Here is a 53,879-nt window from a genome sequence, read left to right on the forward strand (position 1 = left end):
CACGGCAGTTGGGGGAGTCCGGACGCTCTCCGCCCCGTGCCTGCCACTCTTTTGGCGTATACAAATGTAACGCCAGGGCATGTACTGGCCCCGACAGCTCGTCTGCCAGTAGGGCATAGATTTTCTGGTGGCGTTTGACTGGCATCAGACCGTCAAAGCCATCGCTGACCAGCGTCACTTTGAAGTGAGTTTCAGAGTTGGCGGGCACATTATGCATATGGCTTTCGTTTTCCACATGCAGTACGTCAGGCGTTAGCGCCGTCAACTTCTGCTCAATCTGTGCTTGTACTGTCATGTAGGCTCTCCTCGACATTCAACGTTTTTATTGTACGCGCTTACTTGCCACACGACGATGTCTGACGCTCAACGAGCGCGCGCCGGGCATACGACATTCTTGAAAGACTCGCCAACAGTGCAAGAAAGGACGTAGCCGCCCCCAACCAAAGGGTTACCTGAACCGCCAGGCCAAGTGCCAGGGCAGCGCCCACCAAGGCGACACCAATCGACTGACCAACGGTGCGTACGGTACTCATCACCCCCGAGACGTTGGCGCTTCGCTCAGGCGGCAGGCTCGACATCATTTCACGATTATTGGGGGGCTGAAACAGGCCAAAACCAATTCCGCATAGCGCCGTGCGCCATAAACTTTCCACCACCCCCATCGACTCATTCACCAGCGCCAGAGCCACCAGCCCAACAATCAATAACACGAGCCCGGCGCTGGAAAGTACGCTGGGGTTGATGCGGTCGGCAAGCCTGCCTGCCAGCGGCCCTACCAACATGATGGCCAGTGGCCAAGGCGTAAATAGCCAGGCGGTTTCCAGAGGCGTAAAGCCCATCTGTTCCTGGTAGAAAAACGACAGCGCCACAAACGTCAGCCCCTGCCCTATAAACGCAAGGCCTGAGGCGGAAACGGCAAGGGTAAAGCGTTTTTCGGCAAACACGCTCAGTGGCAGTAAAGGGTACGGCGCGCGACGCTGGCGTGTAATAAAACCCGTACCGCTTGCGATGGAAAGAATCACCCAGGCACTTACTTGCCAGAAAGGTGCTGCGTGCCCTACGGCATCCATGGCCAAAAAGAAGCTTGCCAGCATCAGCATGGAAAGCAGTGCGCCCAGAAAATCAAAGCTGCCCTGGCGGGGCTTGTCTCGCGGCAGCGCACGGCTAGCCAGCCATAGCGAACACAGCCCCAACGGCAGATTGAGCGCAAACAGCCATGGCCAATCCACGAAAGAAAGAATCACCCCACTGAGCGTCGGCCCAGCGGCATAACCACCGGCCACGACCAGTGCACTTAACCCCAGCGCGCTGCCCAGTAGGCGCGAAGGAAAGATAGCCCGATAAAGCGAGGGGCCGATCGACAGAGTCGCTGCCGCCCCCAGGCCCTGCAGCGCACGAAATAACAACAATATTTCCAGGTTGCGTGAAAGTGCGGCACCCAACGCCCCCACCATAAAGGTGGTCAGGCCAAACAGGTAAATACGCCTGCGCGTCACAAGCTCGCTGATCCCGGCAAACACCAGCAGGAAAGCGGCACACACCACCTGAAACATGTTGGTGATCCATACCGCGCGAGACGCCGATGCGTCCAAATCCGCGGCAATGGTAGGCAAGGCAAGATTGATCATGGTGGTATCCACCACCGCCATCAGCGTGCCGGTAATCAGGGCCAGCACCGCTAAGGCGCGCTCCGGCCCAGGCAGGCCGTCATCACCAGGCCGTGTTTCAAACAGTCGCATGGGTGGGATGTTCCTAAACGAAACGACTAACACGTTAAAACCGGCCTAAGCCGGTTTTAACGTCAACAAGCGCTCATGCCGTGAAGCCCCTAGGGGCTTGTCAGGCAGGGCGCACTGGAAGCGCTGCGCGTTAATCCTGCTCGCTGTCGAGCAATAAAGCATCATCAACGTCAGAAATTTCCAGCGCCGTCTCATCATCCAGATCAATGGCGAGATAGCTGTGCTCGACGCGTAGAAATTGCTGAAAAAGCGACCAGTCAAGGGACTCTGGCCATTGGCGTTCATCCTCTTCCCAAGCGCGCAGCTCGGTTTCAAGGATTTCGACATGACGGTCGCGCACAAAAGTTTCCAGCGCTTCCGGGGTATCCATTTCAGGAATCAGATAAATGGTACTTTCACGTTCGACGTCGTCCAGTGTCAGGTCGTCGTCTCCCATGGTGGGTTCCAGCGCATTGATCCAGTCCACAAAGGGCTGGGTCGGCCTGACGCTCAGAGCGGAGCGGTTAAGCAGTTTCATGGGATTCTCCTCGCCGTCGAAACGTTGACCATTATGGGCGCTAAAACGCGCCCTTACCAATTTTTAGTCCACTTCTGGGCGCATTGCCGGAAACAGCAACACATCACGGATGGAAGCGCTGTCGGTAAACAGCATTACCAACCGGTCGATACCGATGCCCTCACCAGCGGTGGGCGGCATACCATACTCAAGCGCCCGCACGTAATCCGCATCATAGTACATGGCTTCCAGATCACCTGCGTCCTTCTCGGCGGCCTGCGCACGAAAACGCTCGGCCTGGTCTTCTGCGTCGTTGAGCTCCGAGAAGCCATTGGCGATTTCACGCCCGCCAACAAAGAACTCGAAACGGTCAGTGACAAACGGGTTGGCATCGTTGCGCCGTGCCAGCGGGCTGACCTCGGCCGGGTATTCGGTAATAAACGTCGGCTGGTCGAGCTTGTGCTCGGCCACTTCTTCGAAAATTTCCGTCTGGACTTTCCCCAGGCCCCAGCTGTCTTTGACCTTGATACCTAGCTTTTCAGCCGTTGCACGTGCCGCATCAAGCGACTCCAGATCAGCGTCCGTGATGCCATCGCCGTGATCAATAATCGACTGTTTGAGCGTCAGACGCTTGAACGGCTGGCCAAAGTCGTAGCTGGCACCCTGGTACTCAAGCAGGGTGGTACCCAGTACTTCCTCGGCGGCGGTACGCAGCATCGCCTCGGTCATGTCCATCAGGTCGTTATAGTCAGCATACGCCCAGTAGAACTCGACCATGGTGAATTCAGGATTGTGCCGTGTGGAAAGACCTTCATTACGGAAGTTGCGGTTGATTTCGAAGACCTTCTCGAAACCACCCACCACCAGGCGCTTCAGATAAAGCTCCGGCGCGATACGCAGGTACATATCCATGCCCAGCGCATTGTGATGGGTCACAAACGGACGCGCCGTGGCGCCGCCAGGGATCGGCTGGAGCATCGGCGTTTCTACTTCCATGAAGCCACGCGTTTCAAAGAAACGACGCATGGAGCTGATCACCGCCGCCCGTGTCTCAAACGCCTTGCGCGACTGCGGATTCATGATCAGATCCACATAGCGCTGGCGATAGCGTGCCTCCTGATCAGTCAGACCGTGGAATTTATCCGGCAGCGGACGCAAACTTTTAGTCAGAAGCTGCGCTTCGACCATCATCACGTACAGATCGCCCTTGCCGGATTTATGCACCGGGCCGCGCGCCGCCACGATGTCACCAATATCCCAGCCCTTGATGTCTTCAAGCACCTCAGCTGGCAGGCCTTTTTTATCCACGTAAAGCTGGATCTGCCCCGCCACGTCCTGAATAACGATAAATGGGCCTCGCTGGCGCATGATACGGCCTGCTACTGAGGCCTGGTGATCAAGCGCCTCAAGCTCAGCTTTGTCTTTATCGCCCAGCAGCTCCTGCAGCTCGACGGTCAGGCTGTCGCGGCGAAAGTCGTTTGGGAAAGCGCTCTTACCTTGCTCTGCTGCCAGCTCACGACGCGCGGTGAGCTTGGCGCGACGCTCAGCAATAAGATGGTTTTCGTTTTCAGGAGAAGACGCGTCTTGGTTAGCCATGGGGCACCCTATTCATGTTCGAACGCTAAAAAAATTACAAGCCTTGCTTGAGACTGGCGACGATAAACTGGTCCAGATCACCATCGAGGACCTTGTCGCAGTTGCTGGACTGTACACCGGTACGCAAATCTTTAATGCGCTGGTCATCAAGCACGTAAGAGCGAATCTGGCTGCCCCAGCCGATATCGGCTTTGGAGTCTTCCGCCTCCTGCTTGGCGGCATTGCGCTTTTGCATTTCATGCTCCCAGAGCTTCGCCTTTAGCTGCTTCATGGCAAAGTCACGGTTGGCATGCTGGCTGCGCTGGTTCTGGCACGCTACCACAATACCGGTAGGCTCGTGGGTGATCCGCACCGCCGAATCGGTGGTGTTAACGTGCTGGCCGCCCGCACCACTGGAGCGATAGGTATCTACACGTAGATCCGAGGGGTTAATCTCAACCTCAAAGCTATCGTCCACTTCAGGCGACATAAACACAGAGGCAAACGACGTGTGGCGACGGCCACCGGAGTCGAACGGGCTTTTACGCACCAGCCGGTGAACACCGGTTTCGGTACGTAGCCAGCCGAAGGCGTAATCGCCCTGAATATGCAGCGAGGCCGACTTGATACCTGCGACTTCGCCTGCGGAAATTTCGGTTATCTCAGCTTTAAAGCCGTGGCTTTCTGCCCAGCGCAGGTACATGCGCAGCAGAATATTGGCCCAGTCCTGCGCCTCGGTGCCGCCAGAGCCCGACTGGATATCCAAATAGGCATTATTTGCATCCATTTCGCCGGAGAACATGCGTCGGAACTCAAGTTTCTCAAGCGCCGCCTGCAGGCCATCAAGCTCTTTGCGCACTTCTTCAACCGTACCTTCGTCCTCTTCCATCTCGGCCAATTCCAGAAGGTCGCGGCTGTCGCCCAATCCCTGGTCCAGCTCGTCAATGGTCGCCACAATGGCTTCAAGGGAAGAGCGCTCTTTACCCAACTTTTGCGCGTAGTCCGGGTCGTTCCAGACATTCGGGTCTTCAAGCTCACGGGAAACTTCTTCTAGCCGATCTTTCTTCTCGGCATAGTCAAAGATACCCCCTAAGAACGTCTGTCCGCTCAGACAGGTCCTTGATCTGGTTGTGAATCGGGTTGGTTTCCAACATGGGTCGCCCTAGCCTTGGTCAGTGCCGCACGGTTCAAAAGAAAGACGCGCCGCTGAAGCGACACAGCTTGGCGATTCCAAGCCGGCACTGCAGCGGCGAAATTCTGAGAACGTATTGTAACGAAACCTAGCGCTTCTCGCATCCACTCGACTTATCCGCGCTCATGATTAAACCCGGCATTCGCCGGGTTTAAGGGAAGCCTCCTATTAACTCTTAAGAAACCTGACGGGGCACTGTTCTTGGGAGTACAGGTTTAAAAACGATAGGTTAGCTGGGCCCCAAAGCCGTGGGCTTCGTTTTTATAATCAGCTGAGTAGTTAGATGTAATAGGGGGCGTTTGTTGTCCCGCCACAGTAAAGCTATCTGTTTTGGTTTGATCTACCTGGGTTGAGCGCTCAGTGAGGTATGAGTAAGCGAAATCAAGTGTTAGATCTGGCGTCGGACTCCAGCCTGCACCAATTGAGAAAATGCGCCTATCATCCGACGGAATCCGCACGCTGCGCGTTGCATCCTGCGTTGGGGTGAAATCAAGCGCCACCCCGGCACGCAGGGCAAGCTGGGGCGTCAGCTGATATTCACCGCCGGTTGAGAATGCCCAGGCGTTGGAGTATTTCTGCTGCTCATTGGTGATCTCGCCACGCTCGGCGCCTGTGACCAGAATCTGATCGAATTCGCTCCAGCGCACCCAAGAAGCGCCAAACATAAGCTTGAGGTTATCGCTCATTTGCTGGGTCAGCGAGAGGTTGACCGTTTCAGGCGTGGTCAAATCCAATGCAGCGGTATCAGTCACGGTACCAATACCTAGTTGATCAAGCACTGGAGAGCTGGCAGAGAAGTTACCTTCAAGATTAAAATCAACTTTTGAACGATATGTTAAGCCAAATGTGGTTTCCGGTGCCGGCTGATAGATCACCCCCAGGTTATAGCCCCACGCCTCATCATCACCTTCAACGCGTGAGTCTACCTCAGTAATAATAGGCGCCCCGTTAGGCGCTTGCCCAACAGCAACAGGCACTTGGCGGCGCAACTCCCCCTCTACGCGGTTATACGTAACGCCTACACCCACACCCCACTGCTCGTTAAAGCGATAGGAAACGGTTGGCTGAGCGGTCATCACCTTGACTTCGGTATAGTTGCCCTGGTTACGTCCCTGGAAATCGCCTTCATACTCGGTTTTTGAGCCAAAAGGCGCATATACACCAAAACCGAAGGCTAGCTGCTCGTTGACCGGCTGCGCGTAAAAGGCAAAAGGCACCAGCGTGCCTGGCACCATATCGCCATCGTTGCTTCCGGCTACCGAGCCCAGCGGCAATGAGCCTGCTGGCGTTTGCAAAGAACGACTAGCTGAAGTGTTATCTATATCAGAATTGACGTTTAGATAAGTACCACCCACGGTTATCTGCGCGCGATCAAGAAACGACATACCTGCCGGGTTACCGTAAACAATGGTGGCATCGTGTACGTTAGAGCTACGCCCGGCATGGCTGTAGCCTTGGCCGCTAACACTCTGTTCGTTAATTTGGTAACCGCCAGCGTGCACTTGGCTTGCGAAGACAGCAGCCGACACCGCAGCTGCTAGCGTGAGCTTATTGAATTTATTATTCATGGTTAGCCTCTTGTCCCATTGATCCTGCGGATTGGCGCATCCGCTTGCGCTAGTTCTTTTGTATCTAGTTTTTGTATCTAGGCTTTTTATACGGCGTTCTTGCTTCTCAGTTTTGGCCTAAAGTGACCTTGGGTTCAAGGGCCAAACGAGCGTTTTATTTTGTTTTCCGCTTATACATTAGTCGCACGATCGTTTTAAATCGTTGTTTTAGTCGTTTTAAGTCTTTTTTAGCGCTTCTTTAAACCTTCTCCTTGACCTGTGTGTAACCCACAGGTTTTACACTTACACTCATCTCCGGCGACAGGAAGAGCGTGATGAAAGTCAGCGAGCTTGCCAAGCGCGGCGGTGTAACGGCAGAGACAGTCCGTCACTACACCCGTGAAGGTTTACTTTCCCCCCGGCGCCACCCGGATAACGGCTATCAGCTTTTTTCAAGCACCGACCTTGAGCGCCTGCACTTTATTCAGCGGGCGCGCAAGCTGGGGTTTAGCGTGGCCGAGATACACGACATTCTTCTGCACGCCGACCAGGGTGATTCGCCCTGTCCGCTGGTGCGCGACTTACTGGCCACCCGCCTGCCGCAAATTCGCGCGCGTATTGCCGAGCTTGAGGCCCTGGCCCAGCGCATGGAGCAGGCGCTGGAGAGTTGGCAGCACATGCCGGACGGTACGCCGGACGGACATAGCCTGTGCCGTCTTATCGAAAGTTTTCCCGATGAGTCATCTCCTCAGGAGGCCTTATGAATATCACCCGCGATTCGCGACGCGCTGTTTCACGCACCGTTCCCGGCATGAGCTGCCAGGGGTGCGTCAAGCGTATGCGTGAGGCTATCCAAACCGAAGACCCCGCCGCCGAGGTGGTGGGCACGCCGGCTGAGAAGCATTTAGCAGTTACTACTTGGCTTGAGGATGACGTACTGGATACCGCGCTTGCCAAAGCGGGTTATCCGTCAAGTAATGAGCCCTCTGTCGCCTCGGCGCCTGAACCCGAGGCGCCAGCTAGCACTTCGGTCTTCAACGGCACAGATGCAAGCACCAACCATTCACCTTCCTCTACACCTCGCCAACCTTCCGTGCGTCTGTCCATTAGCGGTATGACCTGCGCCAGCTGTGTCAAAAGCGTGCAAAACGCCTTGGCACATACCCAAGGCGTAGAAGCAGCCAGCGTCAACTTCGCCACTCATACCGCCCAGGTAATGGGCAGTGCCAAACAGCAAGCGCTTATCGAGGCTGTGGCCAGCGCTGGTTATACCGCCGAGCCGATTGTGGATATGCGCGAAGCCGAGCGTGTTCGTGCCGAGCAGGATGCCCTGACCTACCGGCAGCGGCTAAGGGGCAGTGCCGTTTCTCTAGCACTCGCCGTTCCGTTAATGCTCAGCATGTTTGTCTATCACCCTCATCCCATGGGTGCCGGCCGCGTTTACTGGCTGGCGATTGGTCTGCTGACACTTGGTATATTGGCATTCCCGGGCCGCCACTTCTTCGTCAATGCCTGGAAGAACCTCAAGCGTCACCAGGCCAATATGGATACGCTGGTCGCGATGGGCACGGGCACTGCCTGGCTCTACTCCATGGCGGTCGTGCTGTTTGCTCCCTGGCTGCCAGAGGCGGCCCAGGGTATCTATTTTGAAGCCTCGGCCATGGTGATTGGGCTTATCCTGCTGGGTAATGCCATGGAGCTTCGCGCCCGGGGACGTACCAGTAGTGCGTTAAAACGCCTGCTTGACCTGCAAGGCCGCACGGCGCGGGTGATTCGTGATGGCCAGGAGCAGGAAATCGACGTGGACGCGGTGCGTGAAGGCGACCATATCCGCGTGCGCCCCGGCGAGCGCCTGCCGGTTGACGGTAAAGTGACCGAAGGTCAGAGCCATATTGATGAATCCATGCTGACCGGCGAGCCGCTGGCAGTGCGCAAGCAAATAGGTGACGACGTCAGCGCTGGCACCGTGAATGGCAAAGGCGGGCTTGTTTACCGCGCCACGCGGGTAGGCCGCGACACCCGGCTTGGGCAAATCACCGAACAGGTCGCCAGCGCCCAGAATTCACGCCCGCCCATCGGCGAGCTAGCGGATAAGGTGTCCAGCATATTTGTGCCCTCGGTGATGATCATTGCCGTTCTGGCGGCGCTTGTATGGTTCAACGTAGGCCCTGAGCCACGGGTTATTCATATGCTGGTCGCCGCGACGACCGTACTGATCATCGCCTGCCCCTGTGCGCTGGGCCTTGCCACGCCGATTTCCACCATGATTGGCGTGGGCAAGGCGGCGCAGCACGGCGTACTGGTCAGAAACGGCGAGGCGCTGCAAACCGCAAGCAAGCTAACGACACTGGTAGTCGATAAAACCGGCACGCTCACCGAAGGTAAACCCAGCGTCACCAATGCGCAGATATTCGGTGAGAATCAAGCCACTGTGTTGGGTTTGATTCACGCACTGGAACGCGGCTCTGAGCACCCGTTGGCGACAGCCCTGATGGCTTACGCAGAAGAGCAAGGTGCCGTGCCTGTCGAGATTAAGAAGTTCGAAAGCGTGACGGGCGGCGGCGTGAAAGCCGAAACCCGCGACGGTAGAGCGCTATTGTTGGGCAATGCGCGCCTGCTTGAAGACGCAGGTGTGGATCTCAAGGCAGGTAAAGAACAGACACAGGCGCTGGAGGAGCAGGCCCGGACCCTGGTGTACCTGGCCGTGGATGGCCGCTTGACGGCTCTTTTCGGTATTAGCGACCCGTTGCGCGCTGACGCCGCCGCGGCGGTCAAGCGCCTCAAGCAGGATGGCCTGAAGGTGATCATGCTAACCGGTGATAACCCGCGCACCGCCGCGGCGATTGCCCATGAGGTAGGCATCACGACGTTCCAGGCGGGCCTGACACCAAGTGATAAACACGCTGAAATCAAGCGCTTGCAGCAGGCCGGCGAAATGGTTGGCATGGTGGGCGATGGCATCAACGATGCCCCCGCTCTGGCCCAGGCCAATGTCGGCTTTGCCATTGGTCAAGGAACCGATATTGCCATCGAGAGCGCGGGCATGACGCTGATGCGCGGCTCGCTTCACGGTGTGGCCTCAGCGATTGAAATCAGCCGAGCGACGCTTGCCAATATCAAGCAGAACCTGGTCGGCGCTTTTGGCTATAACGTGCTGGGTATCCCTATCGCCGCTGGGCTTCTATATCCAATGACCGGCATGCTACTTTCACCGATTATCGCCGGGGTCGCCATGTCACTTTCCTCCATCACCGTGGTCAGCAATGCCAACCGCCTGCGGTTCTGGAAGCCCGCCCAACAGGAGGCCTCATGAGCTTACTGGTTAATTTGCTAGGCTTGGGACTGATTGCTGTGATCGTCTGGTGGTTCTGGTTGGGCTGACGATATTAACTGACCCCGATATACCGCCCTGGCTTATGATTCAGGGCAATAATCAGATTGAGCGTGAGCGCGCCCAGCACCGAGTAGCCAACACGGTCCAGCGGTAGCTGGGTGAGCGCAAGCAGCAGGATCAGCCCATCAATGCCCAACTGCACGTAGCCAGCCCTGACGCCATGGCGCTCCTGCAGGTAAAGCGCCAGAATATTGATGCCGCCAAGGCTTGTGCGATGGCGAAACAGCATCAGCATGCCAATCCCCATCAGCGCCCCACCCATAAGCGCCGCATACAAAGACGGCACGCTTTCAAACTGCACCCAGCCCTGGGTCAATTCAGAAAACAGTGACACCATGCCAATGGCGATAAAGGTGCGCAGTGTAAAGCTCCACCCCATGCGCTTGATCGCCAAGTAGTAAAACGGCAGATTGATGGCAAAAAACCAGAACCCGAACCCCCACTGTGTGACGTAATTAAGCAAGAGCGCCAGCCCGGCGGTGCTGCCCGTCATCAGCACTGCCTGGGTGTAAAAGGTGACGCCCAGGGCCACAAAGAACGTGCCCAGCAGCATCGCCATCACATCTTCATAAGGGCGGTGCGGGTCCTTAGGGAGATCTTCCACGTGCATCCAAACGTCCTTATTCGAGTTATTAGATGAGAGAGAACCGAAGTTAAACGACGCGGGCGTGCTCCACCATCAGTTGCAGAGACTCGCGACCTCGCCAGCGGTTGCGGTTGAGCTTGTAAGCGCAGTGCAGCGTATCGCCGATGGTGAACGCAGGCAGCTCGCCCGGTGTCAGGGCACGAAACCAGATCGCCTTGCAGGTGATGGCGCCCATGGAGAGTTCCAGCATCAAGTGCGCGCCATCGGCCCCTACCGGGCGCAGCGCTTCGACGATAAAGCGCCCTTCAAATAGCGGAGCGTCAAACTCGCGGCCATAGGGGCCAAGCGCGTCGATCTCTTCAAGCGTGGCCAATGAAAGCTGCGCGGTGGAGAGCTCGCCGTCTGTCCAGAGGCGGGGATAGAGCGCCCGCCCTTCCAACTGCTCGGTCACAGCCGTAAGAAAGGCCTGCTTGAAGGCATCCAGTTGCGCGCGGGGAACACCCACCCCCGCTGCTCCGCTGTGCCCGCCAAAGCGCGGCAGCGCCTCAGGTGCCAGCTCAAAAGTACGCTGCAGCGCATCGCGCATATGCAGCCCGTCGATTGAGCGCCCAGAGCCGGTCAACATGTTGGGGGCGGCAGCCCGGGTCAGCACCAGCGCTGGCCTGCCGTAAGCCTGAACCAACCGGGACGCCACGATACCCTGAACGCCAGGATGACCATCTTCCAGTAACACCACCACGGCCGGCTCATCGGCCATTAGCGCACTGGCCGCCAGTGTGCGCGCCTCTTCAGCCATATCGGCCTCGATCGCCTTGCGCGACTGGTTATCCTGATCGAGCACTTCCAACTGCCGGTTGGCGACGGCGTCACTCTCGGCCAGCATGAAATGCAATGCGGCGTAAGGGTCATCCAGCCGCGAGCGGGCGTTAATCCGTGGCCCCATCTGAAAAGCCAGGGTTTCAGCATTGAACGGCACGCTATCGGCGCCCAGACGTGCAGCCATGGCGCGCCAACAGGCGGCATCCATACGATTGATCAGGGCCAGCCCGTAGCTCACCACGGCGCGGTTAGCCGGGCTGCCACCCAGTGACACGCAATCCGCCACAGTGCCCAGCGCCACATAGGAGAGCCAAGGGGAAAGCTTAGGCGTCGCCCCCGGCAACACGCCCCATTCCACCAATACGCCACGCGCCAGCGACATCAAAAGCCAGGCGACCATACACCCGGCAATGGTTTTATCCGGATAGGCGCAGTCATCACGCGTGGGGTTCACACAGGCGTATGCCGAAGCGGGTGGGCCTTCCTGGGGCAGCGCGTGGTGATCACTGACCACCACATCAATACCCGCGGCTTTCAAGCGTGCGATACGCGGCTCATCAGAACTGCCGCAGTCGGCGGTAATCACCAGCGTAGGCAGCGGCTTGAGCGACAGCGTGCGCTCAACCAAAGGCAGACTGATGCCGTAGCCATCGTGAATACGGTGGCCAATCAGACTATGTAGTTTATGTTCAGGAACGCCAAACAGCTCCACCAGGGTTCGCCGGATCACTACGTGGGAGGTAATGCCGTCCACATCGTAATCGGTCAGGATTCCGATGGATTCCCCTTCGGCGACCGCCTGAGCGATACGCTCGGCAGCACGTCGCCCATCGGCAAGCCTTTCCGGGTGCGCCAGATAGCGCAGGCTGGGCGTTACCAGCGGAGCAAGCTCGCCCTGATACCCAGGCAGCCGTGAGGCCAGAAGGCGCGCCTGAAGCTCGCTTAAACCTTCTGCCTGGGCACGGGTATAAACAGCCTCGTCCACTGGACGAGGCTCTAGCTTCAGCTGCGTTGTATGCTGAGGCTTAACGTGCTGAGAAACATCTGGCAAAGCGGTTATCCTGCGTTAACGACGGTTATCCGCAACAAACTGCTGAACGGCGCTCAACTCAGCGGGCAGCACCGTGTAGCGTTCCTCACGCTCCAGCAGGTCATCCATATGGGTAGGCAATGGTACGCCTTGGAAGCCCGCCTTCACCACGGCCTCGGCAAACTTGGCGGGGTGCGCAGTGGCAAGCGTAATCATCGGCGTGGTCTGATCCATGCGGGCGCGCTCGGCTGCCCGATAACCGGTTGCGGTATGCGGGTCGAGCATTTCGCCAGTACGATGGTGCGCTTCGCGGATGACTTCCAAGATGGTCGCATCGTCCACACTAAAGCTTGAGAACTTCTCGCGCAGCTTGGCAAGCGGAGCATCGGCAAGGGCCGTGGGTTCTTGCTGAAAACGCTCCAGCAACGCCGCCACGGCGGCTCCGTCACGCTCATAAGCATCAAACAGCAGGCGCTCGAAGTTCGACGACACCACGATATCCATGGAGGGCGCGAGCGTTGCCTCAAGCTCCTTCTTGGAGAAGTCGTTGGCGGCCAGCGTCCGGTGGAGAATATCGTTGGCGTTGGTGGCAATAATGAATTGCTTCACCGGCAGGCCCATCTTGTAGGCCATATAGCCTGCAAAGACGTTGCCAAAGTTGGCCGACGGAACGCAGAAGCTGACCTCGCGATGGGGGGCGCCCAGCGCCACGCCTGATGCCACGTAATAGACAATCTGGGCCATGATGCGTGCCCAATTGATCGAATTGACGGCGACCAGGCGCGTGCCGCTCAGGAAGCTCTGATTGGCAAAGCTTGCCTTGACCATCGCCTGGGCGTCGTCGAAGTTCCCCTCGATGGCAATATTGAAGACGTTATCTGCTAATACCGAGGTCATCTGGCGACGCTGCACTTCGGATACCCGCTTATGCGGATGCAGAATGAAGATATCCAGGTTATCGCAGTGGCGGCAGCCTTCAATCGCCGCCGAGCCAGTGTCGCCGGAGGTCGCGCCCATGATCACCGCGCGCTCGTTGCGTTTTTTCAGGAAATGATCAAGCAGGCGGCCTAAAAGTTGTAACGCCACGTCTTTAAACGCAAGCGTCGGGCCATGAAACTGCTCAAGCAGGAAATGATTGGCATCCAGCTGCTTGAGCGGCACCACCGCATCGTGGGTGAAGGTGGCGTACGCGTCGGTCACGATGGCGCGGAAAGTGTCGTCGTCGATCTCGCCGTTCACAAACGGCTTCATCACCCGAAAGGCAATTTCGGCATAGGAGAGCCCGGCCATATCGGCCAGGGCTTCCTTGGAAAGCGTAGGTATCTGCTCGGGCACGTAAAGGCCGCCGTCGCTGGCCATGCCCGTCAACACTACTTCTTCAAAAGAGAGCGCGGGCGCTTGCCCACGCGTGCTGATATAGCGCATATCGACTTACTCCCCTTCGCTCAGGCTTTCCACGCGAATGCGCGTGACGGGACCTGCGATATCAGCCATGGCTTCGATTTCGCGAATGGCTTCGTTCATCTGCTTCTCTTTGGTGCGGTGAGTCAGCAGGATGATCGGTACCAGCTCGCCTTCGGTTGCCTCTTTTTGGATCAGCGCTTCAATGGAAATGCTCTGCTCGGCAAGGATGGTCGCCACACGCGCCAGTACGCCGGGGCGATCCACGGCTAGAAGACGCAGGTAGTAGGCCGTAGTGATATCTTCCATGGGCATGATCGGCAGCTGGCTGACATCTTCATCAATGCCGCTGAACGCCAGGTAAGGCACGCGGTAATGGTGGTCGGTGGTGATGTCACGAGCCACGTCCAGCACGTCAGCAACCACGGCTGAAGCCGTCGGCTCAGCACCGGCTCCTGCGCCGTAGTAAAGCGTGGGGCCTACTGCATCACCCATGACGGCAATGGCGTTTTTCACGCCGTGCACGTTGGCAAGCAAGCGCTCCTTGGGAATCAGCGTGGGATGAACACGCAGCTCAAGCCCTTGGTCGGTACGCTTGGAAATACCTAGATGCTTGATGACGTAGCCCAGGTTATCGGCCTGTTCAACGTCTTCAGCGGTAATTCGTGAAATGCCTTCGGTGAAGGCTTTTTCAAATTGCAGCGGCACGCCGTAGGCAATCGAGGCCAGAATGGTCAGCTTGTGCGCGGCATCGATGCCTTCCACGTCAAACGTGGGGTCGGCTTCGGCATAACCCAACGCTTGCGCTTCGGCAAGCACATCTTCAAAAGCCCGGCCTTCGTCGCGCATATGGGTCAAGATATAGTTGCCGGTGCCGTTGATGATGCCGGCTACCCACTCGATACGGTTGGCGCCCAAGCCTTCACGCAGTGACTTGATGACCGGGATACCACCAGCAACAGCGGCTTCAAAGGCAACGATAACGCCCTTCTCATGGGCCGCCTTGAAGATTTCATTGCCGTGTACCGCAATCAGCGCCTTGTTGGCGGTAACCACATGCTTGCCATTGGCAATCGCGGTGAGTACCAGCTCACGGGCCATATCGTAGCCGCCAATCAACTCGATCAGCACATCAATGTTAGGGTTGGTGGCCACCTCGAACATGTCGGTGGTGGCATTAATACCGGTAATATCGCAGTCGGGGTGAATGCTACGGTGAGCGACTTGCTCAATCACAATAGGACGGCCCGCACGGCGTGCAATATCGTCAGCGTTGCGTGTTAATACATTAAATGTGCCACCGCCAACCGTGCCTAGCCCACAAATGCCTACTCTTACCGGTTTCAAAATACATCCCCTTTCGTGGTGGGCGCTTGCCGCGCCCGGTCTTAAATTCAGTGTCTCAGCGTCACCGTTACTTAACGGCGCTTCTATGGGTGGTACCTGATTGCATCGTACCTGATTAGCTCATGACTAATCAGTCGTACTTATGCGTCACCCAAGCCTAACATGGCGGCGAGCCTTTCTGGCGGTACATAGCCCGGCACCAGCTGGCCATCGGGTAGAATAATCGCGGGCGTCCCCTGAACCCCCAGCTCCATGCCCAGATTATACTGCTCGGCGACCGGATTATCGCAATCCGAAGGGCCGGATAGCGCCTGGCGCTGCTGAGCACGGGTCATGGCTTCGCTGCGATTATCGGAACACCACGCCTGCTGCATTGATTTCGCCGCATCGCTATTCATACCCGCCCGCGGGAAGGCTAGGTAATGCACCGCAATCCCACGCTCGTTAAGCTCGGGCACGGCCTCATGAAGCCGCTCACAGTATGGGCAGGTGGGATCGGTAAATACCACCACGGTAGCTTTTGGCTCATCCACACCTCGGTAGACAATGCGCTCGGACTCTGGAATGGCGGCAAGCGCGGCGACACGCTCCTGGTTTTTGGCCTGCTCGGTTAAATTGATCAAGCCGGTCGCAGTATTCTCGAAAAGATCGCCGACCAGGAAATGGCTGCCATCGGCATTGGAATAGAACGATTCGCCGCTTTCCAGGCGCACGTGATAAATACCGTCCATCGGTGTAGCGTCCACTTGCTCGACAGGCATTGGCTGGCCGTTAACCTGGAGCGATTCGCGCAGCTGGTCGGCCGTGGCATCGGCGTGCGCGGCGACAGGTAGAACACTTGCCATGGCGAGCGTGAATAAAGCAGAGCGTAAAGAGGGGGTAACCATACGTTGGCGCATTCTTTCTTCAACCTCGCGGATGATGTTCGGCATGCAGGTTTTCCAAGCGCGCTTGGGCAACATGCGTATAAATTTGAGTCGTCGATAAATCGCTATGACCTAACAGCAGCTGTACGACCCGTAAATTGGCCCCATGATTCAATAAATGTGTCGCAAATGCATGCCGTAATGTGTGTGGCGACAGCGGACGTGAAATTCCTGCGGTGATGGCATGGGCTTTTATACGATGCCAGAAGGTTTGCCGGGTCATGGCTTTATCACTGCGGCCCGGAAACAGCGCGGGCTTTGTTGGGTCGCTCATGAGTGCAGGCCTGGCCGTTTTCATATAGTGCGCAAGCCAATCCGCTGCTTCCTCCCCCATGGGCACCAGGCGGTCTTTATCGCCTTTGCCGCGTACACGTACCACGTTTTGGCGCAGATTCACCGCATCGCCGGTGAGTGAAACAAGTTCCGACACGCGCAACCCGCAGGCGTAAAGCAGCTCCAGCATGGTGCGATCGCGCGCACCCAACGGCGTGGCAGTATCCGGCGCCATCAGCAGGCGCTCGACTTCCGCTTCGTCCAGCGTATTGGGCAAACCCGGCACCACTCGCGGCAGTTTAACCTCGGCGAGCGGGTCGCTTATCACGTGGCCCTGCAGGCGTGCCCAACGATAAAAGCTGCGCAGCGTCGATAACAGCCGGGCGTTACTGCGTAGTTGATAGCCTTGCTCGCGTCGCGCCTCAAACCACAAGGCAAGCCGCTCAGGCGCAGGAGAGAGCAGGTCTTCCTCCTGCAGCGCCAAGTGCTGCTGCCAGGCCGTCAAATCATGCCGATAGGCCGCTAACGTATGGTCGCTTGCACCCTGCTCCAACCATAGGGCATCCAAGAAGGCATCAATGACGCTCATACGCTAACAGTCTCTGAGGTAATAGGCGTATATAAACAAAACCCCGCCCCGCAAAGCGGTGACGGGGTCTGGTATCCAGGGCGCGGTCAATAACGCACGCCCGAGAAAAACGGCGTTTAAGCCAGCTTTTCCTTGATACGCGCTGACTTACCGCTACGCTCACGCAGGTAGTACAGCTTGGCTTGACGCACGTCACCACGACGCTTGACTTCAATAGAGTCAACCAGCGGGCTGTAGGTCTGGAAAGTACGCTCAACGCCAACACCGTGAGAAATTTTACGTACGGTGAATGCGGAGTTCAGGCCACGGTTACGCTTACCGATAACCACACCTTCGAATGCCTGCAGACGCTCGCGGGTGCCTTCCTTAACTTTAACCTGAACGACGATGGTGTCGCCGGGAGCGAAAGAAGGGATCTCTTTACCCATCTGCTCGTTTTCGATCGCCTGGATCACCTTGTTCTTGCTGCTCATCTTCATACTCCTAAATAACGTAATGGCTTGCCACGCAGTTGTGGAAGGGGCAAACCGTGATCCCGGCGCTCGAAACGAGCTTCGCGGGAGTCGTTATGGGTGACGCAGGTACGTAGGGGAAAGGCCCTTTGCGTCCTGCACCGCCGCTCTGAACTACCTGGCGGACAGAGCGTGTTCCTCGATAAACTCGTTCAGCAGCTGCTGCTGCTCGGCATTAAGCTCGCGCCCTTCCAGCAGGTCGGGGCGGCGCTGCCATGTACGGCCTAACGACTGCTTTAACCGCCAGCGCTTGATAGCTGCATGATTACCGCTTAGCAGCACATCCGGCACGCTTTTACCGTCAATCACTTCAGGACGGGTATAGTGCGGGCAGTCCAGCAGACCGTCGTTAAACGAGTCTTCGACAGCGGAGTCCTGATGCCCCAATACGCCGGGGACCAACCTTGCCGCCGCATCAATCAGCACCATGGCAGGCAGCTCACCGCCGCTCAGCACATAGTCACCAATTGACCATTCTTCATCGATGTCACTTTCCACCACACGCTCATCAATACCTTCATAGCGCCCTGCCACCACCACAAGGGGGCCAGCAGCCGCTAACGCCTGAGCACCTTTTTGATCAAGCTTGCGCCCCTGAGGCGAAAGATAGATCACTGTAGGCACTTGGCCGGTTGCTTGATGCGCCCGTTCTCGGGCATCGTGGATAGCGCTACGTAGCGTATCGACTTTCATCAACATGCCAGGGCCACCACCGTAAGGGCGGTCATCCACGCTGCGATGACGGTCAGTGGCATAATCCCGCGGATTCCAGAACTCCAGTGAAATGCGCTGTTTCTCTATCGCCCGACCCACTACGCCTTGTTGCGTCAAGGCATCGAACATCTCGGGAAACAACGAAACCACACCAATCCACATTGCGGGCGTTTCCATGTTATTGCCAGTTCCCGCTGCTTGCGCGTCGGGAGTTGTGTCATTATTCAAAACTCAGGATCCCAGTCAACGACCATACGGCCATCTTCAAGGCTGATTTCAACAATCACATCATCAGGCAAAAACGGGAGCAACCGCTCGCGTTTGTCGATTGCGTCCTCATCACCGCGAACCACCATGACATCGTTGGCGCCGGTTTCAAACAGGTAGCTTACCCGTCCCAACCGCTCGCCGGCTTGAGTGAAAACAGCCAGGCCTTCAAGCTCATGCCAGTAATACTCATCGGCTGCAAGCGCGGGCAGTGCACTCTTGGGCAGTACGATATCCGTTTGGGCCAGTGTTTCAGCCGCATCCCGGTCATCCACGCCTTTCAATTGCACTACAAGGCCCTTGCCCTGCCGACGTCCCTGAACAATGGTCATGGGCGTCAGAGTTTCCCCCTTGCGCACCCACCATTCGGGGTAGTCCAGAATGCTGTCCATGGGGTTGGTGTAGGAATACACCTTGAGCCAACCTTTCACCCCGTGAGGGCTAGTCAGCTTGCCTAACACCACATGCGTGTCGTCAGTATGGCTTGTTTCTAAACGCGTCATCGACGACCTCGACTACAACATCAGGCTCAAGCGAACAGGCTTAGGCCTGTTTACGCGCTTCTTTAACCAGCTCAGCAACACGACCAGACAGCTGGGCGCCTTGGCTCTGCCAGTGAGTAACACGCTCTAGATCAACGCGCAGACGCTCTTCCTGACCACGGGCAACCGGGTTGAAGAAGCCAATACGCTCGATGAAACGGCCGTCACGGGCGTTACGCGAGTCGGTAACAGTCAGGTGGTAAAAGGGACGCTTCTTGGCGCCACCACGTGCCAAACGAATGGTAACCATACGATAACTATCCTTCGGTTGAGGTTACGAGAGTGGAAAATAGCGCAAACCGCCACCAGAACACTCATCATACTGTTTTCTTGATACGCCGCTCACTCAAAGATAAGTGGTTGCTTTGTATCATTTTAAGGCCTTCACGACCGGATGTGACGGCAATGCTTGCGCATATTTTGCCAACACCCACGCATGAAGAGGCCGCATTCTACGCAAATGTGCCCGAATTGGAAAGCCTGACAGCCAGAAAACTCACATTACGTCAACCGCCGCATTCGCCTAACGACGTCAACCAGAGGAGTATAAACAAGCCACTTTATATAGGCGGTTGCAGTCGCGGCTATTATTGACTGCAGTTAGGCACTGGCGCGCTCAACCAGTGTCACGCCCACTCTAATAACCTGTGTTGCGCGGGCGGGAGTCTGTAGCCGGGCATCAAGCAGGCGCAGCGCCGCCAGCGCCGTCTCACGCACCGGATTGCGTACTGTGGTTAGCGGGCAGCGCCCCCAGGCGGCTCCCGGCACATCATCAAACCCGGTAATTGCCACCTCATCCGGCACCTTGATGCCCCGCTGCGCGGCCGCTTCGACCACACCCAGCGCCATGGCGTCATTGGCACATATAATGCCATCAAGCATCAGGCCAGCATCCAATAGCCTTCCACCCTCCTCCACGCCGCTGTGCAACGAAAAATCCCCTCGGCGCTGTGCCGTCAGCGCTAACCCATGATGCGTCAGCGCCTGTTCGACACCCAGCCGACGCTCCTGGTCAGAGAACGTATCCAGCGTGCCGCCCAGCCAGGCGATACGCTGTCTGCCCTGCTGAACAAGCCGGTCGACCAGTAGGCGCATACCTTTGCTGTTGTCACAACACACCGCGTCGGCTTCACTTTTTTCAAGCACCCGGCCAATCAACACAAGCGGCGCCCCCGAGGCGCGACACCGGTCCGCCACTTCTCGGCTGACCGAACCTGCAGCGACAATTGCGCCATCCACTTGGTACGCCAGCGCGTGGTCGAGCATTTCCATCAGGCTGGCATCCTTGAACATGGGTAACAGCAGCGGCTGATAGCCGTGAGCGCTTAATGCCTGGGCAAGGTGTTCCAGCAGCCAGGCTTCATAAGGTCTGGATATTTCGCCCACAACCACCGCAATCAGTCCGGTACGCTGGCCAGTCAACCCACGGGCGATCAGGTTGGGCCGATAGCCAAGCGCTTGCGCCACCGCCAGCACGTGCTCGCGTTTTTTCGCCGACACCGAGGCTCCAGGCGTGAAGGCACGCGACACCATGGCGCGCGATACCCCGGCGGCTCTGGCGACATCATCGGCGGTTACGCGCATCGGCATACCCGACCGGCTCTGGCTATTTCAAACATGCTTCAGCGCTCTCTTAACCTGATAACGCCGCCATCCTAGCATTTCTTTATGGCCTTTAAAGGGTTTTAAAACGGACATCAAAGCGTCATAGAGGCGCTCTAGGATTATCCCATCAACATTTTTGCACGCGCTTTCAAAATCGCGAAAAATCATGGAGCCAGTCAATGAGCACTGAAGCGCTGACCCTCAATAACGTGACGGTCGACCTCCGGCAACAACGCATTCTTGACGGTATTCACCTTGATGTATCGCCAGGAAGCTTTACCTGTCTCCTGGGGCCCTCCGGCTGCGGCAAGACCACGCTTTTGCGAACCATTGCTGGCTTCACACCATTGAGCCAGGGAGATATACGCCTGGGTGCGCGTTCGATTGCCCATTTACCACCCGAGAAGCGCCATACGGCGATGGTATTCCAGTCTTACGCGCTGTGGCCCCATATGAGCGTGGGCGACAACCTGGGCTACCCCCTGAAGCTGCGCGGCGTACCCCGCGCTGAGCGCAAGCAGCGAGTGGCCGCGATGCTTGAACGCCTGGAACTGGGCGGTTTCGAGAGTCGTGCGGTCACCCAGCTCTCCGGCGGACAGCGCCAGCGAATCGCGTTAGGCCGCGCCCTTATTATCGACCCACCGCTACTGCTGCTGGACGAGCCGCTTTCCAATCTGGATGCCGCTATTCGGCGCAGCCTGCGCAGCGAACTCCGCCGCCTGCAAAAATCTCTGGGCATTACCACCATTATGGTGACTCACGATCAGGAGGAGGCCCTGCAGATGGCCGACCAGATCGTGCTGATGCGTGCGGGCAAGGCAGTTCAGATCGCCGCCCCACAAACGCTTTATCAGCAACCGGCCGATCTTGGCGTGGCGCGTTTTCTTGGTGTCGACAACACCGTCACCCGTAATAAACAGGATCCCGCGGTGGCCAGCGGCGCTGCCACCTTCGGCTTTCGCACTCGCGATGCACGCATTAACGAACCCTTGTGCTCGGCAACGCTTACCCGCAAGGGGCGTGTCACGGAGTGTGTGTACACCGGTGACGGCTATCAAATCTCGCTGGACACAAACGAGGCCGAGCTCTTCGCCACAGCCACCTCGCCTATCACATTGGGTACCTTTGCCGTTCTTCAGGTGCCCGAGTCGGCTCTGATTCCTTTCGGGCCGGATGACCGGCATCTGCCGCCACTTGATCGACACGAGGATATCGCATGAAACCCCTAGCCCTTACGCTTGGCCTGATGACCAGTGCCATCGCCGCACCCACCATGGCCACTACAACGCTTAACGTGTTTACGGCGGGCGATGACAATATGGTCGAGTATATCAACGAGTTTCTCGCCCCACGTTTTGAGGCCGAACATCCAGATGTTCGCGTTCGCGCGCTCGGCACCGGCCCAGGAGACGCCGGCAGCCAGGCCATTTATGAGACATTGAGCGCCCAGCGCGAAAGCGAAACCTGGGGCGTGGACGTAGCGGTCATTCACCAGCGCATGGCCGGGCAAATGACCCAGGAAGGCCTTTTGAGCCGCTATACCGCGGGCCTTGGAACCGGCTCACTGGCGAGCGCTGACAGCGCGCGCAATGCACTGGGGGTGGATGTAGAGGGCTATGTGATGCCCATGTTCCAGAGCCAGATTGCCATCGCCTATAACCCGGCACTGCTTGAACAGCCGCCGCAAAGCTATCAAGCACTTGCCGAATGGGTCAAAGAGCACCCAGGCCAGTTTGGCTATAACGGCATCACCGGGGGCATGGCGGGTGTTGGTTTTGTGTTTGGCTGGATGTACGCCTTTACTGATATGGCTGATACGCTCCAGAACGGCCCTTGGGAAGAGGACGCTCCTGAGCGCTGGACAGCGGCGCTTGATCAGCTGCGCACCTTCAATCAGCACGTCACCATGACACCCGGCAATGCAGGCACCATGGACGCCATGAACCGTGGCGAAATCGCCATGGGACCGGTATGGATGGATATGTACTACACCTGGATGGCCGATGGTCGGCTTAACCCTGACTTTCGCTTGATGCTGCTGGAACCCGGCATGCCGGGCCAGCCGATGTACTACGTGATTCCCGAACGCGCAGAGCATGCTGAGCTTGCCGCCGAGTTTATCGCTTTGGCCACCAGCCCCGAAGTTCAGGCGGAAGGTATTGTTGGCCGTTTCAACTGGTTCCCCGGCATTGATGCCGAGCATGTGCGCGATGAGCTAAGCGACGCGCAGTGGGCGCAACTTTATTCGGATGTATCGCCAGAAACGCTTGCCGAGCGTGGTTTTTCCATGCCACAAGCCGACTACTTCCGCGCCATTCTGGAAGCCTACGAAAGCCATGTCAGCCACTAAATGACTAGGCAAAACTCGCGATGACCCCTTTTGGAGGGCTTCATGCCCTCCTTTATTACGGAAAGTCTTCATGTCGACGTCGTCCTCTCAAGCCCACTCACTGGCAGTACCGAGCAGGCGGCTGCCCCGGATAAGCCTGGGTATGCTGCTGGTTCTGCCCGCGCTAACAGCCATTATATTGTTGTATGCGCTGCCCCTGGCCCGTTCGCTGGTCACCGCCTTTCGTGATAGCAGCGGCGTCTGGACCACCGATCATGTGGTGCGCGCGTTTTCACTTTATGGCCGCGACATGCTGTTCTCAGTAGGCGTGGCATCAGCGTCGCTTGCGCTCATCGCAACCATCTCCATCGCGATTTCGGGCTATCTGGTGCTGGGCACCACTCCTTGGGCGGTCCGCCTGTTGCGCTGGCTTTACCGCTGGCCGCTGTTTATTCCTTTTGTGGTCACAGGGCAGATCGCCCGCTCGTTTCTGGCCACCAATGGCATGATGAATAACGTGCTGGTGGAAACGGGTCTGATGGCGTCAAACAGCGCCCAGAGCTTTCTTGACTGGCGAGGCCTGGTACTCACGTTCGCCTGGAAGCAGATCCCGTTTGTCACGCTATTGCTGGCGGGCGCCATGGCGGCCATTGACCGCAGCCATATTGAAGCCGCGCGCAATGTCGGCGCCAACCGTTTGCGCTGTCTGTTCGAGATTATATTACCCCTGGCAGCCCCTTCGCTTTGGGTGGGGTTGATTCTATCGCTAGTCGCCATGCTCTCGGCGCTGTCAGTGCCGATGATGCTGATTGCAGGCAATCCCACCATGATGACGTCGATGATGGCTCACCGCATCACCTACTACGGCGACTACGGCATCGCCAACGCGCTGGGGCTTTTCTCCTACGCGCTGACCGCCGTGACAGCGTGGATTTACTTGCGCCTGACCCTTCGCCGGGAGGCTACCGCATGACGATTTCCAAGCTGCTTTCCCCACTCGCCTTGGGTGTTGTACTGGGCCTGGTCGCTTTTATTGTGTTTGGGCCGCTGTTGAACCTTGCCATGTGGACGTTTGCCGAGCAGTGGTTCTACCCCAACCGGCTGCCTACCGGCTGGGGCTTTTCCTTCTGGGAGCGCGTATTCCGCCCCCGTGCGGGTGCGTGGACCTCGCTTTTCAATACCGTACTGGTGGCCTGCGCGGCCGTCCTTCTTTCCATGGCGCTGGCCATTCCCGCCGGTTATGCCCTGGCCCGCCAGGCGCTGCCCGCGCGCAGCGTGATCATGCTGCTGTTTCTTCTGCCCCAGGCGTTTCCCAACCTGCCGATCTTCGTCAACATCGCAGCGATTTTTTACCAGTGGGGGCTTAACGGCACGCTGGTGGGCGTGGTGCTGGTACACTCGTTGCCCGGCCTTGTGTATGCCGTGTGGATTGCCACCGCGGCGTTCTCTGCGGTGGATCGCTCTCTTGAAGAAGCGGCGCGCAACTTGGGCGCCTCGCCCCTGCGCAGCTTTACCGACATCACCCTACCCCAGGCCCTGCCCGGCCTGCTGGCCGCGTCAATTTTCGTGTTCCTCGACAGTATCGACGAATTTACCGGCACCTTCTTTGTGGGCGCGCCGGAGATCACCACGCTGCCGCTTTTAATGTTCAACGCCTCCATGGGCGGCAACTATCAGGTCGCCGCGATTACCGCCCTGATTCTGCTGATTCCTTCAGTAGGTTTCATGCTGGTAATCGAGCGTTTCCTGAAAGCCGACGTGCTGGCGCGCGTTGGTCGCTAGAAGCTGGCTTCACCCTTTTGAGTATGACGTTAATGCTGATTGCCCACTTATCCGACCTACATCTTTATACCGAGCGCTCCGAAACCGGCCAGGCTCCTCCTGATATCCGCTATATCGTGGAGCAGATCGTAAGCGATCTGCTTAGCCTTGAGCCCCGGCCGGACTTGGTGGTGATCAGTGGTGATCTGGCCGACGGCGGTACGGACGATGACTACCAACTGATCCGCCAGTTGCTGACCCCATTGCCGATGCCGATCATGGCGGTGCCCGGCAACCACGATCGGCGAGAGGCGATGCGCCGCGTGCTGGGCGGCTGGCTTGTGGGGTTACAGGAGGGGAAATTTCTGCACTCGAGAGTGAATATCAACGGTGTGACGTTATTAGGCCTGGATTCGGTTATCGTCGGCAAACCTCAGGGAGCGCTGTGCAGAGAACGACTGAATTGGCTAGAGGGCGAGCTTCGAAAGGCACAGCCGCTTACCTTTCTGGTCATGCATCATCCGCCTTTCATGACGGGCAACCCCCACTGGGACGCTTACAGTCTGATTGAGGGCCGGGAGCGCTTTAGGCAGATTATTGACGCTTCGCCCAAACGCATCCTATGCGGGCATATCCACCAACCCCTGCATACCCAATGGGGTCCGCACTATGGGGCCATCGCTGGCAGCCCGGCTTTTCAGTACAACCTGGTGCCCGGCAGCGCGGCCACCCCCATCGAACACAACGTCAGCTACTGCTACCCGCTACACTGCTGCCAGCCAGACGGCAGCGTGCTGGTTCACCTGCGCCATATTACGTAGAAGCCAGCACCGAATGGTGCTGGCTTCCAGAGAGGCAGAGCATTCAACGTCTGCCTTTAAAGCGTAAACCTAGCGCCAGGGCAAGCCACCGGGGCCACCCATGCCGCCCATTCCACCCGGGCCGCCCATGCCGCCGGGACCACCAGGGCCACCGCCGCCGCCCATCATGCCAGACATGCCGCGCATCATTTTTTGCATACCGCCTTTCTTGCCGGCTTTCTTCATCATTTTCTGCATCTGCTTGTGCTGCTTGAGCAGACGGTTCAGGTCAGGCACCTGCAGGCCAGCACCGGCCGCGATCCGGCGCTTGCGCGAGCCATTAATGATGTCCGGCGCGCGGCGCTCCTTGGGCGTCATGGAGTTGATCAGCGCTTCAAGCTTGCCCAGCTCCTTTTCAGGGCCGGGGCCCTGAGCCATCTCCGCCATCTGTCCCATGCCGGGCAGCTTGCCTAGCAGACCGCCCATGCCGCCCATCTTCTTGAGTTGCTGAAGCTGGTCGCGGAAGTCTTCAAGGTCAAAGCCGTCACCTTTTTTAACCTTGCTGGCAAGCTTGGCGGCCTTATCCTTGTCTACTGTGCGCTCGGCTTCCTCAATCAGCGACAGCATGTCGCCCATACCGAGGATACGCGACGCGACGCGGTCCGGGTGGAAAGGCTCAAGGGCATCGACCTTCTCGCCCACCCCCATGAACTTGATCGGCTTGCCGGTAATGTGACGCACCGACAGCGCTGCACCGCCGCGGGCATCACCGTCGGCCTTGGTCAGAATAACCCCGGTCAGCGGTAGCGCATCGTGGAACGCTTTCGCCGTATTGACAGCGTCTTGACCAGTCATCGCATCGACGACAAACAGCGTTTCCTGAGGCGCAATGGCTTTATGCAGCGCCTGGATTTCCGCCATCATCGCTTCGTCAATTGCCAGACGACCAGCGGTATCCACCAGTACCACATCGTGGAACTGGATCTTGGCGTGCTTGATCGCCGCTTCGGCGATATCTACCGGTTTCTGGTCAGAGCGCGAGGGGAAGAAGTCGACCTCGACCTCGCGGGCCAACATCTCCAGCTGATCGATTGCCGCCGGGCGGTAAACGTCTGCCGAGACGACCAGAACCTTTTTCTTCTCGCGTTCACGCAGATAACGGGCAAGCTTGGCAACCGAGGTGGTTTTACCCGCCCCCTGCAAACCAGCCATCAGCACGATCGCAGGCGAACCTTTAAGGGCCAGCCCTTCGTTGGCCTCGCCCATGATCGTCTCAAGCTCCTGCTGAACGATCTTGACGAACTGCTGGCCGGGCGACAGGCTCTTGGAGACTTCTTGACCAACCGCCCGCTCGCGCACGCGCTCGATAAAGGCTTTGACTACCGGCAGCGCTACGTCGGCTTCAAGCAGCGCTTTGCGCACTTCGCGCAGGGTATCTTTAATATTGTCGTCGGTCAGGCGTGCCTGACCCTTGATCGACTTCAACGTCTGGGAAAGACGCTCACTGAGATTCTGGAACATGGGGCCTCTCTGCCTCCGTCGCTGTCGCCGGGCGCCTACGCCCCTGGACTGATGTGCAAGGATTATACGCGCTCACGCCTTGAGTCTCCATGGCTGTCCGCGCGGGCTAACGATGGCTGTGCGATACGGCTTCGATTGGTTATAGTAGTCATACACTTTAGCTTGACTATTTTTCACTGCAACGCGCGAAACGCGCGCACGGATCGCATCATGCAGGCGCTGCCTTTCGCCACGATCGCTTTTGTACTTTATGTCGCTGCTGCCATTTGGCAGGGCATGACCCTTTTTCGCCGCGTGCCGCCTCGTCAGAGCATGGTGCGCGTGCTCGGCGCGTTGGGACTACTGCTGCACATTCCGGTAGTGGTCAAACTGATGGGCCAGGCTCCCGGCCTGTTGCCCGGGTTTACCACCAGCGCGACGCTATTCATGGCGGTAGCGGTTAATGTGCTACTGATTGCGAGTCTTTTCAAGCCGGTACTCAACGCCAGCATTGTGCTGTTTCCGCTGGCCGGAGTGGCGTTGATTACCGCAACCTGGCTGCCCAGCCATACAAGCCACACCGGGCTTACGCCAGGCATTCTGTTACATGCTATCAGCTCGGCGCTGGCCTTTGCCATGCTGGCCATTGCCGCCGTTCAGGCGATCCTCGTTGGCCTGCAAAATCAGGCACTACGCCATCATCATATCCGCGGCATTGTGCAGTCGCTACCACCCTTGACCACCATGGAGCGCGTGCTGTTCGAGCTGGTATGGGCGGGCATTTTGCTGCTGACCCTCTCGATTGTGAGCGGTTTTATCTTTCTGGATAATATTTTCGCCCAGCACTTGCTACATAAAACCGTTCTATCGCTGGGCGCCTGGATTATCTTCACTACGCTGTTGATAGGCCGCTACCGTTTCGGCTGGCGCGGCATGCGCGCAGTGCGCTGGACACTGGGCGGCTGTGCGCTTCTGATACTGGCCTATTTTGGCAGCAAGTTCGTGCTTGAGATTTTGCTCAATCGGTAAGGTTTGCACGAAAAGTCGGTGAGCGAAGATCAGACAAGGCAAAAATCAGCGAAAAACGCACCGGGCTCACGCGCAAGTTTACAGAGTGTAAATGAGTGCTTTGATCGGACTCGCGCCCGAGCCGATTTTTAACGCAGTATGAGCGAGCGCAAGCAGTTTTTGGACAAAGCTTAATCTGTATACGCGGCCATGGTGGTCTTGACACGCCACCCCCCTAACTTCTACAAATCGAGCTTGATACGGCATAAAGGAATTTTCGACTTGAGCGATGACTTCCCTCTGGGATTACTGTTTGGCCTGCTGGGCTTACTGGTACTACTGTCTGCCTTCTTCTCCAGCTCTGAAACCGGCATGATGTCGATCAACCGCTACCGCCTGAGCCATCAGGCCAACAGCGGTGACCGGCGCGCCAAACGGGTCATGCGCCTATTGACGCGGCCGGACCGCCTGATCGGCGTTATCCTGATTGGCAATAACTTCGTCAATAATCTGGCCGCCTCGATTGCCACCATTATTGCCATTCACTTTTTCGGTGAAGTATCAGGGCCGGCTATCTCGACCGCTCTTTTGACCATCACCATTTTGATTTTTGCCGAAGTCACGCCCAAGACCTACGCGGCGATTAAACCCGAGCGCATCGCTTACCCTACCTCCATGGCGCTGGAGCCGCTTTTAAAGCTACTCTATCCGCTGGTATGGTTGGTCAACATGATCTCGAACGGCCTGCTCAGAATACTCGGCGTGAAAAGCGTGGAGAATGGTGGCGATAACCTGACCCGCGACGAGCTGCGCACTGTGGTACATGAGGCAGGCACGCTGATTCCCTACCGCCACCGGGCGATGCTGCTGTCGATTCTTGATCTTGAGAATGTCACGGTTAATGACATTATGGTACCTCGCCACGAGGTGCTGGGGATTGATCTGGACGATTCCCTTGAAGATATCCTGACCCAGATTCGCACCAGCCAGCATACGCGTTTGCCCGTTTATAAAGGCGATATCAACAACATCATCGGCATGCTGCACCTGCGCAACGCCGCACGCTTTCTATCCCGCGCTGAAGTCACCAAGGCGGCCATCGTCCAGGAGGCTCGCGAACCCTACTTTATTCCCGAATCCACACCGCTACATACCCAGCTACTCAACTTTCAAAAGCAGAAGCGGCGTATCGGTATCGTTGTCGATGAGTATGGCGATGTCGAAGGGCTCGTAACACTTGAGGATATTCTGGAAGAGATTGTGGGCGAGTTCACCACGGATGTATCCGAAGATGATGAGATTCATCAGCAGGATGACGGCAGCCATGTCATCGAAGGTACGGCCAATATCCGTGAGATCAACAAGATGCTCAGCTGGCACCTACCTACCGATGGGCCAAAAACGCTGAACGGGCTGATTCTTGAACATCTCGAAGCCTTTCCTGACGGCCCTGCCTGTCTGCAGATCGGCAATACGCGCATGGAAATTCTCGAGATCCGCGAAAACCTGATTACTTCCGCCCGCTGTTGGCAAAAGATTCGCCTGCCTCGACGCGTTTAATCAGGCTGATGGGTGGCCGATATCGTTATCGGCTGCCGCCTTCAACATCCGTACCTGGCTTTCCAGATAGCTGCGTAACGCCACCCCGTCCAAGTCCTGCATATCGATAGCGGGACCGAAGTGCAGACTGACCGGTGCCCGAAAGCGGCTTGGCCATTTCTTTAGCGCCTTGCCACCGTAGTGGGAGGTCCAAGACCCCCAGAGCCCCGCCAGCCCGGCCGGGATAACCGGTACATCATCCCGCGCTAAAATAGTTTCCAGGCCGCGTCGGAACGTATGAATTTCACCATTTGGGGTCAGTCGCCCTTCGGGGAACACCATGACCACCTCACCGTGCTGAAGCGCTCGACTGATGTCATCCAGCGTGCGGCGTAGGGCGCCAGGGCTGCGGCGTTCGGATTCGATAGGAATTGCGCCGACCAGCTGAAACCACCACTTGAGACCCGGCGAATCAAAAATAGGTTGATCCATTACAAACCGCAAAGGACGTGGGCTGGCGCCGCCCAGCACCAATGCATCCATAAAGCTGACATGGTTACATACTACTAATGCCGCACCCTGCCTAGGAATATGGTGGCGACCGTGGATGCGCAAGCGATAGCACAGCCGCATGGCCAGGTAAATCAGGCCCCGCAGCACATGGCGAATCCCTTTCAACCACCATCTCACGTTGCAAGCCCCCGGTGCCGAAGGCCCGCCAGCACCGTGCTTACCAATTGATCCAAAAGCTCATCCACTTTTAGTTGCTGTCCTTGCCAGTAGCCCAGGCGTTCGTTCAAGCCTAGCTGCACAAGCCCATGAACACTACCCCACAGCGTACGCCCGAGCCTGCGCGCCTCCAGATCATCCAGGCTTGGCTGATACTCTTTAAGCGATGTTTCCACTTGGGTAAACAGCGCCTCGATCAAGTCACTTTGACGCTGATCGAGCTCACCTTCCTGGGCCAAGGGGTAATCAAATAGAAGCTGCCAGCGGTAACAGTCCTGCTCAGCAAAATGCCAATACGCATGTGCCAGCGAACGCAGCCAAGGCTCTGGAGCGTCCTCGGCAAGCGATGTGATGGTATGCTGCAAACCGGCCAACGTTTCGACATTGACGTGCTGCAACAAGTTATTAAAGCTGCCATAAAGTTTCAGCAGCGTGCTGGGCGCACAGCCGACCTCTCTAGCCAGGGCGCGCAGTGATAAACCATGGACTGGCTGCTTGGCCAGCCAGTCATCACAAGCGCGCATGACCTGGGCATGGAGGGCATCGGGCGCATGCTGTCTAGGACGAGCCATGGCGATCTCTTCAGGTCAACGGCAAACAGGAAAGATTGCCCCACCGCGCTTTAGCGGGAGCAAGGGGTAATATAGGATACCTTACATCGAACACTGTTTTCGATACTAAAGCACCACATTTCGTGCATTATTGTGCGCCTTTCTTTCTCTCGTGACATGATTGTGCCGATTTTGCTGAAGGAGACAGGCATGACGGGACGCCTACATGTGCAAAACCTATCGCTTAAGCGTCTTATGCCCTCGCTCAAGGTTCAATCGCCGCCGGTCGAATCGCCCAATCTGGCACCTCGCCAGCCGGTATCGGCTATCCGTCTGGCGCAGGGCAGTTATCAGCTTGAATCGCTTTTTTGGGGGCTGACGCCACCGTGGCTTAATGTGCTGGATCATGCGCCCCACTGTGCAAGAGCCGAAACGCTCGGCTCTAAGGCCATGTTCCATGAAGCCTTTCAGGCCAGGCGCTGCGTGATACCGGTTAGCGGCTTTTATATCTGGAAGGTAATGCCGCGCAGCAAGCAGCCTTACCTGGTGACTCACGTGAGCCGCGCGCCTTTATTGCTCGGGGCGTTATGGTGCCGCTACCACACCACACTCACTGCGTTTACCGACTCGACCGCGCTGATTAGTGTGTCGGCCAACGCCTGCCTTGCCCCGCTTACCGACCGACTGCCGGTCGTGATTCCTCAGCACGCCCTGGCGACATGGCTTGATCCGGACAGCCCGATTGAGGATGTCAATGCTCTGTTAATGCCTGCCCCGCTGGAACTGTTAGGCGCTTTCCCGGTATCTAAGCATGTCAATAACCCTGCCTACCAGTCAGCCGCTTGCGCCCACCCTGTCGGGCCAATGTTGCAATGGACCACTTCACAGGAGCCATGATGTTACAACCCAAGAGTGTCATTTCTGAACACGCTTTTTATCCGCCCCTGGCCATAGCCGCGACCCTTAGTGCCTTCTGGCTCTCCCCCAGTGCCCTGGCGGCAAGTAACGACCCGGTAGAGGAAGTAGTGACACCGATCGCTAGTCCGTTTGATAGCCGCGACTACCGGGTACTGACACTTGAAAACGGCCTACAGGCACTGCTGGTCAGTGACCCTGAAGCCGACAAGGCGGCCGCCTCGATGAACGTGCGCGTAGGCAGCGCCCAAGACCCTGACGACCTGCAAGGGCTGGCTCATTTTCTTGAACATATGCTGTTTCTGGGCACCGAACCCTACCCGGCCTCGGATGCCTATCAGCGTTATATTTCCGACCATGCGGGTTCGCACAACGCCTTCACGGCCCAGCAGGATACCAACTACTTTTTTGATATAGAGCCTTCCGCTCTGCCCGGCGCGCTTGAACGGTTTAGCGAATTTTTCCTTTCGCCGCTGTTTAATGCCGACCAACTGGAGAGCGAGCGCAATATCGTTCACTCCGAGTACATGGCGCGCATTCGCGATGAGTCCCGACGTGAAAACGACGTTCTTAATCAACTACTTAATCCTGACAATACCACTACCGGCTTTGCCGTAGGCAGCCGCGAGACGCTCGCCAATCCGCCGGAAGGCGAGGCAACACTACGCGAGCGAGTTATCGATTTTTATCATGACCACTACGATGCCAACGTGATGAACCTGGCTATTGTCGCCCCCCAACCCCTAGATACGCTGGAAGGGTGGGTGGTTGAAAACTTTGCCGATATTCCTGACAACGGTCTGGATGTCCCCACGATTGATGCACCGCTGGTCGATACTGCTACGCTCCCCCGCTATATCGAACGTCAGTCGCTCCAGGACCGCCGCCAGCTGCGCTTCTACTTTCCTATCCCCGACCCGACCGACGAGTACCGCACCAAACCTACCCAACTGATTTCACATCTTCTGGGCGATGAAGGGAATGGTAGCCTGCTGGCCGTACTGCGTGATGCTGGCCTGGCCGATGGCCTTTCAGCAGGTGTGGGACGCAGCGACGGTAACGATGCTCTATTTACCGTATCTATTAGCCTGACACCGGCTGGCGCCGAGCGGCTGGACGATATTCAGGCCACACTGTTTGCCGCCATTGAGCAGATTCGCACCCAGGGCCTGGAGGACTGGCGCTATGACGAGCAGCGCGATCTTAACGAGCAGGCCTTTCGCTTTCAGCAGCACGGCGCGCCCCAACAGGAAGCTACCCGTCTTTCCATGAATCTGTCGCGCTACCCGGTGGAAGACGTGCAGTATGCCGCGTATCGAATGAATGCCCCGGATACCGAGCGCCAGCAGGTTTATCTGGATGCCCTGACTCCTGACAACATGCTGCGCTTCTACTCCGCGCCGGATATTGAAAGCGAGGCGATTTCCCCTTGGTTCAACACCCAATGGCGCGAGCAGCCCCCAGCACAGGCTGGAAAGGCACTTGGCGGCCTTACCCTACCCGAGCCCAACCCGTTTATCGCCAGCGACCTGACGCTGTTGGAAGGCCAGGATGAGCGCCCGAGCCAGCTGATCGACACACCCTCGTTTAACGTCTGGCATATGCAGGATTCGCGCTTTAACACCCCAAGCGTTGAGTGGCGCCTGAGCTTGCAGTACCCCGATGCCAGCTACTCCGCCGAAGAAGTGGTGCTTACCCGATTGTTGGCGGGCTGGCTCAACGACAGCCTGAACGCATCGCTTTACCCCGCGTGGCTGGCTGGGCAATCGTTTAGTGCCTATCCGCACGCACGTGGCGTGACACTGTCGTTTTCAGGTTGGCGCGATGGACAGACGCCGCTGATTGAGCAGGCGCTAGATCAGCTCAAAACAGCGGATATCAGTGAGCGCGCCTTTGAGCGCGTGCGCTACCAGTTGCAGCGGGAGTGGCGCAATGCGCCGCAATCATCGCTTTCAGGTCAGGCAAGCCGCACGCTGGGTGAAGCACTGCTGACACCGCAATGGTCAACCACCGAACTTCTGGCAGCGAGCCAGCGCATGGAGCGTCATCATCTGGAAGACTTCCGTAAACGTTTCTTGAGCGGGCTTTACGCCGATGCCATGGCCGTGGGCAACCTGGATGCCGACCTGGCCCGCGAGCAGGCTGATATCATGCGCAACAAGCTGCGCCCACGTCTGACGCGTGCAGACATTCCCGAACTGACGCCGCTTGCCATCGGTGACATGCCAAATGTTCTTAACCCGCAAAGCACTCGTGAGGAGTCGCTGGTGCTGCGCTATCTGCAGGGGCGCGACCAAACCGCCAAGGAACAGGCGGTGATCAATGTCATCGCCCAGTGGCTGGAAACGCCCTTCTACCAGAAGCTGCGCACCGAAGAGCAGCTGGGCTATATCGTCAATGCGGGCTACTCACCCATACTGGAGGCACCCGGCATCGCCCTGCTGGTTCAGTCGCCGGATGTAGAGAGTGACGAGATAGCCGAGCATATGGATGCGTTTCTGGAAAGCGCTGGCCAAGAACTTGGCCAGCTGGACGATGAAGCGCTGGCCCCTTACCGCCAGGCCGTTCACGACCGCCTGCGCCAGCGCGACACCAGCCTGGCGGGCATGGCAAACCGCTACTGGCAGGCCACCGCGCTTTCTGACATCCGCTTCGACCGTCGGGAAATGCTTGCCAATCTGGCGCTAGAGGTCAGCGTGGCAGATATTCAGGCGGCATGGCCTGCACTGCAGAGCCACCAGCTTGACGTACGCTATAACCCAGGAGACACGCCAAGCAACGTGGCTCCCTACCGCGAAGCGCTTACCCCGCTAGCTAAAACAGCCAATCCGTAAGCGGCTACCGTCCGCTCAGGCATCAAATGCCTGGGCGGGCATCATGGCTTCAACAAACATCACTAGCTCTTCCAGAATCTGCCGCTCGCGGTCGCTTAGCATTTGCTGGTTATAGCGCTCAATCTCTCGGGCAAACGCCTTGAGCGTAAAGCCGGAAAGCGCCGGGTCATTGATCCTCATCCAGCGAAACGCCTCCCACTGCTCACGCTCTTCCCCTTCCAGGGTATCGGGGTAGCTGCGTGCCCGATAGCGGAACAGCATCTCTTCCAAACGCACATCCTGAAAGGCAAACCGCTGCCCCACCAAGTCCCAGGGGTCCATTTCGCGCACGCGATCCATCTGTTGTCGGTCCGCGGCCGAAAAGAAGCTGCCGCTATAGAGCATCAGATCAGGATCCTGTGGGCTCTCTTCAAAGCCGACCTTAAAGACCTCAGCCACTTTGGCCGCCACACCGCTTGCGTCGCGCAGAGTTTTCCAGTGCTGGCGGCAGGTAACGATATCCAACCCCAGGCGCTCGACTATCGCGCCGTACTCCCCTTTTTGCGGGCCATCGATATCCTTGAGCACGCTGGCGGGAAAAATAACCGGGCAACGGTTGATGTGAATCACCTTCAGCGGAACGCGCACTTCCCCCTCAGCCAGATCCTGCTGACTGACAAACACACGTTCGCGTATCTCCTCGGCCGTTAGCGTCAACAGGTCGTCGGGGGCAACGCTTAGATCGTAAACGATCACGCCGTTAGGGTTGGTAGGATGCTCAGCCAAGGGCATTACCAGGGCACTACAGCCGCGGCTGGCCGGGTAGCGACGTGAGATATGCAAAAGCGGCTTGGCATTCGGCAAATCCAGCTGCTGGGCCACGGCGCGCTTGCCGCGCAGGCCTAACAGGTAATCAAACAGTTTGGGGTTGCGTGCCTTTAAAAGCCGAGCCAGGGCAATAGTTGCCCGTACATCAGCGACCGCATCATGAGCACCCTCGTGCTCGATGCCATTGGCTTTGGTCAAATGCTCAAGCTTGAAACTCGGGGCGCCGTCTTCTCTGAGCGGCCACTCGATACCGTCGGGACGCAGGGCATAAAACGCCCGCACCACATCGATCAAGTCCCAGCGGGAGTTGCCGTTTTGCCATTCGCGGGCGTAGGGGTCCAGCAGGTTACGGTAAAACAGGTGGCGAGAGACTTCGTCATCAAAACGCAGGCTGTTATAACCTGCCACACAAGTGCCGGGCTCACTCATATAACGCTGCACTTCGCTTGCGAACTGCGCTTCCGGCAGGCCATGACGCTGGGCTTTTTGCGGCGTGATACCGGTAATCAGGCAGGCGGCAGGATGCGGCAGATAGTCATCTGCCGGCTTGCAGTAAAGCTCAATGGGCTCACCGATCTCGTTTAGATCTGCATCAGTTCGCAAAGCGGCAAATTGAGCAGGCCGATCCCGGCGCGGATCGGCCCCGAACGTTTCGTAATCGTGCCATAAGAAACTGGCTGGGGCGGCATTGGATGGCGCCATGAACAAGCACTCCGCAGGACAGCAAAAACACCAAGCCTAGCACACCCGGGGCCTATCCCGCCGCTACCTGTCTGGCGCTGCCTGTTGCCACACCTCGGTGTGACTGTGTGATTAGCTTTTCGGCAGCGTCACGTTCAGCTCAAGCACCGAGCAGTTATCTTCACTGTCCAGCGATATCTGGATAGCGTTGTCGTCAACATGCACATAACGACGAATGACTTCTAAAAGTTCGCGCTCAAGCAGCGGCATGTAGTCAGGTTGTCCACGCTGACTGCGCTGATGCGCCACGATGATTTGCAACCGTTCTTTGGCCACCGAGGCGGATTTCTTGCGCTCACGCTTCAAGAACTCCAGTAGTTTCATCGACGGCTACCTCCAAACATGCGGCTTAGCAGACCTTTGCGCTGCACTTCATGAAAACGCAGCGGGAGCTCCTCACCCAACAGACGCGATACCGTGTCACTATAGGCTTGACCCGCATCACTGGATGCATCATGAGTTACCGGCACCCCTTGGTTGGATGCGCGCAGCACCGCTTCAGATTCAGGAATCAGGCCCAGCAGGTGGACGGAGAGAATTTCCCGAATGTCTTCAAGGGTCAGCATATCGCCTGTGGTCACTCGCTCAGGATTATAGCGGGTAATCAACAGGTGCTCTTTGATCGGATCGCCGCCCCGCTCAGCACGCTGAGTTTTTGACGCCAAAAGCCCCAAAATACGGTCAGAGTCGCGCACCGATGAGACTTCAGGGTTGGTAACGACAATCGCTTCGTCGGCAAAGTACATAGCAAGCTGGGCGCCACGCTCAATACCGGCGGGTGAATCACAGATAATAAAGTCAAAATCCTCTTTGAGTTTTTCCAGAATTTCCGCCACCCCTTCCTGGGTCAGCGCATCTTTATCCCGGGTTTGTGATGCTGGCAGTATAAAAAGATTTTCCACGCGCTTGTCGCGGATCAGTGCCTGATTAAGACCTGCCTCGCCCTGAATCACGTTAACCAAGTCATACACCACCCGGCGCTCGCATCCCATGATCAAATCAAGGTTACGAAGGCCTACATCGAAATCGATAACTACGGTTTTTTTCCCACGCAGCGCAAGTCCGGTTGAAATCGCAGCAGCGCTAGTGGTTTTACCGACCCCCCCTTTACCTGAGGTCACAACTATAATTCTAGCCAAGATTCACTTCCTTCTTGAAATCGCTCATCGCGAGCGCAGGACGCTGAACGAATAACGGGAACGTCAATGTTATAAATATGCTCTACTGTAGCGGATAGACAACGCAGCGTCGCTAAGCATTAAGCATGGATGCACGCTGGGCTTGCGTCATCAGCCCAGCGGCTTAATTTCAAGCTGTTCTTTTGTAAAATGAACTTCTGCAGCACAGCCTAAAAGCTGTGAGTCAATATCTTCCATGCGTTTGTAGTTTCCTGCCACGGATAAAAGCTCCGCTTCAAGTTCGCGACAGTAAATACCCGCATGGGTATTGCCATGAATGCCCGCCAGCGCCCGCCCACGCAGGGCGCCGTACACATGGATGCTGCCTGCAGCCAGCACTTCGGCGCCAGCGTTTACTGCGCCAATCACGATCAAGTCGCCATCAGAGGCACTGACCTGCTGGCCTGAGCGGACAGTGCCACGAAAAAGGCGCGTGGCCGCACGACGATCTACCTCCCCAGGCGCAGCGGCACTCACAGACGATGCCTCATCGCCAGCAGGCTCAGGTGTACGGCTTACGCTTTCAAGCGTTCTGGCCCGGCTTTCTTCAACGGGCGCAAACCAGCCAAGCCCCAACGCCCAGGCCGACTGACGCACAGGCTCAGAACCACCGCGTACTGCTACCGGCAACAGTTTGTGATCCCGGCAAACGGCACATATTCTTTCTAGCGCTAGATGCGGTTCATCAAGCTTTTCCACGCTAAGCACAACCGGTGTATGCTGAAAGAACGCAGGAGATTGAGACAGTTTACCGGCCAGCTGCCGCCGGATATGCTCGGGGTCGGCACTGGTTAATTCCATGACGGTCATCGGCAGCATGCCGCCTTTGAAGGTAAACGCCACGTTGGCACTATCGGCGTTGAGGCTCATAGCCGAAACTCCATGTCATGTTCAGGTAAGATAAAGGTAGCCCAATTGGGCGCCTTTTAGTGTGAAGAATCAATTTCTATCACACCTCAATAAGGCAAAGCTAAGCGACAGCGCCGGTGACTGCAACCGCCTGTTCAACAACCGCTGATTTTTTTCATGCTACGTACCTAATCGCAGGATGATCCATGCACGGACTGTTAAGACGCCTGTTCGCCCCCCGGTGGCAGCACCCCGACCCTGAGGTGCGCCAGCAGGCCCTCACACGGCTTGATCCTGATCAGCCAGAGCAGCGCGAAGCGCTGCAAGCCCTCGCTCACGATAGCGATGAAAATATTCGCCTAGCGGCTCTTCTGGCACTGGATGATGTGCAGGGCTTAGTTGAGGCTTACCCTGAACATAGTCAGCAGGAGGCCTGGTTCAGCGCCGTGTGTCAGCGGCTTAGCGGAGCAGAAGGCAATACGGACCTGCATAAGCGTCAGGCACTTGTAGAAAGCCTGGACGATACCCGTCTGCTCAATGCCATTGCCCTGCAGGGCGACAATCTTAACCTGCGTTTGGCAGCTCTTACTCGACTGACTGATGACCACGACCTGATCAAGCAGGCCTGCCATAACGGTGTTGCCACGGTCCGTCATCGCGCTGCCGAGCATCTGGAGAATGAAGAGAGCCTCAAGCAGCTGCTGAAGGAAGCTCGCCGGGACCGCCATGTGGTGCGTATTGCCCGTGAAAAACTGAGTCAGCAGCGCACCGATGCTGAGTGGTTAGCCCGCCAGCAACAGCAGCGTGAACAGCTTTTACAACAGCTAGAACAGCATGCCCGTGCGCCTTGGGAGCCGCTGTATGGAGGCCGCTTCCGGCACCTGGAGCGCGAGTGGAAAAATCTCTCCCATCCGCCCAGCCCCGAGCAGGAGCAGCGCTTCCATCAGGCGGTGCTGGGCTGTCGCAAGACACTCCACGATCATGAAACTCAAGAACAGGCCCGCCAGCAAAGCCTTGCTCGCCGGGCTGAAGCCGAGACAACGCGTGATCAATTGCTTGAAGGATTGGAAGAAACGCTTAACGGCCTGCACCATGCTGATAAGCTTACCGTCCAGGATATCGACAGCTTGCGCGCACAACATCAGCTGCTTAGCCAGCGCTGGCAGGCACTTTCCGATTTACACCTACCCAGCGAATCCGCCCGCCAGCGCTATTCTCAGGTGATTGTGAAGTACGAGCAGTGCCTGGATGCCTGGCAACGCTGGCAAGCCATCAGCACAGCACTTGAACAGGCCTTGGCGGATCACGATCACAGCGTCATGGTTCGCCTGTTAAAAGAGTGCGCCTGGCCGGACACGCTTACCCCGCCGCCCCTGATTCAGCGTGCCCAGGCGACCCTGGCCGCCGAGGTTAAAACGTCAGCGGTCAGCGATAGCGTTGATGCAACAGTTTCGCTAGATACGCTTGACGCGGAACTCGACAGCTTCGAGCACCTGCTGGAACATGGCAGTTTCAAGAGCGCCAGCCGCCTACATCAGCGCCTGAAGCCTCAGATTGAAGCCCTGAAAACACCTGAGGCCAAGCCGCTGAAGACGCGTTTGAAACACTTGGGTGCACGCCTTGCCGAACTACGCGACTGGCGCGGCTTTGTTGCCGGACCAAAGCGCGAGCAGCTGTGCTCAAGCATTGAAACGCTAGCCAATGATCAGCACATGGCCGAGGCTGCTCTTGACCGTCACCACCGCCAGTTAGTCAAGGAATGGAAATCGCTGGGCGATGCGGCGGCCAACCGCGAGCAATCAGCGCGCTTTCGCGCCGCCTCGGACCGGATACACGAACGGCTCGGCCCCTGGCGCGACCAGCTTGGCGAAGAGCGCGAGGAAAACTTGCGCGCTCGGGAACAGCTATGTGAACAGCTGGAAACCCTGCTCGCCCAGCCCGCCAATAACGCCGATCCCGACGTGCTGCGCGAAATTCGCGACAAAGCCCGCCACCAATGGCGCCACTACTCGCCGGTTCCCCGCGAGCGCTCCGAAGCGGTTGGTCAGCGTTTTGGCAAAATTCGTCATCAGCTTCAGGCATTGATTGACCTGCGGGCGGAACAAATTGCCTCCCAAAAGCATGCCCTGATTGAAGAGGTACGGGCGTTACGCAGTGATGACCAACAGCCGCTTACCAAGCGCACGGCCCATGCCAAGCAGCTCCAGCAGCGCTGGCGCCAGCTGGGCCGAGCACCCAAGGGGGCAGAGCAGACGCTTTGGAAGGCATTTCGGCATGAATGTGATCAACTATTTGCCCAACGTGATGCCCACAAAAATGAACAGGCAGCTCGTCAACAGCAGCAGCTGGACTCACTGCAAGCGGTAATTGATCAGATGGATAGCTGGCAGCCAACGTCGGCAGATGACGCCAGCACGCTAGAGAGTTTTTTGAGCCAAGTCGGCCAGCTTGAGCCGCTGCCTAGAAACCGACGCAGCGAGGGAATGCAGCGGCGTTTAAACGGTATCGTACGGGCCAGGCGCGAACGCCTGAGCCGCTTGGAAATTGCCGATACGGTTCAACAGTGGCAGCGCGTATTACCGCTTGTTGACGCCCATCTGGCTGCCGACCAGCGCTGCCTGGCCGGCGAAGGGGTGGAAACCATCGACGCCGCTGAAATTGTCAGCGCGCCGCTACCCAAGCCTTTTCTGGAGGCGCACCACACCCGCAATCGTCAACGCCAGACAGCAACGCTGCCGCTCTCCTCTGATGATCAGGCGGCCCTAGCCGAGGCGCTTGCCCGACTGCGGGTTTACCTATCACTGTTAACCAACGGTAATGTACGGCAAAGTGATGAGCCCTTACGTCTGGCCATTCAGGTTGAACGCTTGAACGAAGGCATTCGGCAGGAGCGCAGTCACAGCGAAGAAATTATTGACGTGCTGGTCGCCCTGCTCGCCCTTGGCCCCATGCCTGCTCAACAGTGGGAAAAGGAAGTGAAGGAGCTGAACAGCTTACTGAGCGACCTGACCGAAGTCCCTCTCCCCTAAGCGGTATCAGCGATAAAGATAGGTTAAGGAGACATAACGTAACGGGAGGCAGATAGCCTCCCGTTTTGCGTTTTCCCTTATGAGGAAACCCTGGATCGACATGAAGGGCAGGCTAGGCCTAACCCATGAACTGCCCGCCATTGATATCGATATTCGCCCCGGTGATAAAACCGGACTCCTTATCGGCAAGAAAGGTGACCAGCCGACCAATTTCTTCGGGTGTACCGTAGCGTTTTACCGGAATCGTTTCACGAATGGCTTCGCGCACCGGCTCCGGGATTTTCATGATCATGTCGGTGGCAATATAGCCCGGCGATACGGTATTGACTGTAATGCCCTTGGTTGCCGTTTCCTGGGCCAGCGACATGGTCAAGCCGTGCATGCCCGCCTTGGCAGCGGCGTAGTTAACCTGACCAAACTGCCCTTTACGGCCGTTGATGGAAGAGATGTTAATAATGCGCCCATAGCTGTTTTCGAGCATCATCTCGATCACGCTGCGGCAGGTGTTGAAAACGCTGTTGAGATTAGTATCAATGACCTCGTACCACTGTTCATAGGCCATTTTCTTCATGGTGCCATCGCGGGTAATGCCCGCACAGTTAACCAGTACGCTGACCGGCCCGTGCTTTTCTTGGATCTCACGAGCGGCTTCCAGGCAAGCGGCATGGTCTGATAGATCAACCCCTAAAATTGTGATGTTTTGATATCCATCGGCTTGCTGGGTTTCCAGCCAGGTCTTGGCCTTGTCGGGATTGTTATATCCCGCCACGACCAAATAACCCGCATCCGCCAGCGAACGGCAAATTGCCGTACCAATACCACCAGTTCCACCAGTTACCCAGGCGACGGGGACTTGATTGGCCATTGACTACCTCCCTGATATGACAAATGGCTTGGGCTGCAAGCACTGTTATGGCATGCCAAACCATTTCGAATAAGCGCCAGGCGCTTGTATTACTCACAGTACGCCGCCATTTTTATTGTCAGGCGACCTACTGACAGTAAGCTTTTTATTATGACTATTGAAAGCATAGCTTTACTCTTCTTATATTGCAGCACGATGAATATCAGCCTCTGGGAAGTAGTTTTCTACCAAGGGTTGACCTGACGCAAAAAGTCTGTAGAATACGCCTCACGTTGATGCGGGGTGGAGCAGTCTGGTAGCTCGTCGGGCTCATAACCCGAAGGTCATCGGTTCAAATCCGGTCCCCGCTACCATCTTCGATAAAAAAGCCGCCACCGAAAGGTAGCGGCTTTTTTTATGCTTAATAGCGAACGTAGCGTAACAAAGCTCGTCGGGCTCATAACCCGAAGGTCATCGGTTCGCTTTTATTTCAAGATCAGCGGTCCCCGCTACCATCTTCATCAAAAAAGCCGTTACCGAAAGATAGCGGCTTTTTTTGTGCCTGTACGATAGTGCACTCACCAGTCTTCAAAGCGCTTGCCATCTTTAACGAACAGTGAAGGTGCGCGCTCTTCGCTCTTTTGACCTTCGATAATCACCCGGCGTACGGCTTGAATATGGCAATAGTTGCCTGCATATCATAGGTAACAGTCTTTTCATCTTTGGATACCGAGCCGACCCATGCCGATTATTGACCCCCGCTCAGGTAAACCGCTAACGGCGGATACCGGAAACACTACCGCGACCGACTCAAATGCCGAGCGCGCACCTGTTCGCCCTGAAGACGTAATCATTGAACTGGATGCGAGCAATATTCAGCAGGTGCTGGAAGCCTCGATGCAGGTGCCGGTATTGCTGGGCTGCTATTCGCCTGCCGACAGCAGCTGCAGCACGCTATTGCCGGTGCTGGAAAAGCTGGCGGTTGAATATGCGGGCGCCTTCCTGCTTGGCAAGCTGAACGTGGAAGCCAATCCGGAGATTTCTGCCCAGCTTGGCGTGCGCGCATTGCCGGACGTCAAATTGGTGAGCCAGGGTGGCCTTGTGGATAATTTCCAGGGCGCCCTGCCTGAAAAAGAGGTCCGCGAATGGTTAGGACGTTATTTCCCAGCCCCTGCCGAGGCGCCGGAAAGCCCCGAAGAGCAGGCTGAAGCAGCCCTTGAGCAAGGCGATGCCGCGACAGCTCGTGAGATCTATCAGAGTCTAATCACTCAATACCCCGAGTACTACGCCTACCAGGTAGCCCTTGCCCGCGCACTGGTGGCCGAAGGGCGCAGTGAAGAAGCGCGTAGCGTACTCGACAACCTGCCCCCAGAAGAGCGCGATGCGCCAGCGGCCCGTGGCGTACGCGCCAGCATTGAATTCAGCGAACGCGCCCTTTCCTCAGAAGACATAGCAGCACTCGGCGAGCGTAATGACAGCGAAGCGCAGTTCCAGCGGGCGCTTCGCCAGGTGGCTGACGGACAGTATGACGCGGGGCTTGAAGCTCTGCTGTCGCTAATGAAACAGGATCGCGCCTATAACGACGATGCGGCCCGCAAGACATTGCTGCAGGTGTTTGATGCGCTAGGTGCCGATCATCCGCTGACCGTCGCCTATCGTCGTAAGCTGTTTGCCTTGCTTTACTAAGCCTCTTTCTTGAGCAGCTTATCCATCCTCGCCAGGGCGTTTCCCAGCTGAGACGCCGTGGTGCCAAAGTTAAGCCGTAAAAAGCCGGGGCAGCCAAACGCTGTCCCGTCGGAAAGCGCTACCCCCGCCTGTTCTTTAAGGGTTTGATAGGGCGTATCACCTAGACCTGCCTCGCGCATGTCCAGCCATGCTAGATAGGTAGCTTCTGGTGACGCCAAGTACACTCCTGGCCAGTTAGCCACATGAGCTTCAAGCGTGGCGCGATGCTGGCGTAAGACCTCAAGCAGCGCTTGTCTCCAGGGCTCACCGTCACGGTAAGCGGCCTCGGCGGCAACAAGCCCTAGAACGTTGACATCCGGCAACAGCCCTTTACAGGCGTCGGCAAACCGCTGGCGCACCTTAAGGTCAGGAATAACCGCACAGGCACTGCTTAGCCCCGCCAGGTTAAAGGTCTTAGAAGGCGCCCAAAGGGTAATCGTGCGCTTGGCAAGCTGGGGAAACATGGCCGCCAGCGGCCGATGACGGGCGTTTTTATCCAGCAGCAAGTCGCAGTGAAGCTCGTCCGAGACGACCCACAGATCGTGCTGCTCTATCAGCTCCGCCAGCGGTGCAAGCTCTTCGCGCCGCCAAACCCGCCCCGTAGGGTTATGCGGATGACACCAGAGCAACAGCCGCGTTTGGGGAGTGATGGCCGCCTTGATTGCCTCGATATTCAGCTGCCATGGCTCATCAGACATCTGAGGAGCGGCCAGCATGGCTTGCTGGGCTAAACGTCCGGTCCGCTTGGCTACGGCTAGAAACGGCGGGTAAATGGGCGCTACCGTCAACACCCCATCGCCTGGTCTGGTTAATGCCAATGTTGCGAAGTGCAGGGCCGGCACCACCCCCGGCAGCCAGTGCTGCCAATCAGAATCGATTGCCCAATCGTAGTGCGCCGCACTCCATTCGCACAGCGTTTGAGTTAATGTAGCAGGCACTTCACCATATCCGTATACGCCGTGAGCCACGCGCTCCTCAAGTGCCTTGATCACCGCAGGCGGCGAGCAAAAATCCATATCGGCGACCCAAAGCGGCAGTACCTCACTAGGATAGCGGTGCCATTTTTGCGACGAGAAGCCCCCTTCGGGGTGGCGTCGCTCGACAGGCGTGGCAAAATCAAATGCCATAACACATCTCACTTTTGACAAAGGGGTGGTAACGAGCATGCCGCAAGAAGACTTTTATACCCAAATGCGCGCTGGCTTATCGGCACTATTGCGGCAGTGGCAGGCCCTTGGCCAGGCAGATGCTGACCAGTTGGCTCTCATATTGGCGGAGACCGCCCGGGTTGCCAAGCTGGGCGAACCTGATGCAACGCCCGATGGCGCAACGCTTGCCCACTGGAGCCAGATCCAAACCGGCGACATACCGCTATGGGCACCGCGCACGGCCGTATTTCTGCTCAATCAGATGCCAGCAAAGCCGACGCCGCAAAGCGACGCTGAAGCCTGCGCCTGGGCTTACTGCTGGCTGCGCAACCGCTCGTTTGATTCGCTGCAGGCCGCGCGCGACGGGCTGCCTGAGCATTTGAAAGCCCCGCTACAGGACGCTCTGGAGGCTGCCTGGCGCGATCAGCAGGGGCTGCGCCTGGTATAAGCCTTGAATATCAGCGCTTGGGACGACGGGATTTGGGCTTGAAGCCCGCAGGCTTTGTGGAAAGCCACTCGACGAAATGGCGTACCTCCTCGTTCGCCAGTAGTGCCTCGCGGCTGGCAAACTGGTCAGCCAGCTCGCGCTCGCTGTAGAGCCTGTGAATATGCCGGTGACAGGCATGGCATAGCCAAAGAATCGCCGTTAACCTCTCTTCTCTTGAGTAGCGCTTTCGGTAGCGCGGCTTGTTGTGCAGCGCCCGTGGAATCAGGTGGTGCTTGGTCAACGGCGCTGCTCGCTTACAAAGCTCGCACTGCTCGGGCCTTGGTGGGGGCGAAAGCGCATGCCCTGATGGGGAAGCAACATCCACGACGACTCTGCTCTCCTGGATAGGGTGGCTGCAAAATAACTAAAACAGTCTTTAATCAATTATAAGGATAGTCATTTATGCTGGAAGTTCCGATTAGCTGGCAGCTTGCCAAAGGGGCGGTATCTGTCGCCATGGTGCTGGGCCTGGGGGTAATTGCCGTGCGGGTAAGCCCACGGGTGGCGGGGCTTTTAGCGGGCTATCCGCTGGGTACGGCGCTGGCGCTTTTCTTTATCGGTCTTGAGATCTCGCCGCTGTTCGCCGCCCAAAGCGCCGTGCATACGCTGGCCGGTTTTACCGCTACCATGGCGCTGGGGGCAGGCTATTGGCTATGCGGGCGCAGGCCTGGGTTGCGGGGACTTTTGGCTGGCACCGCCGGTGGCTTTACCGCCTGGTTTGGCGTCAGCCTAGTGCTGGCCCAGTTCGATTTCACCCGGCTTACGGGTACGCTGGTGACACTTTGCGCCATTGTTCTCTTCAGCTGGCTTTTCCGGCGTATACCGGACAGCCGGGCCACCACTCGAGCGCCTTTTTCGTGGGGTGCGCTGTGTATACGCGCCCTGCTGGCCACGCTGATCGTGTTCGCCATCACCACCCTTGCCCACTGGGTGCCGTCTGCCTGGGCGGGAACGCTGGCGGCCTTTCCGATCACCATGCTGCCTTTCTTGCTAATCCTGCACTTAAGCCAGGGACCTGCACCTACCGCCACTGTCATCAAGCATTACCCGATGGGCCTTGGCTCACTACTGTGCTATGCCCTGTCCGTCTCGTTTACCTATGAAAGCTGGGGGCTCGCCTTGGGTACGCTGGTGGGGTTTGGAGTGGCCACGTTGTGGCTTATCGGCTGGATGCAGGCGCAGCGCTGGCTCGCTCAACGGCGAGGGACACTCAGGCAAACCACTTGACCAAGCGCTTGCTTGGGGCAATCCTGAACGCTCAACCAATAACAAGGCACTGACCATGTTCACCCGCACCATTGAGCCCGCTTTCTACGATACCGATGCGCTGGGGCATATCAACAATACGCGCCTGCCCGCCTGGTTCGAGCTGGCGCGAAACGACCTTTTCAAGCTGTTTACACCAGACCTTAATCCCAAGCGGTGGCGTTTGATCATGGCCCGCATGGAAGTCGACTATCGTGCTGAACTGTTTTACGGTCACGATATCGAACTATTTACCTACTTGACGCGTTTGGGCAACAGTTCGTTTACGGTTACCCAGGAGGCACGCCAGCACGGCAAGCTGACAAACCTTGGCCACACCGTCATGGTGCAGTACGACCATCAGGCTAAATGCGCCGTTCCTATCGAAGGCGAGCTACGCGATGCACTGTCAGCTCATCTACAGGATGCGCCCGCCTGACCCACCGCCCCGCTGGCCGGGGCTACCAGGAGTATCTTATGGCCATCCGCTATAATCTCTGGCTAGATCCTGACAATACCGCTCAGCACCGCGCCGTTGAAGCTGACCTCGAGCGCTACTTTATGGAACGTTTTGCAGACTATCCGCATATCCGCTTGTTCGGGGCGGACCCTTACGATTATGATGCCCCGTTCAACCGCCTTTATGACGCGCTAATGGCGCGAGCCGCCGAGTACTGCGAACGCACGTGGTGCTATGTAGCCTCCCCTGAGCAGCTTAATCGCTGCTTTTTCCGTGCTGTTGGCCGCTCCAATAAATTTGTTCAAGACGACCGTTCGTGAGAGACCAACCCAATGGTGATTCGCACCAACCAGGCGCCCGATGAGCGTCAGCTGGCGATTATTACCCAGCAGTTAGGCCGCGCACCGCGCGGTATCGAAGCCGTTACCGCCACCGATGGCGAAGGCACGCCGCTGGTGCTGCGCATGGCGCCAATTGTAGATGGCAAACCTTTCCCGACGCTTTACTGGCTCTGCTCTGATGTACTCAAAGTGGAAATCTCGCGTATCGAAGCCGTAGGCGTTATCAAATCTCTTGAACAACGCCTTCAGGAAGAGCCCGAGTTTCTTGAGGCTTACCAGCAGAGCCATCGCGATTATGTAAAAGCTCGCTGGGATTACATGAGCGATGCCCAGCGTGCCGAGATCGACCGGCTGGGATACACTGATGTGCTGACCGAACGTGGCGTTGGCGGCATCAGCAACTGGCAGCAGGTACGCTGCCTGCATACCCAGTATGCCCACCATTTATGTGGCAACAATGTAATTGGTCAGTGGATGGATGAGCACCATCAGATAGACCAGTATTTGCCCTAATACCCTTGATTCACCGGTAGTAAGGAATTTAACCAATGTCCCGATTCTGCGTTTATCTCGGCTCACGTGAGGGCAATAGTCCTGCGTTTCGTCAGGCTGCCAATGCGCTGGGCACGGCGCTGGCCCAGCGCGGCCATACCCTGGTTTATGGTGGTGCACGTCTTGGCCTGATGGGCGAGCTGGCCAACGCGACGCTGGCCGCCGGGGGCCAGGTGATTGGCGTGATGCCCGACCATCTGGTGGAGCGTGAACAGGCGCACTTTGGCTTAACCGAGCTTATCCGCGTTGCCAACATGCATGAGCGCAAAGCCACCATGGCCGCCAATGCCGATGCCTTTATCGCCATGCCCGGCGGTATCGGTACGTTTGAAGAGCTGTTTGAAATTTGGACCTGGGGCTATCTGGGGCTGCATGAGAAACCCATGGGGCTTTTGAACACCGATGATTTTTACGGGCCGCTACTGACGTTTTTGGACAATACCGTAGGCCACGGCTTCCTAGCCCAGCCCACCCGCGACATGCTGCAGGATGCGCAAACGCCCAAGGCGTTGCTTGACGCGCTGGAAGCTCAGCTATAGCGGTGTTTAAACGAAAGGCGCAACGCATCTGCGCAGCAGGATTAGCGCGTGGTCAGTTGGCGGGTACGCTGGTAGGTAAGCTGTAAAAGACGAGCGTCTTCGCCGGCACGGTGGCGGTTGATATCGCTTTCATCAATAACACTTTCTTTTGTGCTACTCCACAACGCCTGCTGCTCTTCGCTCAACAGGATACGCAGCGCCTCTAGGCGAAAGCGCGGCAGCATGCCTGCATGATGAAACAGCAGCGATAGCCAGGTATTGTCATACCCCCAGCTGTCACTGTAGGCCTTGCCCAGGCTGCTCAGCTCATCGTTGAGCCACTGCGCCACCTGGCGCACCGGGTAGCCTTCCTGAAGCAGTCGCTCGCGGGAGATGCCATGTAAAAGCTCGGCTTTTGGATCCCAGTGCGTCCACTCCTGCTGCGGTTGAATAAGAAACGCGCAGCAGCTGCCGTCAGCACGTGCAATGCCAACTTCTATCGGGTAGCTGCCACGCCCGAATCCGGACGCTTCAATATCTAATACAGTAGGTAGCGTCTCGGACACTGACTTCCTCATTCAATCTTGGTACGCGGTCATCGCTCGGCGACACGTTATGCAGCGGCTATGTTGGCAACCTGCTTGCGTTCAGCCAAACGCTGCCAATAGGCAGCCTGAGCCGCATCAGCCGCCAAACCAAGCTCACCTAACCGGTAGGCGCGGGCCAGCCGTTCAGCGGCGGAGTTATGGCCCGCCTGCGCCGCTCTTGCATACCACGTTACTGCATAATCTTCGCGACGCGGATACTGTACGCAACCGTGCTCGTAGATCTGGGCGACCTGATACTGCGACTTTACATCTCCAGACTGGGCGGCTTCTACCACATAGCGCGCACCGCGCGCCTTGTCCTGCGGTGACAGACTGCGGTGAAACAGCATATGCCCGTAAACAGACAGTGCATCCGGATGCCCCGCGTCAGCACAGCGTTTGAACAAACGCATGGTGAAACGCTGGGTGCGCGGAGAACGCGGCAACAGCCACCGATTTTGAAATAGCCGTTCGGCCAAGCGAAACTCTAGCCGAGTAAACAACGATGATGCCTGCGGCATGGCAAACCACCCTGCCAGTTTGTTAAGAACTTTGATTAGCATTCACTACGAAATTTGAGTGCCAACCACACGAGAAACCAGCGTTTGGCCGGTCAATGGGCTGGCAAGCATACGCCTGCCTTTGCGACGACTCAACCCCATTGATTTGCTGCTTTCAAATAGCCTCGCTAACATGCCCCTCACACGCCGTAATAAATCACCACAATAAACGCATATCCTGTGGCACTACTGCCTTAACGAGGAGATCAAAATGCAAACGCGCCCACTCGGCCGAACGGGAATAGAGGTCAGCCGACTTTGTCTGGGTACCATGACTTTTGGCGAGCAAAACAGCGAAGCGGAGGCTCATGAGCAGCTGGACCGCGCCGTCGCCTTTGGTATTAATTTTATCGATACCGCCGAGATGTACCCGGTGCCACCCAAGGCCGACACCCAAGGGTTGACCGAATCGTATATCGGCAGCTGGCTGAAACAGCGCGGCGAGCGTGACGACGTCATTATCGCCACTAAGGCCGTTGGTCCGGGGCCCGAGCATATCCGGGGTGGCCCGCGCATGACACGCGCCCATATTCATCAGGCGATTGATGCAAGTCTTGGCCGCCTGCAGACCGACTATGTTGACCTTTACCAACTTCACTGGCCGGACCGCAATACCAACTTCTTCGGCAAGCTGGGTTACGTACATCAGGATGACGAAGATGCCACTCCCCTAGAAGAAACCCTTTCAGCGCTTAAAGAGCTGGTGGATGCGGGTAAAGTGCGATCAATTGGTCTATCCAACGATACGCCCTGGGGCGTGATGCGGTCGCTTTACCTGGCGGAGAAAATGGACCTGCCCCGCGTGGCATCGGTCCAGAACCCTTATAACCTGCTTAACCGCTCATTTGAAGTGGGCCTGGCGGAAATCGCTCATCGCGAAGACGTTGGGCTGCTGGCCTACTCGCCGCTGGGATTTGGCGTGCTCTCGGGTAAATACCTTGAGGGTGCCCGGCCAGAAAAAGGTCGTCTGACGCTCTATGAGCGCTTCAAGCGCTACACCTCGCCCGAGGCGGAAGCCGCCACGCAGGCTTACGTCAACCTGGCACGTGAGCACGGGCTTGATCCGGCCCAAATGGCACTGGCGTTTGTCAATTCGCGCAGCTTTTTGACCAGTAATATTATCGGCGCCACCACCATGGATCAGTTGGAGAGCAACTTGGCAAGCGAGAGTCTCAAGCTGGATGATGAAGTGCTCACAGCGATTGACGATATTCACCGCAGGATGTCCAACCCCTGCCCTTAAGTACGTATATAAGCACTATTGAAGCGATAGCCTCGGCCAACGCCGAGGCTTGGTATACTGTTGGCCACTTGTTCTTATCAAACTTTACGTCGGCCGCAGGAGCTCTCGATGCTGAGCGTTATTTCACCCGCCAAAACGCTGGATTTTGAAACCCCCTCTACGACTCATCATGTTACCCAGCCCGACTTTCTTACCGAAAGCCAGGGGTTGATTGATATTCTACGCGAATACTCCCCCCAACAGATCAGCGAGCTAATGGGTATCAGCGATAAACTGGCCGGTCTTAATGCAGCACGCTTTGCCGAGTGGGAGCCGCCCTTTTCACTGGATAATGCCAAGCCCGCCGCTCAAGCGTTCCAAGGCGATGTCTATACCGGATTGGAAGCCGATACCTTTAGCAAGACGGAAAATCACTTTGCTCAAACGCATCTGCGCATTCTTTCGGGTTTATATGGGCTGCTCCGGCCGCTGGATTTGATTCAGGCCTACCGACTGGAAATGGGCACCAAGCTTGCCAATAACGCGGGCAAAGACCTTTACGCCTACTGGAAGCCGACGCTGACGAAAGCGCTTGATGAAGCCATCGCAGCCAGCGGCTCCAAAGAGCTGGTAAATCTGGCGTCCAACGAGTATTTCAAAGCGGTGGATACCAAGAAGCTTGATGCGCGAATTATTACACCTGTTTTCAAAGATGAAAAAAACGGCTCTTTTAAAATCATCAGCTTCTACGCCAAGAAAGCGCGCGGCCTGATGAGCGCATGGATCATTCGTGAGCAGGTCAACACGCCCGAAGCGTTGCAAGATTTCAATGTAGCGGGTTATCGCTTTGACGCTGCCGCTTCAGAAAATAACACTTTGGTGTTTACCCGCCGTGAAGCAGACCGTTCGTAGCCTTTGAACGAAAAGCCAAGAAACACTTAGAAAAACGTAAGAGTGCGTGCCGAGCGAGGTTTTAAAAACTGCTGGTGCGCCTCTTTAAATAACGCTGTATCGCACTGTCGAAGCCACTCATAGGCCACCATATCGGCGGAGACGGATATCGCTCCCTGCTGACACGCCCGCTCGCGAGCCAGCGTGGCTTCTTCCCGGCGGCGGCTCGCCGTTGCCTCACTTAACCAGTACACCTGATAGCCTGCTTCCAGCAAGCCAAGTGCGCTCTGCAAGACACAGATATGCGCCTCGGCCCCACATATCACGATCTGCTGTTTAGTACTGGCACTTAATGCCTGACTAAAGACGGTATCTTCCATGGCGCTAAAGTGCTGTTTTTGCCAGCAGCGATATTCCGTTAGCGGCTGCAGTAGCGTAGGTGCCGTTTTCCCCAGCTTCTCAGGTAACTGTTCGGTTATCCACACCGGGACGTCAAGCCGCTCGGCAACTTGTGCAAGCCAACCCGCCTCGGTTATTACCTGCTGCTCACCGTCAATCACCGGTAGAAGCCCCGTTTGAAGATCGACAATTAATAGCAGACTCTTCTCTCGATATAGGCGCATACTGCTTCTCCATCTTATTATTTTAACCCAGAAGTCTTAGGCACTTTTTTCACGCAATGATTAAGCGTAAAGGCTAAAATATCGCCTCACAACTTTACTCTGATAAATGCCTCTTACAACTCAAAAGGAGCACGCCATGCTACGACAACTATTTATTATGCTGCTGGTCAGCACGCTAGGCTTTGGTTTGGCAATTGAATCAGCCGATGCGCGGCGTATGGGGGGCGGTAGCAACATGGGCAGCGTTTCGCGCTCGGCCGACCGCCCTGCGGCAACGCAGCAGGCTCAAAACACGCAAAAGGCTCCAGCAGGCGCTGCTACATCCCGCGGTGGCATGGGCGGCATGATGGGCGGCCTGTTAGCCGGAGGGCTTTTAGCCGCACTATTTTTTGGCGGCGCGTTTGATGGGCTGCGCCTGATGGATTTCATCATGATCATCGGAGTGGCCGCACTGGCGTTTATAGCGCTTCGCGCCATGCGCGCTCAACGTCCGGCAACGGCAGCTCAAGGCCACGCACAGCAACGCACCCCCGCACAGCCTATCAATACAGCAGCATCGTCCGGCGCTTCCAGCCAGTTTGGCACAACACCCGAGTGGTTTGATAAAGAACGCTTCTTAAGCGGTGCTAAAGAGCACTTCATGACGCTTCAACGCGCCTGGGATAACAACGACTTCACGCTTATTCAAGAGTATGTCACGCCCGAGCTTTACAACCTGCTGCGCGAAGAGCGCGCCCAGCAGCCTGCCAATAATCGTACTGAGGTGGTACGCCTGTTTGCCGAACTTGGCGACATTACAGAACTTGATAATCGCGCTGAGGCGACCGTTATCTTTCACGGTATTCTGGAGGAAAACGATCAGCAGACCGATTTCAATGAAACCTGGCACCTGACTCGTACCATGCAGAATGATGCGCCCTGGTACCTACAAGGCATTGAGCAAAACCCGAGCGTTTAAACATATCGGTTCAACGCCTTTCGCAGTCAGAACGTAAAACAGCCGCCAATTACTTAGCGGCTGTTTTTTTTATAGCATTATGACGACAGGCATGGCCGATTAATCTTCGGCTGCATCCTGGATGTTCTCACCAGCTTCTTCGATGCTTTCGCCAGCGTTGTCCATGCTCTCATCAATGCTCTCTCCCGCTTCTTCTGCAGGCCCCTGATCATTATCGCAGGCTACCAAACCACCTGCTAATAAAGCGATCAGGGCGGCAATCAATAGTGTTTTCACCAGTTGTCCATTCATCGTTCTTCTCCTTGTGAAATAGCGTTTTGGTGCTTTTGCATCATACGTTCTCTTTTGGATCAAACCAATACTGTCACTATTTCATGGCGGCTGCTTAATCGATGGGTATAAACGAGTGAGGTGTGAGGTGTGAGGTGTGAGGTGTGAGGTGTGAGGTGTGAGGTGTGAGGTGGACAAGGATAAGGCTCCTGCCAAGCACGTTCTATTGACGATCCACCACTCACTCCCCCACGGCTCTTCCTTAGCCTTTCACCTGCTTTTCTTTCGCGCACACAAAAAACCCAGCCGGGTGGCTGGGTTCTT

The 53,879-nt window shown here is 57.0% G+C and carries 53 protein-coding genes and 1 tRNA gene (1 of these 54 cut by a window edge); 23 read left to right on the top strand and 31 right to left on the bottom strand.

Annotated features, from left to right (window positions below; genetic code table 11):
- From ELY38_RS03345 to ELY38_RS03370, 6 genes are all read right to left on the bottom strand, one after another.
- Positions 1-295: the 5' portion of a BolA family protein gene (locus ELY38_RS03345; RefSeq protein WP_127060079.1), read on the bottom strand. Its footprint begins 14 nt before the window's first position; the window shows 295 of its 309 coding nt (coding positions 1-295); its start codon is at positions 293-295; its stop codon lies beyond the left edge, outside the window.
- Positions 296-335: 40 nt separating this feature from the next.
- Entirely contained in the window at positions 336-1,739 is a 1,404-nt protein-coding gene (locus tag ELY38_RS03350; RefSeq protein WP_127060080.1) for an MFS transporter, read from the bottom strand.
- Between the two features lie 130 nt (positions 1,740-1,869).
- On the bottom strand, positions 1,870-2,256 hold the full coding sequence (locus ELY38_RS03355; RefSeq protein WP_126950774.1) for a hypothetical protein: 387 nt from the start codon (positions 2,254-2,256) through the stop codon (positions 1,870-1,872).
- A gap of 63 nt (positions 2,257-2,319) precedes the next feature.
- On the bottom strand, positions 2,320-3,831 hold the full coding sequence (lysS, locus tag ELY38_RS03360; RefSeq protein WP_127060081.1) for a lysine--tRNA ligase: 1,512 nt from the start codon (positions 3,829-3,831) through the stop codon (positions 2,320-2,322).
- 34 nt (positions 3,832-3,865) lie between these two features.
- Positions 3,866-4,964 (bottom strand): peptide chain release factor 2 gene (prfB, locus tag ELY38_RS03365; RefSeq protein ID WP_127060082.1). Its coding sequence is split into 2 segments (ribosomal slippage): positions 3,866-4,888 and positions 4,890-4,964, totalling 1,098 coding nucleotides; the frame shifts between segments, so codons are not numbered across the junction.
- Positions 4,965-5,217: 253 nt separating this feature from the next.
- Complete coding sequence (locus tag ELY38_RS03370; RefSeq protein WP_127060083.1) at positions 5,218-6,570, bottom strand: OmpP1/FadL family transporter; 1,353 nt, start codon at positions 6,568-6,570, stop codon at positions 5,218-5,220.
- Positions 6,571-6,884: 314 nt separating this feature from the next.
- Here ELY38_RS03370 and ELY38_RS03375 point away from each other — a divergent pair, with 314 nt between their 5' ends.
- Together ELY38_RS03375 and ELY38_RS03380 are read left to right on the top strand one after the other, a co-directional pair.
- A complete protein-coding gene (locus ELY38_RS03375; protein WP_126950777.1) occupies positions 6,885-7,313 on the top strand; it encodes a MerR family transcriptional regulator in 429 nt (142 codons plus the stop codon).
- Entirely contained in the window at positions 7,310-9,862 is a 2,553-nt protein-coding gene (locus ELY38_RS03380) for a heavy metal translocating P-type ATPase (RefSeq protein ID WP_127060084.1), read from the top strand. The genes ELY38_RS03375 and ELY38_RS03380 overlap by 4 nt, the downstream gene beginning before the upstream one ends.
- Positions 9,863-9,935: 73 nt before the next feature.
- Here ELY38_RS03380 and ELY38_RS03385 read toward each other — a convergent pair whose 3' ends face one another.
- From ELY38_RS03385 to ELY38_RS03435, 11 genes are all read right to left on the bottom strand, one after another.
- Entirely contained in the window at positions 9,936-10,553 is a 618-nt protein-coding gene (locus tag ELY38_RS03385) for a YitT family protein (protein ID WP_127060085.1), read from the bottom strand.
- Between the two features lie 43 nt (positions 10,554-10,596).
- The gene (locus ELY38_RS03390; protein ID WP_246009054.1) at positions 10,597-12,399 is read right to left on the bottom strand and encodes a single-stranded-DNA-specific exonuclease RecJ; all 1,803 of its coding nucleotides are present in this window, start codon (positions 12,397-12,399) and stop codon (positions 10,597-10,599) included.
- Between the two features lie 15 nt (positions 12,400-12,414).
- Positions 12,415-13,803: a threonine synthase gene (gene thrC, locus ELY38_RS03395; RefSeq protein ID WP_127060086.1), complete on the bottom strand. Its 1,389-nt coding sequence runs from the start codon at positions 13,801-13,803 to the stop codon at positions 12,415-12,417.
- A gap of 6 nt (positions 13,804-13,809) precedes the next feature.
- Positions 13,810-15,126 carry a homoserine dehydrogenase gene (locus ELY38_RS03400; protein WP_127060087.1) on the bottom strand — a complete coding sequence of 439 codons (1,317 nt, stop codon included), beginning with the start codon at positions 15,124-15,126 and terminating at the stop codon, positions 13,810-13,812.
- Positions 15,127-15,266: 140 nt separating this feature from the next.
- Positions 15,267-16,058 carry a DsbC family protein gene (locus tag ELY38_RS03405; protein WP_127060088.1) on the bottom strand — a complete coding sequence of 264 codons (792 nt, stop codon included), beginning with the start codon at positions 16,056-16,058 and terminating at the stop codon, positions 15,267-15,269.
- Complete coding sequence (gene xerD, locus ELY38_RS03410; RefSeq protein ID WP_127060089.1) at positions 16,033-16,914, bottom strand: site-specific tyrosine recombinase XerD; 882 nt, start codon at positions 16,912-16,914, stop codon at positions 16,033-16,035. Before xerD ends, ELY38_RS03405 begins: the two co-directional genes overlap by 26 nt.
- Positions 16,915-17,030: 116 nt before the next feature.
- The gene (gene rplS / locus ELY38_RS03415) at positions 17,031-17,387 is read right to left on the bottom strand and encodes a 50S ribosomal protein L19 (protein ID WP_127060090.1); all 357 of its coding nucleotides are present in this window, start codon (positions 17,385-17,387) and stop codon (positions 17,031-17,033) included.
- A 153-nt stretch (positions 17,388-17,540) separates the two neighbouring features.
- On the bottom strand, positions 17,541-18,302 hold the full coding sequence (gene trmD, locus ELY38_RS03420) for a tRNA (guanosine(37)-N1)-methyltransferase TrmD (RefSeq protein WP_127060151.1): 762 nt from the start codon (positions 18,300-18,302) through the stop codon (positions 17,541-17,543).
- Between the two features lie 62 nt (positions 18,303-18,364).
- Positions 18,365-18,910 (bottom strand): ribosome maturation factor RimM, encoded by a 546-nt coding sequence (gene rimM, locus ELY38_RS03425; RefSeq protein ID WP_127060091.1) that lies wholly within the window; start codon positions 18,908-18,910, stop codon positions 18,365-18,367.
- Between the two features lie 40 nt (positions 18,911-18,950).
- Positions 18,951-19,199, bottom strand: coding sequence for a 30S ribosomal protein S16 (rpsP, locus tag ELY38_RS03430; protein WP_009724081.1), 249 nt, complete (start codon positions 19,197-19,199; stop codon positions 18,951-18,953).
- A gap of 350 nt (positions 19,200-19,549) precedes the next feature.
- On the bottom strand, positions 19,550-20,539 hold the full coding sequence (locus tag ELY38_RS03435) for a LacI family DNA-binding transcriptional regulator (RefSeq protein WP_127060092.1): 990 nt from the start codon (positions 20,537-20,539) through the stop codon (positions 19,550-19,552).
- Positions 20,540-20,733: 194 nt separating this feature from the next.
- On the opposite strand from ELY38_RS03435, the gene ELY38_RS03440 reads away from it, so the two are divergent.
- The 5 genes from ELY38_RS03440 (at position 20,734) to ELY38_RS03460 (ending at position 25,465) form a co-directional block, all read left to right on the top strand.
- A complete protein-coding gene (locus tag ELY38_RS03440; RefSeq protein WP_127060093.1) occupies positions 20,734-21,774 on the top strand; it encodes an ABC transporter ATP-binding protein in 1,041 nt (346 codons plus the stop codon).
- Positions 21,771-22,904, top strand: a complete 1,134-nt coding sequence (locus tag ELY38_RS03445; protein WP_127060094.1) for an extracellular solute-binding protein — start codon at positions 21,771-21,773, stop codon at positions 22,902-22,904. The genes ELY38_RS03440 and ELY38_RS03445 overlap by 4 nt, the downstream gene beginning before the upstream one ends.
- Positions 22,905-22,974: 70 nt before the next feature.
- Positions 22,975-23,856: an ABC transporter permease gene (locus ELY38_RS03450; RefSeq protein ID WP_127060095.1), complete on the top strand. Its 882-nt coding sequence runs from the start codon at positions 22,975-22,977 to the stop codon at positions 23,854-23,856.
- Complete coding sequence (locus tag ELY38_RS03455) at positions 23,853-24,665, top strand: ABC transporter permease (RefSeq protein ID WP_127060096.1); 813 nt, start codon at positions 23,853-23,855, stop codon at positions 24,663-24,665. Before ELY38_RS03450 ends, ELY38_RS03455 begins: the two co-directional genes overlap by 4 nt.
- Before the next feature lie 23 nt (positions 24,666-24,688).
- Positions 24,689-25,465, top strand: a complete 777-nt coding sequence (locus ELY38_RS03460) for a metallophosphoesterase (protein WP_246009062.1) — start codon at positions 24,689-24,691, stop codon at positions 25,463-25,465.
- 69 nt (positions 25,466-25,534) lie between these two features.
- On the opposite strand, the gene ffh is transcribed toward ELY38_RS03460, so the two are convergent.
- Positions 25,535-26,965, bottom strand: coding sequence for a signal recognition particle protein (ffh, locus tag ELY38_RS03465; protein WP_127060098.1), 1,431 nt, complete (start codon positions 26,963-26,965; stop codon positions 25,535-25,537).
- Between the two features lie 210 nt (positions 26,966-27,175).
- Here ffh and ELY38_RS03470 point away from each other — a divergent pair, with 210 nt between their 5' ends.
- Both ELY38_RS03470 and ELY38_RS03475 read left to right on the top strand, forming a co-directional pair.
- On the top strand, positions 27,176-27,973 hold the full coding sequence (locus ELY38_RS03470) for a cytochrome C assembly family protein (protein ID WP_127060099.1): 798 nt from the start codon (positions 27,176-27,178) through the stop codon (positions 27,971-27,973).
- 261 nt (positions 27,974-28,234) lie between these two features.
- On the top strand, positions 28,235-29,512 hold the full coding sequence (locus tag ELY38_RS03475) for an HlyC/CorC family transporter (RefSeq protein WP_127060100.1): 1,278 nt from the start codon (positions 28,235-28,237) through the stop codon (positions 29,510-29,512).
- Here ELY38_RS03475 and ELY38_RS03480 read toward each other — a convergent pair whose 3' ends face one another.
- Positions 29,513-30,124, bottom strand: coding sequence for a 1-acyl-sn-glycerol-3-phosphate acyltransferase (locus tag ELY38_RS03480; protein ID WP_127060152.1), 612 nt, complete (start codon positions 30,122-30,124; stop codon positions 29,513-29,515).
- Positions 30,125-30,177: 53 nt separating this feature from the next.
- Positions 30,178-30,792 carry a TetR/AcrR family transcriptional regulator gene (locus ELY38_RS03485; protein ID WP_127060101.1) on the bottom strand — a complete coding sequence of 205 codons (615 nt, stop codon included), beginning with the start codon at positions 30,790-30,792 and terminating at the stop codon, positions 30,178-30,180.
- Positions 30,793-30,981: 189 nt separating this feature from the next.
- Between ELY38_RS03485 and ELY38_RS03490 the strand changes: the two genes are divergently transcribed.
- Both ELY38_RS03490 and ELY38_RS03495 read left to right on the top strand, forming a co-directional pair.
- Positions 30,982-31,668, top strand: a complete 687-nt coding sequence (locus tag ELY38_RS03490) for an SOS response-associated peptidase (protein WP_127060102.1) — start codon at positions 30,982-30,984, stop codon at positions 31,666-31,668.
- A complete protein-coding gene (locus ELY38_RS03495) occupies positions 31,668-34,520 on the top strand; it encodes an insulinase family protein (RefSeq protein WP_127060103.1) in 2,853 nt (950 codons plus the stop codon). The genes ELY38_RS03490 and ELY38_RS03495 overlap by 1 nt, the downstream gene beginning before the upstream one ends.
- Before the next feature lie 15 nt (positions 34,521-34,535).
- On the opposite strand, the gene sbcB is transcribed toward ELY38_RS03495, so the two are convergent.
- The 4 genes from sbcB to minC form a co-directional block, all read right to left on the bottom strand.
- A complete protein-coding gene (gene sbcB / locus ELY38_RS03500; RefSeq protein ID WP_127060104.1) occupies positions 34,536-36,029 on the bottom strand; it encodes an exodeoxyribonuclease I in 1,494 nt (497 codons plus the stop codon).
- A 111-nt stretch (positions 36,030-36,140) separates the two neighbouring features.
- The gene (gene minE, locus ELY38_RS03505) at positions 36,141-36,392 is read right to left on the bottom strand and encodes a cell division topological specificity factor MinE (protein WP_018918334.1); all 252 of its coding nucleotides are present in this window, start codon (positions 36,390-36,392) and stop codon (positions 36,141-36,143) included.
- Positions 36,389-37,207: a septum site-determining protein MinD gene (minD, locus tag ELY38_RS03510; RefSeq protein ID WP_127060105.1), complete on the bottom strand. Its 819-nt coding sequence runs from the start codon at positions 37,205-37,207 to the stop codon at positions 36,389-36,391. The genes minE and minD overlap by 4 nt, the downstream gene beginning before the upstream one ends.
- A 150-nt stretch (positions 37,208-37,357) precedes the next feature.
- Positions 37,358-38,116, bottom strand: a complete 759-nt coding sequence (gene minC / locus ELY38_RS03515; RefSeq protein ID WP_127060106.1) for a septum site-determining protein MinC — start codon at positions 38,114-38,116, stop codon at positions 37,358-37,360.
- 185 nt (positions 38,117-38,301) lie between these two features.
- Here minC and ELY38_RS03520 point away from each other — a divergent pair, with 185 nt between their 5' ends.
- Positions 38,302-41,124 carry a DUF349 domain-containing protein gene (locus tag ELY38_RS03520; RefSeq protein WP_127060107.1) on the top strand — a complete coding sequence of 941 codons (2,823 nt, stop codon included), beginning with the start codon at positions 38,302-38,304 and terminating at the stop codon, positions 41,122-41,124.
- Between the two features lie 118 nt (positions 41,125-41,242).
- On the opposite strand, the gene phbB is transcribed toward ELY38_RS03520, so the two are convergent.
- Positions 41,243-41,989, bottom strand: a complete 747-nt coding sequence (phbB, locus tag ELY38_RS03525; RefSeq protein WP_127060108.1) for an acetoacetyl-CoA reductase — start codon at positions 41,987-41,989, stop codon at positions 41,243-41,245.
- Between the two features lie 276 nt (positions 41,990-42,265).
- Here phbB and ELY38_RS03530 point away from each other — a divergent pair.
- Positions 42,266-42,342 (top strand) — tRNA-Met (locus ELY38_RS03530).
- 367 nt (positions 42,343-42,709) lie between these two features.
- Positions 42,710-43,654: a co-chaperone YbbN gene (locus ELY38_RS03535; protein WP_127060109.1), complete on the top strand. Its 945-nt coding sequence runs from the start codon at positions 42,710-42,712 to the stop codon at positions 43,652-43,654.
- Here ELY38_RS03535 and ELY38_RS03540 read toward each other — a convergent pair.
- Positions 43,651-44,820, bottom strand: coding sequence for a MalY/PatB family protein (locus ELY38_RS03540; protein ID WP_127060110.1), 1,170 nt, complete (start codon positions 44,818-44,820; stop codon positions 43,651-43,653). The genes ELY38_RS03535 and ELY38_RS03540 overlap by 4 nt on opposite strands.
- A 37-nt stretch (positions 44,821-44,857) precedes the next feature.
- Here ELY38_RS03540 and ELY38_RS03545 point away from each other — a divergent pair, with 37 nt between their 5' ends.
- Complete coding sequence (locus ELY38_RS03545; protein WP_127060111.1) at positions 44,858-45,289, top strand: hypothetical protein; 432 nt, start codon at positions 44,858-44,860, stop codon at positions 45,287-45,289.
- Between the two features lie 10 nt (positions 45,290-45,299).
- Here the strand turns inward: ELY38_RS03545 and ELY38_RS03550 are convergent, their stop codons facing one another.
- The gene (locus ELY38_RS03550) at positions 45,300-45,653 is read right to left on the bottom strand and encodes a hypothetical protein (protein WP_127060112.1); all 354 of its coding nucleotides are present in this window, start codon (positions 45,651-45,653) and stop codon (positions 45,300-45,302) included.
- Positions 45,654-45,730: 77 nt separating this feature from the next.
- On the opposite strand from ELY38_RS03550, the gene ELY38_RS03555 reads away from it, so the two are divergent.
- From ELY38_RS03555 to ELY38_RS03575, 5 genes are read left to right on the top strand one after another with little or no spacing between them, the layout of a single operon-like run.
- Entirely contained in the window at positions 45,731-46,555 is an 825-nt protein-coding gene (locus ELY38_RS03555) for a hypothetical protein (protein WP_127060113.1), read from the top strand.
- Positions 46,556-46,610: 55 nt separating this feature from the next.
- Entirely contained in the window at positions 46,611-47,012 is a 402-nt protein-coding gene (locus tag ELY38_RS03560) for an acyl-CoA thioesterase (protein WP_127060114.1), read from the top strand.
- Between the two features lie 38 nt (positions 47,013-47,050).
- Complete coding sequence (locus ELY38_RS03565) at positions 47,051-47,353, top strand: hypothetical protein (RefSeq protein WP_127060115.1); 303 nt, start codon at positions 47,051-47,053, stop codon at positions 47,351-47,353.
- A 12-nt stretch (positions 47,354-47,365) separates the two neighbouring features.
- Entirely contained in the window at positions 47,366-47,887 is a 522-nt protein-coding gene (locus ELY38_RS03570; protein ID WP_127060116.1) for a DUF501 domain-containing protein, read from the top strand.
- Positions 47,888-47,922: 35 nt separating this feature from the next.
- Positions 47,923-48,465, top strand: a complete 543-nt coding sequence (locus tag ELY38_RS03575; RefSeq protein ID WP_127060117.1) for an LOG family protein — start codon at positions 47,923-47,925, stop codon at positions 48,463-48,465.
- A 41-nt stretch (positions 48,466-48,506) separates the two neighbouring features.
- On the opposite strand, the gene ELY38_RS03580 is transcribed toward ELY38_RS03575, so the two are convergent.
- Both ELY38_RS03580 and ELY38_RS03585 read right to left on the bottom strand, forming a co-directional pair.
- Complete coding sequence (locus tag ELY38_RS03580; protein ID WP_127060118.1) at positions 48,507-49,010, bottom strand: 3'-5' exonuclease family protein; 504 nt, start codon at positions 49,008-49,010, stop codon at positions 48,507-48,509.
- A gap of 47 nt (positions 49,011-49,057) precedes the next feature.
- The gene (locus ELY38_RS03585; protein WP_127060119.1) at positions 49,058-49,552 is read right to left on the bottom strand and encodes a tetratricopeptide repeat protein; all 495 of its coding nucleotides are present in this window, start codon (positions 49,550-49,552) and stop codon (positions 49,058-49,060) included.
- Positions 49,553-49,802: 250 nt separating this feature from the next.
- On the opposite strand from ELY38_RS03585, the gene ELY38_RS03590 reads away from it, so the two are divergent.
- Both ELY38_RS03590 and yaaA read left to right on the top strand, forming a co-directional pair.
- Entirely contained in the window at positions 49,803-50,834 is a 1,032-nt protein-coding gene (locus ELY38_RS03590) for an NADP(H)-dependent aldo-keto reductase (protein ID WP_127060120.1), read from the top strand.
- 108 nt (positions 50,835-50,942) lie between these two features.
- Positions 50,943-51,725 carry a peroxide stress protein YaaA gene (gene yaaA / locus ELY38_RS03595; RefSeq protein WP_127060121.1) on the top strand — a complete coding sequence of 261 codons (783 nt, stop codon included), beginning with the start codon at positions 50,943-50,945 and terminating at the stop codon, positions 51,723-51,725.
- Between the two features lie 26 nt (positions 51,726-51,751).
- On the opposite strand, the gene ELY38_RS03600 is transcribed toward yaaA, so the two are convergent.
- Positions 51,752-52,327, bottom strand: a complete 576-nt coding sequence (locus ELY38_RS03600) for an isochorismatase family protein (protein WP_127060122.1) — start codon at positions 52,325-52,327, stop codon at positions 51,752-51,754.
- A 136-nt stretch (positions 52,328-52,463) separates the two neighbouring features.
- On the opposite strand from ELY38_RS03600, the gene ELY38_RS03605 reads away from it, so the two are divergent.
- Positions 52,464-53,285: a Tim44 domain-containing protein gene (locus tag ELY38_RS03605; protein ID WP_127060123.1), complete on the top strand. Its 822-nt coding sequence runs from the start codon at positions 52,464-52,466 to the stop codon at positions 53,283-53,285.
- A 99-nt stretch (positions 53,286-53,384) separates the two neighbouring features.
- On the opposite strand, the gene ELY38_RS03610 is transcribed toward ELY38_RS03605, so the two are convergent.
- Entirely contained in the window at positions 53,385-53,576 is a 192-nt protein-coding gene (locus tag ELY38_RS03610; RefSeq protein WP_127060124.1) for a hypothetical protein, read from the bottom strand.
- Positions 53,577-53,879 lie beyond the last annotated feature (303 nt).

Source organism: Vreelandella nanhaiensis (genome assembly GCF_003990185.1).
GTDB classification, from domain to species: domain Bacteria; phylum Pseudomonadota; class Gammaproteobacteria; order Pseudomonadales; family Halomonadaceae; genus Vreelandella; species Vreelandella nanhaiensis.

Bases quoted from the DNA above. Each gene is read 5' to 3' on its own strand.
- ELY38_RS03605 (WP_127060123.1), top strand. From the start codon at position 52,464: ATGCTACGACAACTATTTATTATGCTGCTGGTCAGCACGCTAGGCTTT.
- ELY38_RS03480 (WP_127060152.1), bottom strand. From the start codon at position 30,124: ATGCGGCTGTGCTATCGCTTGCGCATCCACGGTCGCCACCATATTCCT.
- ELY38_RS03545 (WP_127060111.1), top strand. From the start codon at position 44,858: ATGCCGCAAGAAGACTTTTATACCCAAATGCGCGCTGGCTTATCGGCA.
- ELY38_RS03610 (WP_127060124.1), bottom strand. From the start codon at position 53,576: ATGAATGGACAACTGGTGAAAACACTATTGATTGCCGCCCTGATCGCT.
- ELY38_RS03575 (WP_127060117.1), top strand. From the start codon at position 47,923: ATGTCCCGATTCTGCGTTTATCTCGGCTCACGTGAGGGCAATAGTCCT.
- ELY38_RS03520 (WP_127060107.1), top strand. From the start codon at position 38,302: ATGCACGGACTGTTAAGACGCCTGTTCGCCCCCCGGTGGCAGCACCCC.
- ELY38_RS03375 (WP_126950777.1), top strand. From the start codon at position 6,885: ATGAAAGTCAGCGAGCTTGCCAAGCGCGGCGGTGTAACGGCAGAGACA.
- minC (WP_127060106.1), bottom strand. From the start codon at position 38,116: ATGAGCCTCAACGCCGATAGTGCCAACGTGGCGTTTACCTTCAAAGGC.
- ELY38_RS03385 (WP_127060085.1), bottom strand. From the start codon at position 10,553: ATGCACGTGGAAGATCTCCCTAAGGACCCGCACCGCCCTTATGAAGAT.
- rimM (WP_127060091.1), bottom strand. From the start codon at position 18,910: ATGACGCGTTTAGAAACAAGCCATACTGACGACACGCATGTGGTGTTA.
- ELY38_RS03555 (WP_127060113.1), top strand. From the start codon at position 45,731: ATGCTGGAAGTTCCGATTAGCTGGCAGCTTGCCAAAGGGGCGGTATCT.
- ELY38_RS03370 (WP_127060083.1), bottom strand. From the start codon at position 6,570: ATGAATAATAAATTCAATAAGCTCACGCTAGCAGCTGCGGTGTCGGCT.
- ELY38_RS03470 (WP_127060099.1), top strand. From the start codon at position 27,176: ATGCAGGCGCTGCCTTTCGCCACGATCGCTTTTGTACTTTATGTCGCT.
- trmD (WP_127060151.1), bottom strand. From the start codon at position 18,302: ATGTGGATTGGTGTGGTTTCGTTGTTTCCCGAGATGTTCGATGCCTTG.
- ELY38_RS03405 (WP_127060088.1), bottom strand. From the start codon at position 16,058: ATGCCGAACATCATCCGCGAGGTTGAAGAAAGAATGCGCCAACGTATG.
- ELY38_RS03600 (WP_127060122.1), bottom strand. From the start codon at position 52,327: ATGCGCCTATATCGAGAGAAGAGTCTGCTATTAATTGTCGATCTTCAA.
- ELY38_RS03435 (WP_127060092.1), bottom strand. From the start codon at position 20,539: ATGCCGATGCGCGTAACCGCCGATGATGTCGCCAGAGCCGCCGGGGTA.
- ELY38_RS03565 (WP_127060115.1), top strand. From the start codon at position 47,051: ATGGCCATCCGCTATAATCTCTGGCTAGATCCTGACAATACCGCTCAG.
- ELY38_RS03490 (WP_127060102.1), top strand. From the start codon at position 30,982: ATGACGGGACGCCTACATGTGCAAAACCTATCGCTTAAGCGTCTTATG.
- phbB (WP_127060108.1), bottom strand. From the start codon at position 41,989: ATGGCCAATCAAGTCCCCGTCGCCTGGGTAACTGGTGGAACTGGTGGT.
- ELY38_RS03455 (WP_127060096.1), top strand. From the start codon at position 23,853: ATGACGATTTCCAAGCTGCTTTCCCCACTCGCCTTGGGTGTTGTACTG.
- ELY38_RS03495 (WP_127060103.1), top strand. From the start codon at position 31,668: ATGTTACAACCCAAGAGTGTCATTTCTGAACACGCTTTTTATCCGCCC.
- lysS (WP_127060081.1), bottom strand. From the start codon at position 3,831: ATGGCTAACCAAGACGCGTCTTCTCCTGAAAACGAAAACCATCTTATT.
- ffh (WP_127060098.1), bottom strand. From the start codon at position 26,965: ATGTTCCAGAATCTCAGTGAGCGTCTTTCCCAGACGTTGAAGTCGATC.
- ELY38_RS03355 (WP_126950774.1), bottom strand. From the start codon at position 2,256: ATGAAACTGCTTAACCGCTCCGCTCTGAGCGTCAGGCCGACCCAGCCC.
- ELY38_RS03570 (WP_127060116.1), top strand. From the start codon at position 47,366: ATGGTGATTCGCACCAACCAGGCGCCCGATGAGCGTCAGCTGGCGATT.
- ELY38_RS03380 (WP_127060084.1), top strand. From the start codon at position 7,310: ATGAATATCACCCGCGATTCGCGACGCGCTGTTTCACGCACCGTTCCC.
- rplS (WP_127060090.1), bottom strand. From the start codon at position 17,387: ATGAGCAGCAAGAACAAGGTGATCCAGGCGATCGAAAACGAGCAGATG.
- ELY38_RS03450 (WP_127060095.1), top strand. From the start codon at position 22,975: ATGTCGACGTCGTCCTCTCAAGCCCACTCACTGGCAGTACCGAGCAGG.
- ELY38_RS03460 (WP_246009062.1), top strand. From the start codon at position 24,689: ATGACGTTAATGCTGATTGCCCACTTATCCGACCTACATCTTTATACC.
- ELY38_RS03445 (WP_127060094.1), top strand. From the start codon at position 21,771: ATGAAACCCCTAGCCCTTACGCTTGGCCTGATGACCAGTGCCATCGCC.
- ELY38_RS03560 (WP_127060114.1), top strand. From the start codon at position 46,611: ATGTTCACCCGCACCATTGAGCCCGCTTTCTACGATACCGATGCGCTG.
- ELY38_RS03485 (WP_127060101.1), bottom strand. From the start codon at position 30,792: ATGGCTCGTCCTAGACAGCATGCGCCCGATGCCCTCCATGCCCAGGTC.
- rpsP (WP_009724081.1), bottom strand. From the start codon at position 19,199: ATGGTTACCATTCGTTTGGCACGTGGTGGCGCCAAGAAGCGTCCCTTT.
- xerD (WP_127060089.1), bottom strand. From the start codon at position 16,914: ATGAGCGTCATTGATGCCTTCTTGGATGCCCTATGGTTGGAGCAGGGT.
- minE (WP_018918334.1), bottom strand. From the start codon at position 36,392: ATGAAACTACTGGAGTTCTTGAAGCGTGAGCGCAAGAAATCCGCCTCG.
- thrC (WP_127060086.1), bottom strand. From the start codon at position 13,803: ATGCGCTATATCAGCACGCGTGGGCAAGCGCCCGCGCTCTCTTTTGAA.
- ELY38_RS03540 (WP_127060110.1), bottom strand. From the start codon at position 44,820: ATGGCATTTGATTTTGCCACGCCTGTCGAGCGACGCCACCCCGAAGGG.
- ELY38_RS03535 (WP_127060109.1), top strand. From the start codon at position 42,710: ATGCCGATTATTGACCCCCGCTCAGGTAAACCGCTAACGGCGGATACC.
- ELY38_RS03585 (WP_127060119.1), bottom strand. From the start codon at position 49,552: ATGCCGCAGGCATCATCGTTGTTTACTCGGCTAGAGTTTCGCTTGGCC.
- ELY38_RS03350 (WP_127060080.1), bottom strand. From the start codon at position 1,739: ATGCGACTGTTTGAAACACGGCCTGGTGATGACGGCCTGCCTGGGCCG.
- ELY38_RS03590 (WP_127060120.1), top strand. From the start codon at position 49,803: ATGCAAACGCGCCCACTCGGCCGAACGGGAATAGAGGTCAGCCGACTT.
- ELY38_RS03440 (WP_127060093.1), top strand. From the start codon at position 20,734: ATGAGCACTGAAGCGCTGACCCTCAATAACGTGACGGTCGACCTCCGG.
- yaaA (WP_127060121.1), top strand. From the start codon at position 50,943: ATGCTGAGCGTTATTTCACCCGCCAAAACGCTGGATTTTGAAACCCCC.
- sbcB (WP_127060104.1), bottom strand. From the start codon at position 36,029: ATGGCGCCATCCAATGCCGCCCCAGCCAGTTTCTTATGGCACGATTAC.